Annotated in this window: 59 protein-coding genes (2 of these 59 running past the window's edge); 19 read left to right on the forward strand and 40 right to left on the reverse strand. The window is 67.1% G+C overall.

The window, feature by feature from the left end; all coding sequences use genetic code 11:
• The 7 genes from ACE37B_RS10105 to ACE37B_RS10135 form a co-directional block, all read right to left on the reverse strand.
• A protein-coding gene (locus ACE37B_RS10105) for a redox-sensing transcriptional repressor Rex (protein WP_409923201.1) crosses the window boundary here: on the reverse strand, positions 1–372 show its 5' portion. 333 nt of this gene lie to the left of the window's left edge; only the first 372 of its 705 coding nucleotides appear in the window; its start codon is at positions 370–372; its stop codon lies off the left edge, out of view.
• Positions 373–606: 234 nt separating this feature from the next.
• Positions 607–1,503, reverse strand: coding sequence for an S-adenosyl-l-methionine hydroxide adenosyltransferase family protein (locus ACE37B_RS10110; RefSeq protein WP_409923202.1), 897 nt, complete (start codon positions 1,501–1,503; stop codon positions 607–609).
• Between the two features lie 282 nt (positions 1,504–1,785).
• On the reverse strand, positions 1,786–2,616 hold the full coding sequence (gene proC / locus ACE37B_RS10115) for a pyrroline-5-carboxylate reductase (RefSeq protein WP_409923203.1): 831 nt from the start codon (positions 2,614–2,616) through the stop codon (positions 1,786–1,788).
• Positions 2,617–2,781: 165 nt separating this feature from the next.
• Positions 2,782–3,243 (reverse strand): YbjN domain-containing protein, encoded by a 462-nt coding sequence (locus ACE37B_RS10120; RefSeq protein WP_409923204.1) that lies wholly within the window; start codon positions 3,241–3,243, stop codon positions 2,782–2,784.
• Positions 3,244–3,358: 115 nt separating this feature from the next.
• On the reverse strand, positions 3,359–4,618 hold the full coding sequence (locus ACE37B_RS10125; RefSeq protein ID WP_409923205.1) for a glycosyltransferase: 1,260 nt from the start codon (positions 4,616–4,618) through the stop codon (positions 3,359–3,361).
• Between the two features lie 22 nt (positions 4,619–4,640).
• Complete coding sequence (locus tag ACE37B_RS10130; protein ID WP_409923206.1) at positions 4,641–5,144, reverse strand: hypothetical protein; 504 nt, start codon at positions 5,142–5,144, stop codon at positions 4,641–4,643.
• The gene (locus ACE37B_RS10135; RefSeq protein ID WP_409923207.1) at positions 5,141–5,383 is read right to left on the reverse strand and encodes a MoaD/ThiS family protein; all 243 of its coding nucleotides are present in this window, start codon (positions 5,381–5,383) and stop codon (positions 5,141–5,143) included. The genes ACE37B_RS10130 and ACE37B_RS10135 overlap by 4 nt, the downstream gene beginning before the upstream one ends.
• A gap of 127 nt (positions 5,384–5,510) precedes the next feature.
• On the opposite strand from ACE37B_RS10135, the gene ACE37B_RS10140 reads away from it, so the two are divergent.
• Positions 5,511–6,425, forward strand: a complete 915-nt coding sequence (locus ACE37B_RS10140) for a peptidylprolyl isomerase (protein ID WP_409923208.1) — start codon at positions 5,511–5,513, stop codon at positions 6,423–6,425.
• Between the two features lie 62 nt (positions 6,426–6,487).
• On the opposite strand, the gene ACE37B_RS10145 is transcribed toward ACE37B_RS10140, so the two are convergent.
• From ACE37B_RS10145 to mbhE, 8 genes are all read right to left on the reverse strand, one after another.
• Positions 6,488–7,342 (reverse strand): tyrosine-protein phosphatase, encoded by an 855-nt coding sequence (locus tag ACE37B_RS10145; RefSeq protein ID WP_409923209.1) that lies wholly within the window; start codon positions 7,340–7,342, stop codon positions 6,488–6,490.
• A gap of 130 nt (positions 7,343–7,472) precedes the next feature.
• Positions 7,473–7,781 carry a cation:proton antiporter gene (locus ACE37B_RS10150; RefSeq protein WP_409923210.1) on the reverse strand — a complete coding sequence of 103 codons (309 nt, stop codon included), beginning with the start codon at positions 7,779–7,781 and terminating at the stop codon, positions 7,473–7,475.
• Positions 7,778–8,068 carry a monovalent cation/H+ antiporter complex subunit F gene (locus tag ACE37B_RS10155; protein WP_409923211.1) on the reverse strand — a complete coding sequence of 97 codons (291 nt, stop codon included), beginning with the start codon at positions 8,066–8,068 and terminating at the stop codon, positions 7,778–7,780. Before ACE37B_RS10155 ends, ACE37B_RS10150 begins: the two co-directional genes overlap by 4 nt.
• Positions 8,065–8,634, reverse strand: coding sequence for a Na+/H+ antiporter subunit E (locus tag ACE37B_RS10160; RefSeq protein WP_409923212.1), 570 nt, complete (start codon positions 8,632–8,634; stop codon positions 8,065–8,067). Before ACE37B_RS10160 ends, ACE37B_RS10155 begins: the two co-directional genes overlap by 4 nt.
• Positions 8,631–10,163: a proton-conducting transporter membrane subunit gene (locus ACE37B_RS10165; RefSeq protein ID WP_409923213.1), complete on the reverse strand. Its 1,533-nt coding sequence runs from the start codon at positions 10,161–10,163 to the stop codon at positions 8,631–8,633. The genes ACE37B_RS10160 and ACE37B_RS10165 overlap by 4 nt, the downstream gene beginning before the upstream one ends.
• Complete coding sequence (locus ACE37B_RS10170; RefSeq protein WP_409923214.1) at positions 10,160–10,591, reverse strand: sodium:proton antiporter; 432 nt, start codon at positions 10,589–10,591, stop codon at positions 10,160–10,162. The genes ACE37B_RS10165 and ACE37B_RS10170 overlap by 4 nt, the downstream gene beginning before the upstream one ends.
• Positions 10,588–11,082, reverse strand: a complete 495-nt coding sequence (locus ACE37B_RS10175) for an MnhB domain-containing protein (RefSeq protein ID WP_409923215.1) — start codon at positions 11,080–11,082, stop codon at positions 10,588–10,590. Before ACE37B_RS10175 ends, ACE37B_RS10170 begins: the two co-directional genes overlap by 4 nt.
• On the reverse strand, positions 11,079–13,346 hold the full coding sequence (mbhE, locus tag ACE37B_RS10180) for a hydrogen gas-evolving membrane-bound hydrogenase subunit E (protein WP_409923216.1): 2,268 nt from the start codon (positions 13,344–13,346) through the stop codon (positions 11,079–11,081). The genes ACE37B_RS10175 and mbhE overlap by 4 nt, the downstream gene beginning before the upstream one ends.
• A 230-nt stretch (positions 13,347–13,576) precedes the next feature.
• On the opposite strand from mbhE, the gene ACE37B_RS10185 reads away from it, so the two are divergent.
• Positions 13,577–13,900 carry a hypothetical protein gene (locus ACE37B_RS10185; protein ID WP_409923217.1) on the forward strand — a complete coding sequence of 108 codons (324 nt, stop codon included), beginning with the start codon at positions 13,577–13,579 and terminating at the stop codon, positions 13,898–13,900.
• A gap of 115 nt (positions 13,901–14,015) precedes the next feature.
• Positions 14,016–14,312, forward strand: coding sequence for a helix-turn-helix transcriptional regulator (locus tag ACE37B_RS10190; RefSeq protein WP_409923666.1), 297 nt, complete (start codon positions 14,016–14,018; stop codon positions 14,310–14,312).
• A gap of 35 nt (positions 14,313–14,347) precedes the next feature.
• Here ACE37B_RS10190 and ACE37B_RS10195 read toward each other — a convergent pair whose 3' ends face one another.
• A complete protein-coding gene (locus tag ACE37B_RS10195; RefSeq protein ID WP_409923218.1) occupies positions 14,348–15,226 on the reverse strand; it encodes a hypothetical protein in 879 nt (292 codons plus the stop codon).
• A gap of 104 nt (positions 15,227–15,330) precedes the next feature.
• A complete protein-coding gene (locus tag ACE37B_RS10200; RefSeq protein ID WP_409923219.1) occupies positions 15,331–15,981 on the reverse strand; it encodes a hypothetical protein in 651 nt (216 codons plus the stop codon).
• A gap of 370 nt (positions 15,982–16,351) precedes the next feature.
• Between ACE37B_RS10200 and ACE37B_RS10205 the strand changes: the two genes are divergently transcribed.
• The 5 genes from ACE37B_RS10205 (at position 16,352) to ACE37B_RS10225 (ending at position 21,134) form a co-directional block, all read left to right on the forward strand.
• Complete coding sequence (locus ACE37B_RS10205) at positions 16,352–17,230, forward strand: 3-hydroxyacyl-CoA dehydrogenase family protein (protein ID WP_409923220.1); 879 nt, start codon at positions 16,352–16,354, stop codon at positions 17,228–17,230.
• A gap of 78 nt (positions 17,231–17,308) precedes the next feature.
• Positions 17,309–17,980 carry a leucyl/phenylalanyl-tRNA--protein transferase gene (aat, locus tag ACE37B_RS10210; RefSeq protein WP_409923221.1) on the forward strand — a complete coding sequence of 224 codons (672 nt, stop codon included), beginning with the start codon at positions 17,309–17,311 and terminating at the stop codon, positions 17,978–17,980.
• A gap of 287 nt (positions 17,981–18,267) precedes the next feature.
• Positions 18,268–20,286 (forward strand): protein meaA, encoded by a 2,019-nt coding sequence (locus tag ACE37B_RS10215; RefSeq protein WP_409923222.1) that lies wholly within the window; start codon positions 18,268–18,270, stop codon positions 20,284–20,286.
• 69 nt (positions 20,287–20,355) lie between these two features.
• Positions 20,356–20,652, forward strand: a complete 297-nt coding sequence (gene clpS / locus ACE37B_RS10220) for an ATP-dependent Clp protease adapter ClpS (RefSeq protein WP_409923223.1) — start codon at positions 20,356–20,358, stop codon at positions 20,650–20,652.
• Positions 20,649–21,134: a DUF2017 family protein gene (locus ACE37B_RS10225; RefSeq protein WP_409923224.1), complete on the forward strand. Its 486-nt coding sequence runs from the start codon at positions 20,649–20,651 to the stop codon at positions 21,132–21,134. The genes clpS and ACE37B_RS10225 overlap by 4 nt, the downstream gene beginning before the upstream one ends.
• A gap of 17 nt (positions 21,135–21,151) precedes the next feature.
• Here the strand turns inward: ACE37B_RS10225 and ACE37B_RS10230 are convergent, their stop codons facing one another.
• Entirely contained in the window at positions 21,152–22,261 is a 1,110-nt protein-coding gene (locus ACE37B_RS10230; RefSeq protein WP_409923225.1) for an ArsA family ATPase, read from the reverse strand.
• On the reverse strand, positions 22,258–23,142 hold the full coding sequence (locus tag ACE37B_RS10235) for an ArsA-related P-loop ATPase (protein ID WP_409923226.1): 885 nt from the start codon (positions 23,140–23,142) through the stop codon (positions 22,258–22,260). The genes ACE37B_RS10230 and ACE37B_RS10235 overlap by 4 nt, the downstream gene beginning before the upstream one ends.
• 68 nt (positions 23,143–23,210) lie before the next feature.
• Here ACE37B_RS10235 and ACE37B_RS10240 point away from each other — a divergent pair, with 68 nt between their 5' ends.
• A complete protein-coding gene (locus tag ACE37B_RS10240) occupies positions 23,211–24,578 on the forward strand; it encodes an NfeD family protein (protein ID WP_409923227.1) in 1,368 nt (455 codons plus the stop codon).
• 270 nt (positions 24,579–24,848) lie between these two features.
• Complete coding sequence (locus tag ACE37B_RS10245; RefSeq protein WP_409923228.1) at positions 24,849–25,136, forward strand: WhiB family transcriptional regulator; 288 nt, start codon at positions 24,849–24,851, stop codon at positions 25,134–25,136.
• A gap of 82 nt (positions 25,137–25,218) precedes the next feature.
• On the opposite strand, the gene selB is transcribed toward ACE37B_RS10245, so the two are convergent.
• Complete coding sequence (gene selB, locus ACE37B_RS10250) at positions 25,219–26,937, reverse strand: selenocysteine-specific translation elongation factor (RefSeq protein ID WP_409923229.1); 1,719 nt, start codon at positions 26,935–26,937, stop codon at positions 25,219–25,221.
• Positions 26,934–28,235, reverse strand: coding sequence for an L-seryl-tRNA(Sec) selenium transferase (gene selA / locus ACE37B_RS10255; RefSeq protein WP_409923230.1), 1,302 nt, complete (start codon positions 28,233–28,235; stop codon positions 26,934–26,936). Before selA ends, selB begins: the two co-directional genes overlap by 4 nt.
• 141 nt (positions 28,236–28,376) lie before the next feature.
• Between selA and dut the strand changes: the two genes are divergently transcribed.
• Positions 28,377–28,814, forward strand: a complete 438-nt coding sequence (dut, locus tag ACE37B_RS10260; protein ID WP_409923231.1) for a dUTP diphosphatase — start codon at positions 28,377–28,379, stop codon at positions 28,812–28,814.
• 24 nt (positions 28,815–28,838) lie between these two features.
• On the opposite strand, the gene ACE37B_RS10265 is transcribed toward dut, so the two are convergent.
• The 3 genes from ACE37B_RS10265 to ACE37B_RS10275 form a co-directional block, all read right to left on the reverse strand.
• A complete protein-coding gene (locus ACE37B_RS10265; RefSeq protein ID WP_409923232.1) occupies positions 28,839–31,013 on the reverse strand; it encodes a putative bifunctional diguanylate cyclase/phosphodiesterase in 2,175 nt (724 codons plus the stop codon).
• A gap of 216 nt (positions 31,014–31,229) precedes the next feature.
• On the reverse strand, positions 31,230–32,351 hold the full coding sequence (locus ACE37B_RS10270) for a SpoIIE family protein phosphatase (protein WP_409923233.1): 1,122 nt from the start codon (positions 32,349–32,351) through the stop codon (positions 31,230–31,232).
• Positions 32,352–32,441: 90 nt separating this feature from the next.
• Positions 32,442–33,197 (reverse strand): NUDIX hydrolase, encoded by a 756-nt coding sequence (locus ACE37B_RS10275; RefSeq protein WP_409923234.1) that lies wholly within the window; start codon positions 33,195–33,197, stop codon positions 32,442–32,444.
• Between the two features lie 66 nt (positions 33,198–33,263).
• On the opposite strand from ACE37B_RS10275, the gene ACE37B_RS10280 reads away from it, so the two are divergent.
• On the forward strand, positions 33,264–33,413 hold the full coding sequence (locus tag ACE37B_RS10280) for a hypothetical protein (protein WP_409923235.1): 150 nt from the start codon (positions 33,264–33,266) through the stop codon (positions 33,411–33,413).
• Here ACE37B_RS10280 and ACE37B_RS10285 read toward each other — a convergent pair.
• Positions 33,391–35,109 (reverse strand): NAD+ synthase, encoded by a 1,719-nt coding sequence (locus tag ACE37B_RS10285; protein WP_409923236.1) that lies wholly within the window; start codon positions 35,107–35,109, stop codon positions 33,391–33,393. The two genes, ACE37B_RS10280 and ACE37B_RS10285, sit on opposite strands and share 23 nt — an antisense overlap.
• A gap of 142 nt (positions 35,110–35,251) precedes the next feature.
• Between ACE37B_RS10285 and ACE37B_RS10290 the strand changes: the two genes are divergently transcribed.
• Positions 35,252–37,810 carry a penicillin acylase family protein gene (locus tag ACE37B_RS10290; RefSeq protein WP_409923237.1) on the forward strand — a complete coding sequence of 853 codons (2,559 nt, stop codon included), beginning with the start codon at positions 35,252–35,254 and terminating at the stop codon, positions 37,808–37,810.
• Between the two features lie 272 nt (positions 37,811–38,082).
• Here the strand turns inward: ACE37B_RS10290 and ACE37B_RS10295 are convergent, their stop codons facing one another.
• The gene (locus ACE37B_RS10295; protein ID WP_409923238.1) at positions 38,083–40,485 is read right to left on the reverse strand and encodes a PQQ-dependent sugar dehydrogenase; all 2,403 of its coding nucleotides are present in this window, start codon (positions 40,483–40,485) and stop codon (positions 38,083–38,085) included.
• Between the two features lie 268 nt (positions 40,486–40,753).
• On the opposite strand from ACE37B_RS10295, the gene glnII reads away from it, so the two are divergent.
• The 4 genes from glnII (at position 40,754) to ACE37B_RS10315 (ending at position 44,112) form a co-directional block, all read left to right on the forward strand.
• On the forward strand, positions 40,754–41,764 hold the full coding sequence (gene glnII, locus ACE37B_RS10300) for a glutamine synthetase GlnII (RefSeq protein ID WP_409923239.1): 1,011 nt from the start codon (positions 40,754–40,756) through the stop codon (positions 41,762–41,764).
• A 148-nt stretch (positions 41,765–41,912) separates the two neighbouring features.
• The gene (locus ACE37B_RS10305; RefSeq protein ID WP_409923667.1) at positions 41,913–43,247 is read left to right on the forward strand and encodes a glutamine synthetase family protein; all 1,335 of its coding nucleotides are present in this window, start codon (positions 41,913–41,915) and stop codon (positions 43,245–43,247) included.
• A gap of 5 nt (positions 43,248–43,252) precedes the next feature.
• A complete protein-coding gene (locus tag ACE37B_RS10310) occupies positions 43,253–43,423 on the forward strand; it encodes a hypothetical protein (protein ID WP_409923240.1) in 171 nt (56 codons plus the stop codon).
• Positions 43,420–44,112, forward strand: a complete 693-nt coding sequence (locus ACE37B_RS10315; protein ID WP_409923241.1) for a DNA-binding response regulator — start codon at positions 43,420–43,422, stop codon at positions 44,110–44,112. Before ACE37B_RS10310 ends, ACE37B_RS10315 begins: the two co-directional genes overlap by 4 nt.
• 57 nt (positions 44,113–44,169) lie before the next feature.
• On the opposite strand, the gene ACE37B_RS10320 is transcribed toward ACE37B_RS10315, so the two are convergent.
• The 6 genes from ACE37B_RS10320 to ACE37B_RS10345 form a co-directional block, all read right to left on the reverse strand.
• Positions 44,170–44,904 (reverse strand): GDSL-type esterase/lipase family protein, encoded by a 735-nt coding sequence (locus ACE37B_RS10320; RefSeq protein ID WP_409923242.1) that lies wholly within the window; start codon positions 44,902–44,904, stop codon positions 44,170–44,172.
• 124 nt (positions 44,905–45,028) lie between these two features.
• Positions 45,029–46,438, reverse strand: coding sequence for an 8-oxoguanine deaminase (locus ACE37B_RS10325; protein WP_409923243.1), 1,410 nt, complete (start codon positions 46,436–46,438; stop codon positions 45,029–45,031).
• Positions 46,439–46,458: 20 nt separating this feature from the next.
• The gene (locus ACE37B_RS10330) at positions 46,459–46,614 is read right to left on the reverse strand and encodes a hypothetical protein (protein ID WP_409923244.1); all 156 of its coding nucleotides are present in this window, start codon (positions 46,612–46,614) and stop codon (positions 46,459–46,461) included.
• Between the two features lie 9 nt (positions 46,615–46,623).
• Positions 46,624–46,977, reverse strand: a complete 354-nt coding sequence (locus ACE37B_RS10335) for a RidA family protein (protein WP_409923245.1) — start codon at positions 46,975–46,977, stop codon at positions 46,624–46,626.
• 44 nt (positions 46,978–47,021) lie between these two features.
• Positions 47,022–47,759 carry a hypothetical protein gene (locus tag ACE37B_RS10340; RefSeq protein ID WP_409923246.1) on the reverse strand — a complete coding sequence of 246 codons (738 nt, stop codon included), beginning with the start codon at positions 47,757–47,759 and terminating at the stop codon, positions 47,022–47,024.
• Positions 47,760–47,913: 154 nt separating this feature from the next.
• On the reverse strand, positions 47,914–49,623 hold the full coding sequence (locus ACE37B_RS10345; protein WP_409923247.1) for a fasciclin domain-containing protein: 1,710 nt from the start codon (positions 49,621–49,623) through the stop codon (positions 47,914–47,916).
• 189 nt (positions 49,624–49,812) lie between these two features.
• On the opposite strand from ACE37B_RS10345, the gene ACE37B_RS10350 reads away from it, so the two are divergent.
• Positions 49,813–50,784 (forward strand): hypothetical protein, encoded by a 972-nt coding sequence (locus ACE37B_RS10350; protein WP_409923248.1) that lies wholly within the window; start codon positions 49,813–49,815, stop codon positions 50,782–50,784.
• Positions 50,785–50,871: 87 nt separating this feature from the next.
• Here the strand turns inward: ACE37B_RS10350 and ACE37B_RS10355 are convergent, their stop codons facing one another.
• The 8 genes from ACE37B_RS10355 to ACE37B_RS10390 all read right to left on the reverse strand — a co-directional run bounded on the left by ACE37B_RS10355 (position 50,872) and on the right by ACE37B_RS10390 (position 56,378).
• Positions 50,872–51,201, reverse strand: a complete 330-nt coding sequence (locus tag ACE37B_RS10355; RefSeq protein ID WP_409923249.1) for a HesB/IscA family protein — start codon at positions 51,199–51,201, stop codon at positions 50,872–50,874.
• 75 nt (positions 51,202–51,276) lie between these two features.
• Positions 51,277–51,981: a helix-turn-helix transcriptional regulator gene (locus tag ACE37B_RS10360; protein ID WP_409923250.1), complete on the reverse strand. Its 705-nt coding sequence runs from the start codon at positions 51,979–51,981 to the stop codon at positions 51,277–51,279.
• Between the two features lie 94 nt (positions 51,982–52,075).
• The gene (locus ACE37B_RS10365; protein WP_409923251.1) at positions 52,076–52,918 is read right to left on the reverse strand and encodes an NUDIX hydrolase; all 843 of its coding nucleotides are present in this window, start codon (positions 52,916–52,918) and stop codon (positions 52,076–52,078) included.
• An 86-nt stretch (positions 52,919–53,004) separates the two neighbouring features.
• Positions 53,005–54,051, reverse strand: coding sequence for a cytochrome c biogenesis CcdA family protein (locus ACE37B_RS10370; RefSeq protein WP_409923252.1), 1,047 nt, complete (start codon positions 54,049–54,051; stop codon positions 53,005–53,007).
• Complete coding sequence (locus tag ACE37B_RS10375; RefSeq protein WP_409923253.1) at positions 54,048–54,647, reverse strand: TlpA family protein disulfide reductase; 600 nt, start codon at positions 54,645–54,647, stop codon at positions 54,048–54,050. The genes ACE37B_RS10370 and ACE37B_RS10375 overlap by 4 nt, the downstream gene beginning before the upstream one ends.
• A gap of 188 nt (positions 54,648–54,835) precedes the next feature.
• Entirely contained in the window at positions 54,836–55,378 is a 543-nt protein-coding gene (locus ACE37B_RS10380; protein ID WP_409923254.1) for a WhiB family transcriptional regulator, read from the reverse strand.
• Between the two features lie 154 nt (positions 55,379–55,532).
• Positions 55,533–55,766 (reverse strand): hypothetical protein, encoded by a 234-nt coding sequence (locus ACE37B_RS10385; protein WP_409923255.1) that lies wholly within the window; start codon positions 55,764–55,766, stop codon positions 55,533–55,535.
• 216 nt (positions 55,767–55,982) lie between these two features.
• Positions 55,983–56,378 (reverse strand): WhiB family transcriptional regulator, encoded by a 396-nt coding sequence (locus ACE37B_RS10390; protein ID WP_409923256.1) that lies wholly within the window; start codon positions 56,376–56,378, stop codon positions 55,983–55,985.
• Positions 56,379–56,607: 229 nt separating this feature from the next.
• Between ACE37B_RS10390 and ACE37B_RS10395 the strand changes: the two genes are divergently transcribed.
• On the forward strand, positions 56,608–57,173 hold the 5' portion of the coding sequence (locus ACE37B_RS10395; protein ID WP_409923257.1) for a glycosyltransferase. The gene runs 553 nt beyond the window's last position; 566 of the gene's 1,119 nt are visible here — the first part of the coding sequence; its start codon is at positions 56,608–56,610; its stop codon lies off the right edge, out of view.

Consider the following 57,173-nt stretch of genomic DNA (forward strand, 5'->3'; position numbering starts at 1 on the left):
GCGATCGTCGATGTCGACGATGCCGCCGACGGGGAAGCCGCGCTCGGTGAAACCGCCGTGGCCGGCCAGTGCCTGGCCGAGGTTGCCGGCGCCGACGATGACGACATCCCACTCGTGGGTGAGCCCGAGCTCTCGCTTGATCTGGTAGACGAGGAACTCGACCTCGTAGCCGACCCCGCGGGTGCCGTAGGACCCGAGGTACGAGAGATCTTTGCGGACTTTGGCGGCGTTGACGCCCGCCAGCTCGGCCAGCTCCTCGGAGGAGATGTTGGTCACGCCGAGGTCGAACTGATCACTCAGCAGTTGTAAGTACACCGGCAGCCGTGAGACGGTCGCTTCGGGGATCCTCCGACGTGTGCGTTGCCCAGCCATGGTCTGATCACGCTAGAACGCATGTGCACGTTTTCACAAAGCCAGCCGGTCGGTTTCGGTGTGGTTTTCGACACCGTTCAGCTCCGTTGAGCCCGGGGCAGCCCGGTGCGCCACCGTTTCCGGCCGTGCAACGGATCGTGTCACAGCCGCAGCAGCGAGATGATCCCAGCGATGAGGATCACCGCCAGCAGCAGGCCAAGTGTCAGAGTCGTTGCCGGGCGCACGACGACGACGTTATCGCCGCGGACCCGGAGCGATCGTCACGGGCTGCGGAGAACCAGCCGACGAGACACCATCGTCATCAGCGGGCGACAAGGTCACCTGGTCGCCCACGTCGAGGCCCAACTCCTCGGCGACCGAGCGTTCGTTCATCACGACCGCGAGCATGCCGCTGCCGTCGACGAGCATGCCGATCGCGCCTGCGCCGACCTCGGCGAACGCGTCGACTCGTACCACGCTGCGCGTCGTGCCACCACTGGGGTCGGTGGGCGCGCTGAAGCGCACGGTCAATCGTTCACCGAACGTGTCGGCGAGATCGTCGACGCCGACGTTCAACTGCGCGTTGCCGAAGCGGTCGACCCACAGGACCTGGGCGATCACGCGCTCGGCGTCGGCCTGCGGGAGCGGTACGACGCCAGGCATCAACAGATCGGCGTCGATCTCGTCGCCGAGTTCGGCGAGATCGACGCCGTTGCACAGATGCGCGGCCGCCGGGGCGAACACGTCGCGGCCGATCGATGTCAAGCCGGGCGACGCGAGTTGATACTCCGAGTTGGTCAGCGACACCGTCCGACCGGCGCCACCGGTCATCGCGACCGCCGGGGCGAGCAGCCCGTTGTCCGGCCCGATGAGCACACCTTCGCCGTCCGCGACTTCGATCGCGACCGCACGTCGAGCGGTGCCCACCGTCGGATCGACCGCCGCGATCACGATGCCCGATGCGACGTAGCTGATCGACCGTGCCAATGCGAGCGAGCCGGCACGGACGTCGAAGGGAGGCACGCCGTGTGTGAGATCGATGATGTGAGCGTGCGGAGCGAGTTCGCGGATCACCGATTTGACGACGCCGACCAGTTCGTCATCGGTGCCGTAGTCCGACAGGAACGAAATGGTGTCGTAGCGGCGGCCCATGCACGGGTGACGTTATCGACCTGCCCGATCGACGTGCCCGACCGAAGTCTGCGTGCGAGACGAACTCCGAGTTCGATCCAGGCCCGGACGCGACAAGGGCCGGTGCCAACCCCCCGATGGCACCAGCCCCTGTCGGCGCTCTTCGCCGTCTCCGGCGAATGCGTCTCCACGCCCCACAATGTAGACGCCAGTTCGCGATGTGACAAGGGGCACGCTGAAAATTGGCGTTCTCAGCGCCGTTGCCGGTGACGACGCGCCGATTCGTGATGCCAGTACCGAGACTCAGCCGAGCTCGCGGCTGCGGGCCGTCGCGGCCGTGACGGCGTCGCCGAACGCTGCTCGAACAGCATGACGCTCGAGGCGAGCGAGCCCGGCAGCGGTGGTGCCGCCCGGTGAGGTGACGTTGGCGCGCAACTGTGCCGCGTTGCCGTCGCGCGCGAGCAGCGTCGATGATCCGAGCAACAACTGGGTGACCACGCGCTCGGCCGTCGCCCGAGGCAGCCCTTCGACCACGGCCGCATCGGTCAACGCTTCCGCGACGAGGAACACGTAGGCAGGGCCCGAACCGGCGACACCGGTGAAGACGTCGAGCAGCGGCTCGGGCAACCGCTCGACGATGCCCACCGACGCGAGGATCGACTCAGCCCAGTCGAGGTCGTCGTCGGTCGCCGTCGACCCGCCGACGATCGCCGAGGCCCCCTCGCCGACGAGCGCTGGCGTGTTCGGCATGCATCGCACCACCGCGACGTCAGCGCCAGCCGCCCGCTCGAGCGACTCGAGCGTGACCCCTGCTGCGATCGACAGGATTCGGCGAGCACCACCTGCGACGGCGTGCTCGATCGCAGCAGCGACGCTGGCCGGCTTGACCGCGATCACCGCCGCTCGACACGGCGGTACCTCCGCGACGACCCGCACCCCGGGCAACAGGTGAGCCAGTTCGTCTCGGCGGGCGTCGACCACCTCGACGACGGCGAGACCGGCCACGGCGACGCCGGCGTCGATCATGCCGCTGGCCAGCGCGGCACCCATGTTGCCGCCGCCGACCATCACGATCTCGAACGGCGGCTCCGCGTGCTCGGTTTCGGCGTGCATCTCCACTGCGTCGTCAGTCACGACGGCGAAGTTACTCCCCCATTCGCGCTCCAGCGTCCGGGCAGCCGCCGGGGTACCCGACTCCCCCGAAGGCGCCCGCCCGGACGACGTGTCCGTGGGTGGCCGCGCAGGAGGAACGGAACGTCAGGTTCCCGACAGAACCCGGCCGTGGTGCGTCGAGATGGCTCAGTCCGCGAAGCGCGAGGCGAACCCGATCTTCAGCAGCCCGCGGAAACACTGCTCGACCGTCGCGTAGGTCGTGCCGAGGATGCGATCGATCTGATCCTTGTCGACCGTCGAGGTCAGGACGTCGCCGCGCAAGTAGACCGCGTCCTCGTCGCCGATCGAGAAGTGTGCGCCGACGAGGCGATCGTTGCGACGCAGCAGGTTCTCGTAGAGGGCCTCCGCATTCTCCTCCGGAGCGGGGAGTACGTAGGCCTCATAGCGCACGGTGCGCTGACCGAGCGTGAGCCACACCGTCGTGTAGTCCTTTTCCTCGCCTCGCATGCGGACGTACCAGCGGATCGTGCCGTCGTCGCTGCGGTCGATGGCCACGATGTGGGTCTCGTCGCGTGCGAGTTCGGCGAGCCATTCGTCGATCTGGCGCTCCAGCACCGCGAGTTCTCCGGCGTCGTGTGCCTTCGTCATGCGAACAGGTATACCCGGCGACCGCCGGCCCACGCCGGATCGAGACACAACTCCCACCGTGACCCCCACCGGGATGCGAACCAGGGTTCGCACCGGGATGCGAACACGAGGTCGCTCAACGGCATTCGACCAACGGCCGATGCGCGAGGTCGATGTAGAGCTCGCGCAAACGCTGCGCGGCAGCCCGCCACGTGTAGCGCCGTGCGTTGTCGACGGCGGCGGCGCCCATGGCCGCTTGCAGCGCGTCGTCGCCGAGGATGCTCGCAAGGGCCGCCGCGTAGTCGGCGGGATTGCGCCCCTGGATCAACCGCCCCGTGACGCCGTCGTCGACGAGGCTCAGCAGCCCACCGACCGCAGATGCAACGACCGGAATGCCGCAGGCTGCGGCCTCCAGTGCGACCAATCCGAAACTCTCGCTCCGGCTGGGCACGATGACCGCATCGGCAGCCCGGTAGTACGTCGACAGGATGTGGTGCGGTTGCGGCGCGACGAACGCGACGCGGTCGTGCAGCCCGAGTTCGTCGACGAGCGCATGGGCCCGCTCGGTCTCGGTGTCGCCCTCGTGTCCACTCGCGCCACCGACGATGAGCAACGACGCGTCGTCGATGCTGTGATCGGCCAGAAGTGCCAGCGCCCGGATCGCGACGTCAGGTCCCTTCAGCGGCTGGATTCGTCCGACGAACAGCACCATCGGTGCATCGGGGTCGAGACCGAGCGCGTGTCGAGCACCGTGGCGAGCACCAGGGGCGAAGAAGGCCTGCTCCACACCGGGCGCGACGATCTCGATGCGTCCCCGCGGATCGCCGTAGAGACGTCGGAACTGCTCTTCTTCCTCGACGCAGCTCACGCACACGGCGTCCGCGCAGTGGATGATCTCCGCTTCGGCCCGGTCACGCCATTCCGGCTCGGGGTCCCCACCTTCGGCCTTGACACGGGCGAGCGTGTGGAACGTCGACACGAACGGCACGTCGAGCGCGTGCTTGAGGTGGTGCCCGACCACACCGCTGAGCCAGTAGTTGCCGTGGATGACGTCGGGCGGTCCGTTGACGTCGAACCATTCCATCACCCCGTGGCAGAACTGATCGGAGACCTCCGGCAACGCTTCTTTGGGAAGATGATGGGGGCCGGCTTCGATGTGCACGACGCGATGGTTCGGTTCGACGAGCACTTCGGGCGCGAGCCCCTCGCGGTCGGCCCGGGTGAACGTGACGCACTCGATACCGCTCTGCGACAGCGACGAGACGAGTTCGCGCACGTACACGTTCATGCCACCGCTGTCACCCGATCCCGGCTGCAGCAGCGGCGAGGTGTGCAACGAGATGATGGCGACGCGCCGAACGGGATCGGCGAGGTGACGGGGGGATCCGGACGACACGCGAGGTGATGTGACGTGATCGTCAGTCGCCGAGCAGCGAGTCGACACTCGCCTCGCCGTCGCGATAACGGCGCACCAACTCGGCCGACAGCGCGTCGAGTTCGTCGAAACGGGCCTTGCGATCGGCCGACACGCGACGCTCGAACTCACCGATCGCTTCGCTCAGCGCAGTGAGATCGTCGTCGCCGAGTTCGTCGAGGCGCCCGAATCCCAGTGTCGAACAGATCTGGTCGAGTTCGGCCGACAGGCGGTTGTCGCTCAGATCCTCGGCGGGACGCGGTGGCCGCGGCGGGCCGCCGGTGAGCTGGCGCGACAGCACGGCGGTGACGTCACTCACCTCGGCGCCGCTGTCACGTCGCTCGATCTCCGATTTCACCAGGTCGAGCCGGGCTTGCGCGACACGTCGCGCGTACGACACCACGTCGTCTTGTTGTTGGAGATCGGAGCGCAACGCCCGCAACTCGTCGAGACTCAGCGTGGTGGGGTCGGCGGTACCAGCGTCGGCGCCGGTGTTGTCGTCACTCATGTTGCTCCTCCCGAGACCGGCGGCAGAACCGCCAGCTCGTCGTTCGGTCCGATCGTCGCATCGGGGTCGGCATCGTTCCCGTTGACCCAGATCCGGCACGTGGTCAGCACGCTGCTGAAGTGCTCACCGTAACGCTCGACAGCGTTGCGGAGCACGTCATCGACCGTTGCGCCGTCGATCACGTCCGAACCCGTGCCGGCCGCCTCTCGGGCTGACGCGAAGAGTCGAACCTTGGCCACCCCGCCAATGTACAAGGGTGACCTGGTCCGCGGGCGACCTGCGCTGCACGCCCGTCGACCGGGACCACGACCGCGAGGTGCCGCATGACGGCCGCACACCGCGAGGCAGCGGTAGCCTCTCGCCTCTGTGGGCACCGCGAAACGTGAACGTCAAAAGGCCAATCGAGCACAACGCGAACAGGAGCTGGTCAAGGCTGCGTCTCGCGCTCGGGTCACTCGCATCGCCGTCATCGTCGTCGGCTCGATCGTCGCCGTGTTCGGCCTCGTCTTCCTCGCTGGTCAATTCCTCGGCGACGACGATTCCAGCAGCGACTCGGACGCCGCGGAGGAGCTCGACACGGAGACCGGCGGCGCGACGCAGGAGTCGACCGATGACGCCACCGGCGATTCCGTCGTCGACGACGTCGACACCGCGCCGGTGGTGACCGACCCGGCCGAACCCGTCGCCGTCCCGACCGTGGAAGTGAACGACGCCGAAGTGGTCCCCGACGGGTGTCCACCGATCACCGGTACCGACGAGCAGACCCAGACCTTCGACGAGGCGCCGCCGTTCTGCCTCGATCCGGAGATCGACTACACCGCCGTCATCACCACCAATCTCGGTGTGGTCGAAGTCGACCTCGACCAGCAGGCAGCGCCGAACACGGTCAACAGCTTCGTGTTCCTCGCCCGGAACAATTACTTCAACGACACCGTGTGTCATCGCATCATCCAGGACTTCGTCGTGCAGTGCGGCGACCCGACGGCCAGCGGAACCGGTGGGCCCGGCTACTCGACGCTCGACGAGCTCCCCCCGGCCGGTCAGTACCAGGTCGGTTCGCTCGCTATGGCGAACAGCGGCCCCGACACCCAGGGCAGCCAGTTCTTCATCATCACCGGCGACGCGGGCGTCGCGCTCCCGCCGGCGTACAGCCTCTTCGGACAGATCAGCGAGGAAGGTCTGGGCACGGTGACCGAGATGGACGCTCGCGGCTCACTCGACAGCAGCGGCACCCCGTCGGCACCGGTCGAGCTGATCGACGTGCAGATCGCCACCGCCTGATCACGCCTGATCCGCGGCCCGTTGACCGCGACCCTCGGCGCATGCGTCGATCAGTACGTCACTCAGGGCGTCAAGGCGTCGGCGAGTTCGGCGAGTTCGGCTGTTCCCACACCGATCGACGACACGTAGCCACGGATCGACCCGTGTTCGGCGATGAGGTCGGTCAGGATCTGGCGGATCGCGTCCGGATGCGCGGCGAGCATGAACGACGGTGTCTCACCCATCTGCGAGGCCATCTCCGGGTGGTTGGCGAGGACCCATGCCCGCATGCGATCCATCGCTGCGCCGGTCAACGCGTAGTCGGCGATGATCGCCTCCTCCGACACGCCCAGTGCCCCGAGGATCAACGCTGCGAGGATTCCGGTGCGATCCTTGCCGGCAGCGCAGTGGAACACGGCAGGAGCCGCACCCGGCAGCGTCAGGAGATGGAGCGCCATCGCGAAGCGATCGCCGCCCCGTTCGAGCATGTCGCGGTACGCCCAGACGAGGAAGTCGATGGAGCCACCTTCGTCGTCGGGGAAGTCCGGTACTTCGTCACGCATCCAGGTCGCGTCGATGATCGGCAGGTGATGGAAGTCGGCGGGATACTTCTCGACCGGAAAGCGGCCGTGCTCGTCGAGTTCCTGTCCTGTACGCAGGTCGATGACGGTGCGCACCCCGAGTGCGTCGAGCACACCGAGATCGTCGCTCGTGAGCCGCTGGAGTCCGTCGGCGCGGAACAGTCGACCCCATGCGATCGTGCGGCCGTCGGCGATTCGATAGCCACCGAGGTCACGGAAGTTGTGGACCGCGCTCAGCGGAATCACGCGGCGCGCATCGTCGACCACCGCCAACTCGGACGTGAGGATCGCCTCGGAGTTCGGGCCGGTCACGGTCGTTTCGTTCGTCACGGTCGTGGAAGTCGTCACGGTCGTCATGGCCCGGACCGTAACGATCGAGGGTCACGGTGAGGTGAAATCGCGGTGAACGACGGCCGGTGATGCGTCACACGACCGGCTGCGACAGGGTGCGATGCAGTCGCGAAGCCCGGCGAGCGTGTCGCCGCGCTCACGGTCGTCGCAGCTCGTCGACCATCGGGTCGGAGGACCGATCGGTCTGGTGGATCGCGCGGAACAGCAGGTGCACCGCCATCGGCAGCGTCAACACGAGCGCCCCCGACGCGACGGCGAGTTGTGCCGCACCCGACCAGCCGAGCTCGATCCCGGCCCCGATCGACAACACGAGGAACGCCACCGGGCTCGCCTTGCCAGCGGCGTGGATGCGTGCGTACGGGGTCGAGAACCGCAGCAGCCCGATCGCCGCCATCACGACGATCCCGACGCCCATGAGAATGAAGACGGACGAGATCGGGTTCACGACGCCGACTCCGCTTCATCTGGCGCGTCGATGGGGCCCTTGTGTTCCATGAATCGGGTCGTGGCCACCGTGGCCGTGAACCCGATGATCGCGATGACGATCAGCAGGTTCAGCCAGGTCGTGTCCTCACGATTGGCGCCATCGATCGCGATCCCCGCCATCAGCGCGATGAGCGCCAGGTCGAGCGCGATGATCCGGTCGGCGAGCGTGGGCCCGATGAGCAGCCGCCAGAGCGCGGCGAAGCCGGCGAAGACGAGCCCGGCGAACGCGAAGTGAACGGGCGTCACGGTGTTGCTCCTTGCTTGGGCGGCACCGGGCCGTCGTCGAAGTCGGCCGGAGCACCCTGGGCGTGCGGCAGCGCTCGGTTGGCCACCTCGGCGATGGTTCGGACGTGCTCGATGACCGAGTCGACGCGGTCTGCGTGCAGGACGTGCAGGTAGATGATCGTCGCATCGGACTCCGAGGCGACGACCGCCGTGCCGGGCGTGACGGTGATCGCGACGAACAGCAACAGCAGGTGATGTTCGCTCCCCTTCGGAATGGGCACCGCCACGATCGCTTCGTCGGTGTGGTCGGTCGGTGTCAGGACCTCGCGCACCACCGTGACGGTGGAGGCCACGAGGTCGACCGACACCAGCCAGAGCAGTCGGAGCAGCGGCAGGATGCGCACGCCACCACGCGTGTCGCTTCGCACGCCGACGGCCAACGAGGCGCTCGAGACCAGCAGCCCCGATGCCACGTTGGCCACGCTGAACGCCCGCCACAACGCACACCAGGCAGCGGTGAGGAGGACGACCGTGATGGCGCGCCGGACGGTGACGGTACGACGCAGATCGACACGCGTGGAACTCATGGCTCGGCCACCTCCGACGCGTCGCCGCTCGGGTCGAGGACGGCGGCGATGTACACGTCGCCGTCGAGCAGTTCCGTCGCCGCCCGCTCGCTCATGTCCCACAGCGGGCCGGAGAGCACGGCGATCACCATCGTGAGCACGGTCGCTGCGCCCGCCGCCATCGACATCGTCCTCCAGGAACCCCGCGACCGGATCACGGCAGGCTCGGTGTCGACGTCGTCCGACGCTCGATCGTCCACGCCCCAGAAGATCCCCATCCAGATCTTCGCCATCGACAGCAACGTGAGCACGCTGCACACGAGCGCCACGACCACGATCGCCACCGATGCCTGTGCGACGCCGGCATCGATCAACGCGAGTTTCGCGACGAACCCCGAGAACGGGGGCAGCCCGGCGAGGCTCAGCGCTGGCAGCGCGAACATCGCGGCGACCCACGGTCGAGAAGAAACGAGCCCACTCATACGATCGAGAGCAGAGGTTCCCCGATCGCTCTCGACCAACGCGCCGACGAGGAACAGCACGGTCTTCACGGGGATCTGGTGGACGAGGAAGATGATCGCACCGGCGATCCCGGCGACGGAGAAAAGTCCCAGCCCCATCAACATGTACCCGATCTGGCTCACGATGTGGAACGACAAGATGCGCTTCATGTCGTCTTGAGCGAGCGCGCCGGCCACGCCGACGAGCATCGTGAACCCGGCGAGGATCAAGATGATCGGCCCGAGGTCGTCCATCCCGGTCAGCACGTGGAAGCGGATCATCACGTACACGCCGATCTTGGTGAGCAACCCGGCGAACACCGCCGTGATCGTGGTCGGCGCGGTCGGATAGCTGTCGGGGAGCCAGGAGAACAGCGGGAACATCGCCGCTTTGGTACCGAACACGACCAGGAACCACAGTCCGATGCCCCAACGGACTCCGTCGCTCAGCTCGGGAATCCGCTCGGCCAACTCGGCCAGGTTCACCGTGCCGGTCGCCGTGTACACGAACGCCACGCCGAAGAGGAACATCGTCGAGGCAAACAGGTTGATGACCACGTAGGTCATGCCGGACTGGACCTGGCCCGCTCGACCCTGGTGGGTCAACAGTACGTAGCTGGCGACCAGCATCAACTCGAAGGCGACGAAGAGGGTGAAGAGGTCACCGGTCAGCGTCGACAGGGCGACACCCGCCGTGAGGACCAGCAGCATCGGGCCGACGATCGTGGGGTCGGCGCCGAGCCGACTCCCGCGTTGGCCCATCGCGAAGATCTCGACGAGCAAGATGGTGACCATGGCAACGGCGAGCACGAGGACCGCGAACATGTCGGCGACCAGGACGATGCCCAGATCGGGTGACCAGTCGCCGACGCGCACGACGACGGATCCGTTCGCCTCGACGTGGACCAGGAGGACGAACGACATCACCGACACGGCGATGATGGTCCCCATCGTCACGATGTCGCGGAGGAGTCCGTGGCGGCGGACGCCGAGCGACACCATCGCCGAGAAGAGCGGCAGGCCGACCACGAGTGCGACGAGGTTGCTCACGACGGGCCGTCCTCGTCTGCCTGGACCGCTCGACCCGAGCCCTCGCCGACAGCATCGCCGTCACCGGCGGAACGAGACGCTCGGGTGGTCGCGATCCGGCGATCCTCGATGTCGTCCTCGACCAGATCGTTGCCGGTCACCTTCTGCTGCCGCCGGGCAAGGGCGAGCAAGAACAGTGTGAGACCGAACGAGATGACGATCGCCGTCAGCGAGAGCGCCTGCGGGAGTGGGTTGGACGAATCGGCAGGTTCGGTTCGATCGACGAGCGGCGGATCGCCCGCCGGGCCACCCGCGGTGATCAGCGCGAGCACCGCTGCGTGGCCGAGCAGCGCGAAGCCCAACACGATGCGCGAGAGCACGCGAGACGTGGCCAGGTAGGTGCCGATCCCGGTGAGGGCACCGACGACGAGGATCATCGACAGACTCACGACGCATCCTCCCCAGCCGTGACGGTCGCCGACGTTTCCGGTGCGCCGTCAGGGCGGATCCGAGCGGACTCGTGCGGCTCGTCGAGTTCGACGGCGCCGAGCCCGTCGACGAGCGCGACGACCAAGCCGACCACGATGAACGAGACGCCGAGGTCGAACACGAGCGCCGTGCCGGCCTTGACCTTGCCAAGGAGCGGTAGCTCGCGCTCGACGACCACCATGTCGAGGAGCGGTTGACCGGCCAGCATCGGTGTGAGCGCAACGGCGCCAGCGATGACGCCACCGATCGCGAGGATCAATGCCGAGTTGCGCGGGAACGACAACCCGACGACGGACCGCAGCGCGACCACGGCACCGAAGACCAGCCCGGCCGCGAACCCTCCACCCGGCTGGTTGTGCCCGGAGAAGAACAGCATCACGCCGACGACGACCGCAAGGGGGCTCGCCATGCGGATACCGCTGCGTACGACCATCGAACGTGGAGCGATCATGCTGCTTCCTCCACTTCTTCACCGGTACGGGCCCGAGCCAGCGACACCACACCCACCGCCACGGCGACGAGCACGACGATCTCGCCGAGCGTGTCGAGCGCGCGCATGTCCGTCAGGATCACGTTGACGATGTTGTTGCCGCCGCCCTCGGCGGCCGCCTCGACCGAGAAACGCTCGAGCGGCGGCTGACCGGTCGGCCGCGAGGCGCTGGCGGCCAGACCGACCGCCACCGCAACGCCGATCAACGTGGACGCTGCGATGCGGACCGAACGCCACAGCTGGCTCGTCACGGGGAAGTCACGGCTGAGGTGTCCGAGACCGATGACGAAGCCGACGACGACGACCGTCTCCACGAGCAGTTGTGTGAGCGCGAGATCGGGTGCCCCCTCGACGACGAACAGCCCGGCCACACCGAAGCCGACCGAACCGAGTCCGAGTGCGGCGCCCAAGCGACTGCGCACCAAGACGGTTCCCGCGGCAGCGAGCACGACGAGCACGCCGATCAAGCCTTGGAGTGGATGATCCCAGAGTTCGAGCGCGTGGAGGTCGATGACGCCCGCGAAGGGCGTCGCTGCGAGGCCGACCACGATGGTCGTCGTGACCATGTAGGCCGGCAGTGATCCGTGCTGCACGCGAGCGGCGATGCGACGCGCCGCGACGAGGGTGAGGTCGACGATGCCGTCGGCCGCGTCGGCACCGATGGGACGCGGCACCCGGTCGAGCTGTCGGGCCAGCGGGATCCCGAGCACGATGCCGACCGCCACGATGATGATCGAGAGCACGAACGCCGTCTTGAGCCCCGGCCAGCGGATGAGGCTGTACACGACCGCGTCGGGATCGACGAGCACGACGGCGTCGCGCACCAGGTCGCCGACGAGTCCGAGCATGACGAAGCCGGCAACGCTGCACGCAGCGAGCAGGCCGGTGACGACCGAGATCGCCGGTCGGCGTCGGGTCACCGTGACCCCGTCGGCACGCACCGGGCCACCGAACGCAGCGACCAGGAATCGCGTCGTGTACGCCACCGTCAGGATCGAACCGCCGACGACACCGACCAGCAGCACGACCCGTTCCGCGCCGTCGAGTGCCAACGCGGCCTCGATCGCCGCTTCCTTGGCCGGGAATCCGAGCAATGGCGGCACACCGGCCATCGACGCACCGGAGACCAGCGCGACGATGAACGCCACGGGCATCGTGCGCCACAACCCCGACAGTTCGCGCACGTCACGAGTGCCGGTGCGCACGTCGATCTCACCGACCACCATGAACAACGCGGCCTTGAACACTGCGTGCGCGACCAGGATCGAGACGGCGGCAAAGGTCGCCTTGGGCGAGCCGAGCGACAGCAAGGCGATCATCAAGCCGAGCTGCGACACGGTGCCCCACGCCAGGATGAGTTTGGCGTCGACGTGACGAAGCGCGCCGATCGCACCCCAGACCATCGTGAGCAAGCCGAAGGTGAGGCCGAGCGGCGTCCACGGCCCGGTCTCGGCGAACGCGGGCTGCATGAACAACACGACGATCACACCGGCCTTGACCATCGTCGCCGAGTGCAGATACGCGCTGACTGGCGTCGGCGCAGCCATCGCTCCCGGCAGCCAGACGTGGAACGGCACCTGCGCCGACTTCGTCGCGGCCGCGATCAAGACCAACACGCCGGCCAGAGCGGCACCTGTGCCCGTCGAAGGTTGCACGTCGCGCAGCGACGTCGACGCGCCGTCGGCGTACACCAGCAGGCCGGCGAGCAGCACCAGCCCACCCGATGCGGTGATCAGCAGCGCTCGACGCGCCGAGGTTCGTGCCGACGGATCGACGTGCTTGTGTCCGACGAGGAGGAACGACGTGATCGAGGTCAGCTCCCAGAAGACGAAGAGTGTCCAGACCGAGTCGGCCCAGACGAGACCGACCATCGCCGTCGAGAACGACAGCAGCGTCGCGGCGAAACGGGCGAGGCCGGCCGATGTCGCTCCGAAGTAGCCCATCGAGTACACGAACACGAGCACACCGATGCCCGAGACGATGATCGAGAGCAGCCCAGACAGTGCGTCGACACGGAACGCGAACTCGAGGTCGAGACCACTCACCCACGACAGCGACGCCGTCGCTGGCTCACCGGACCGCAGGACCCCGATCGACCAGATCGTGGTTGCCAGCGACGGGACGGCGGCGATCACGAAAACGCTTCGTCGCAGGTCGACGAACGGCTGCACCACCAGGATCGCAGCGACCGCCGCGACGTGGAGGAGGAGCAGTACCCAGATCACGTGGGCAACGTACAGTTCACCCAATTCAAATACAACTCAATAGCTACGATATGTTGTACCTATTCACCGCACGCCGCTCCTCCACGGCGTAGCCTGACCACCAACGCAACCCGACCGACGGGCCACGCATCGCTGGCTTGGCTCAGCCCGCCCCAACGCGAACCGCGAACCATGTCGTGGGTATCGATTTTCGAATAGCTATTTTTGAACATAGCTGTTACGTTGGAGTCATGGCACAGCCGACAGGAACCGATGCCACGCTCTCGGCCGTCGATCGTCCGGCCGTCGATCCCGCGTCGTGGCGGACCAGTCCCACCGAGCGTCTCGGCGAGCTCGAACGATCCTGCAACGAACTCTGGACGGTCGAACCGCACGTGGCGACCGGCGAACGCAGCCGCCTCCTTCGCCAACTCGACGATCTCGAGCGGCGCATCACCTCCCACACATTGCAGCTCGTCGTCGACCCCAACCTCGACACCGAGATCGACGATTCGCTGTGCCGGTGCGAACGACGGCTGTCAGCGCTTCGCCTCGCGTGGGGTCTGACGGATTGACGGCATCAGCAGGCCACGGCGCCACACCCCAGCGGCGCCACCGCCACGTTTCTCACGGAGCATCGAAATGTCCACACTCGAACACAGCACCCCGGATCGGTTCGGTCTGAGCGACATGTTGACCGACCCACAACTCGAGATGCCACCGTGGACCTTCCTCACCAATCACGCCCACGTGTTGCTGGCCATCAGCCACGACCCGGAGCTCCGTCAGCGTGACATCGCCCACGTCGTCGGCATCACCCCCGGCGCGGTCGTTCGAATCCTCCACGATCTGGAGGAGAACGGCTACGTCACCGCCGAACGGATCGGCCGCCGCAACCGCTACGAGATCAACACCTCGGTCAAGTTGCGCCACCCGCTCGAGGCCGACCACACCGTCGGCGACCTGATCGCCTCCCTCCGCGACTGAACGAGCGACAGAGTGGGTCAGACCCACTCTGTCGCTCACCCGCGTCCGACGGTCTGGACCTCGTCGACGTCGTAATCGAACGCGACCGTCTGCGTATGCGACAACACCCCCGACCCCGACGACGAAACCCACGGCAACACCCACTCCGAAGAAATCGACAACACAAAGCCCACCCCCGCCGGTGACGGCTGCCGATACGTGTACCCACACACCGGCGACGCCTCCACCGTGTCGAGATCGACGATCGGATCACCCACACCCCCGCAACGAACCCGGTCACCATTACCCATATCGAACACCGACTCGGTGTGGACCGCCACGATCGACACCCAACGCGGACCCGCCTCGGCCGTCAACCGAACCGGCACCGCGGGCGGCTCGATCGCCAACCACAACCCGACATTGACGATCCCACCAACCTCCACCCCCGGACTCACGTCGGGAGCGGGCACCGGAAGCCGACCACGCATCAACGCCTCGATCTCCTCCAACAACACCGCATCATCGGTATCCAGCGCCACGTACACGAAATCCACCGCAGCACCGGGGCAATAAACACCGTAGAACCCATGGGCGATCACCTCACCCCCCTGACGCCACAGCACACTCGTCGGCTCCGCTCGTCGGATCTGCTCACGACGCTCCGCCTCCGCCCGCCGCACCACCTCGACCTCATAGGCCTCCGTCGCCGCACGGTGCGCCTCGAGCTCCTCGAGCGTCGGCTCACGACCCGACGGAAGGTCAGGCACGACCGGAAGCGGCAACGGATCCACGTCGACGGTGATATCGAGAAAGTCCTCGTACTCCCCCGTACTGAACCGCCGCCACGAACACCGCGGACCACCCGACCCACCCTCGGTCACCACCACCCCATTGAACCGCGCCCGCACCTCGAACGTCCCACCCGAATCCACCACCACCGGAGCCGGCTGGGGTGCGGGGCTGGTGTCAGTCGTGTTCCCTCCCGCGCCAAAGGCCGACCCGGCGGAGAGCAAGAGCCACGCCAGTGATGCGGCGGCTACGAACCGCAAGATCCGCCTCCCGATTCAACTGCGACCGTCTCGCCGCCTGAAAGGCGCCAAACACCATCGACACTGACCACTGTGCTGACGTTGGTATAGCGAAGTACCTCATCATTGACAGGTGTACCCGTCCCGTCGACGAGAACTGCCGCATCGACCCGACACGCCAGCACTCGTACCTGTCCAGGCGACGATTCGACGATCTCCAGCACACTGTTCGACGAATCGACAGCCGGATTTGGCTGAAGCGTCCATCCGTTGAGCGCCCACTCTCGATAGAAGCCCTGCGTAATCTCAAGTGAGGCGTCGATGAAGTAGTCCGCCAGCGCTGCGAGCGATCCAGGATCCCCAGGCGCTGCTCCACCTGCGATGAACACCCGCTCGCCTTCGTTGAGGTCTGCTTCGATGTCGAGGCGGAGGTCTTCCAGAGTGGTCGTCGGCGGCGGCTCGGTGGTACTCGTCGTGCTGGTGGTCGACGGGCTGGGGGACGTGGTCGTCGTCGCGACGACGGAAGACTCGACCACGATCGACTCGATCGACTCGGTCGGCTCCAACGGCGCCGCCGGAGCGTCGCCATCGCCGCCCGAACACGCGGACGCGACCACAGCAGCAGACACGACGACCCCGACACCCCACCGGCCAGTCATCGGGAGGACATTACCAGGACGCTCCACACCGTCTCAGCGGGTGACAGAAGCTGCCAACCGGAAAACGACAGAGTGGGTCAGACCCACACTGTCGCTCACCGCCCTGACGCCAACACACACTCGTCGGCGCCGCCAACGGATCTGGTCGCAACGCTCCACCTCAGCGCGACGCTCCACCTCCGCCTCGTACACATCGGTCGCACTCGTGCCGACAGCGCGAATGACTGATCGAAACCCACTCACAGCGTGCCGGTCGCGAGCAACGCTACCGAACCGACCGTCCGTGGTCGGCGGGTGACGAGATCGATCGGCACCGACGACCGTGGGCCCGGTTTTCATGAACTTACCCACCGGTAACTATGTTGCGGCCATGAGCGAAACCAGCGTGATCACCAGCGCCGCCGACATCACCTGTGTCGGCATCATCGGCTCGGGCATCATGGGTGCCGGCCTCGTCGAAGTCGCAGCCCGGTCCGGGCGCAGTGTCGTGCTGCGGTCCCGGACCCTGGAGGGGGCCGAGGCCGCCGTCTCCAAGCTCGAGAGCGGGCTCGCTCGGCAGGTCGACAAGGGTCGCCTCGATGCCGACGAACGCGATGCCATCCTCGCTCGAATCTCCACCACGGCCGATCTCGCCGATCTCGCCGACTGCGACCTCGTGCTCGAGTCGGTCGTCGAAGACCTCGCGATCAAGAAGGATCTCTTCCGCGACCTCGACGCGATCGTGAAGCCCGGAGCGATCCTCGCGACGAACACGTCGACGCTGCCCGTCGTGGAACTCGCGATGGTCACCTCGCGTCCGGATGCGGTCGTCGGCATCCACTTCTTCAACCCGGCGCCGATGATGAAACTCGTCGAGGTCATTCGTCCGATCACCGCCGCCGACGCCGCGGTATCGACAGCGATCCAGTTCGCCGAGGCCTGCGGCAAGGACGCAGTCGAAGTCGTCGACCGGGCCGGCTTCATCGTCAATGCGCTGCTGTTCCCCTACTTGAACAACGCCGTGAAGATGTGGGAGCAGGGCACGGCGTCGATCGATGCCATCGACGTCGCGATGCAAGGCGGGTGCAACTTCCCGATGGGGCCGTTCGCGCTGCTCGACCTCGTCGGCCTCGACACGTCGGTCTCCATCCTCGAAGCGTTGTACGACGAGTTCCGCGAACCGAACTTCGCACCCGCCACCACGCTGAAGCGCATGGTCGTCGCCGGCCACCTCGGCCGCAAGACCGGTCGAGGATTCCGGACGTACTGAAGACCACCGCGCCCGGCAGGGCCGCGTCGCAGTGTCCGGAGCGTGGGCGCTGACGGTTCGCGCGACCACACTGGGGTGATGCACGTCGAGCGACCGCGGATCGTCCCACCGCCGTCGCAGTTCCTGTTGCCGGACCCGGCGCTCGCCGAGCCCGGCAACGACGTGATCGCGATCGGCGCCGACCTCGAACCGGGCACGTTGCTCACCGCGTACGCCACCGGTCTGTTCCCGATGCCCGTCGACCCGGGCCGTCGCCGCAGCAAGATCGCCTGGTACTCGCCCGACCCGCGCGGCATCATCCCGATCGATGGGCTGCACGTGAGCCGATCGCTGCGGCGAGCGATTCCGAAGTTCGACATCCGAATCGACACCCGCTTCGCCGACGTCGTCCTCGCATGCGGCGATCCACACCGAGAGGGCCGCTGGATCACCCAGGCGATCGTCGACGCGTACACGACGCTGCACCAGTTGGGGTGGGCCCATTCGGTCGAGGTGTTTCGCGACGACGAACTCGTCGGCGGGTTGTACGGGGTGCGCATCAGCGGCCTGTTCGCCGGCGAATCGATGTTCCATCACCTCACCGACGCGTCGAAGGTCGCGCTCGTCGGCTGCATCGATTGGCTGCGTGCGACCGACGCCACGCTGTTCGACGTGCAGTGGACGACCCCCCACCTGCGCTCGCTCGGCGCAGTCGACGTCTCGCGCACCGACTACCTCCGCTCACTCCGCGAGGCCATCGCCGCCCGGTGAGCCGCAGCTCCCTCGGCGCGATCGGCAGGACAACCCGTCCCCGGAACGCAGAGAGCGGCGAGCATGATGCTCGCCGCTCTCCGGCGTCCGTCGCCGGTCGGATCCGCCATCCGACCGGCGTGGTTCCCGCCAAAGGGAAACCATTCCCGAAAGCGACAGGGAAGGGGAGGAACCGATCGCTTCGGGTGGCTGGTATGTCCTGTCTCCGGTGGCCCGGGGACATGTAGTTCTTCGGCGCGTCTCGTGGCGACTTGAGGATTTCTTTCCGCGACGGCGAGACTTTCCAGATGAGCGCAACCAGTGCCGACTCCGCCAGCGACCCGACGGCTTCGGCCGCGTCGTCCTCGACGTCACCACCGGCCCCTCTGCGGCCCCGCGACCGGCCGTGGATGATGCGTACCTACTCGGGCCACTCGACCGCACAAGCGTCCAACGAGTTGTACCGAACCAACTTGTCCAAGGGACAGACCGGTCTCTCGATCGCGTTCGACCTGCCGACCCAGACGGGGTACGACCCCGACGATCCGATGTCTCGCGGTGAGGTCGGCAAGGTCGGGGTGCCCGTCGCTCATCTCGGCGACATGCGCACGCTGCTCGACCAGATCCCTCCCGGGCAGATGAACACCTCGATGACCATCAACGCGACCGCTGCGTGGCTGCTGGCCTTGTACGTCGCGAACGCCGACGAACAGGGCACGTCGCCAGACGAACTACGCGGCACGACCCAGAACGACATCGTCAAGGAGTACCTGTCACGCGGTACCTACATCTTCCCGCCAGCCGAGTCGCGGCGCCTGATCGTCGACATGGTCGCCTGGTGCGCCGAGCACGCACCGAAGTGGAACCCGATCAACGTCTGCTCGTACCACCTCCAAGAGGTCGGAGCGACGCCGGTGCAGGAGATCGCGTACTCGTTCGCGACGGCCATCGGCGTGCTCGACGCGGTGCGCGATTCCGGACAGGTCAGCGACGAGAAGTTCTCGCAGGTGTTCGGCTCGATCTCGTTCTTCGTCAACGCCGGCATCCGCTTCGTGGAGGAGATCTGCAAGCTGCGTGCGATGACCGAGATGTGGGCCGATCTCGGACGTGACCGCTACGGCGTCACCGACGACAAGGCGCTGCGTTTCCGCTACGGCGTGCAGGTGAACTCGCTCGGGCTCACCGAAGCACAGCCGGAGAACAACGTGCAGCGCATCGTGCTCGAGATGCTCGCCGTCACGATGTCGAAGAACGCACGGGCCCGCTCGGTCCAGCTGCCAGCCTGGAACGAGGCGCTCGGGTTGCCACGCCCTTGGGATCAGCAGTGGTCGTTGCGAATGCAGCAGGTGCTCGCCTTCGAAACGGACCTCCTCGAGTACGGCGACCTCTTCGACGGCTCGCATGTCATCGAGTCGCGCACCGCCGAACTCCGGGGCGAGGCCCAGGCCGAACTGGACGACGTGCTCGCCCAGGGTGGTGCGTTCGAGGCCGTCGAGGTCCTCAAGTCGCGCCTCGTCTCCTCGATGGCGACCCGCACCCGCCGCATCGAATCCGGTGAACAGACGGTCGTCGGGGTCAACGACTTCGTCGAGACCGCGGAGTCACCGCTCGGCGGTGAGAACAACATCCTCAAGGTCGATCACGCCGTCGAGCAACAGGTCATCGACTCGTTGCAGGTGTGGCGCTCCCAGCGCGACCAGGCCGCTGTCGATGCGGCGCTCGCCGAGTTGCGACGCGTGGCGGAGTCCGACGACAACGTGATGCCCGCGTCGATCGCCCTGGCCAAGGCGGGCGGCACGACCGGCGAATGGGGCACCGTGATGCGCGAGGTGTTCGGGGAATACCGCGCCCCGACCGGGGTCAGTGGAGCGCCCGGCTCGGTGGCCGGACTGGCCGACGTCGCCGAGTTCGTCCGATCGATCCCGGGGGGCCCGCCGAAGTTCCTCGTCGCCAAGCCCGGCCTCGACGGCCACTCGTCGGGCGCCGAGCAGATCGCTGTCGCCGCGCGAGATTCGGGAATGGAAGTCGTCTACTCCGGGATCCGACTCACCCCCGAGCAGATCGCCGCGTCCGCACGAGACGAAGACCCCGACGTGATCGGCCTGTCGATCCTGTCCGGCTCGCACCTCCAACTCGTGCCGGATGTGCTCGAGCATCTCCAGGCAATGGGTGTCGACATCCCCGTCGTGGTCGGCGGCATCATCCCCGAAGACGACCGGCCGCGACTCGCCGAACTCGGCATCGCCCGCGTGTATACCCCGAAGGACTTCGAGATCGCCAAGATCATGCGCGACATCGCCGAACTCGCCGTCGCCCACCGCGCCTGACTCGACGGCATCGCTGCAGCTTCCGTCGTCGAGGGTCTCGGTCGAGCGGTTGTCGGGCACAATGGAGGTGTGCCGACGACGCTGGAACCCGTACAGGTCGAGGAGCCCGACCTCGACGACGACGCCGCTGTCGACCGACCGTGGATCGTGTTGGTCTGGAACGACCCCATCAACCTGATGAGTTACGTCACGCACGTGTTCCAGAAACTGTTCGGACACTCACTCGAGAAGGCCACCGAGTTGATGCTCGACGTCCACCACAAGGGCCGAGCCGTCGTGGCGTCGGGGAGTCGCGAAGAGTGCGAGATGCACGTGTTCCGCCTCCACGAGCACAGCCTCTGGGCGACGATGGAACACGACACGTGACCCGTCGCTTCAAGCCACCCGTGTTCGCGACGACCAAACAGGGAACCACCGAGTGGACGATCAACCTCGGGGACGACGAACGAGCGATCATCGTCCGCCTGCTCGGCGAACTCCGTGCGCTGCTGACCTCCGACGACCAGTCGTCGCCGCTTCTGCAACGCCTGTTTCCGCCCGCCTTCCTCGATGACCCCGACAAGGAAGCCGAGTACCAGCGGCTCATGCGCGAGGAGTTGGTCGCCAGCCGCGTCGCACAGATCGACACCGTCACCGACTATCTGCGCCCCGGACACGCCGCCACCCTCGACGAGTCGGGCATCAACGCGTTCCTGCAATCGATCAACGCCGTACGTGTCGTCCTCGGCACGCTGCTCGACGTCGGCGAAGACGACGACCCGAGCGACGACGAGATGACGCCCGAACATCAGCTCTACGCGTTCCTGTCCTGGCTCCTCGACTGGACGGTCCGGTCGCTCTCGACCTGACACACCGACTCCACACGTCAGGTGCGGAACAGATGGTCGGCGATCTGGCGGAGCCCGTCGATGTCGTGCACGTCTCGGTCGAGCAAGGGGAGCACCGCGACCGGAGCCGGCTCGGTGAGCTCCACGAGCGGGGCGAGCGCATCCAGCTCCGCGGCGCGCATCGCGTCGAGGTCGAGCAGGTTCGACATCAACGCGAGGAGGCGCGGGTCGAGCTCGTTCGCGGCGACGGCCTCGCGCACGGCGTCGAGGTCGACCCCTGCGGCGACGTCCGGGTGAACGCGGTTGACGATCGCCGCCGAGACACCGACACCCTGGTCGAGCAGTTGGCGGGCGAACCACACCGCCTCGGTGATCGTGTCGTTGCGTGGTGATGCCACGACGACGAACGACGTTCGCTCCGCTCGGAGCAGCGCGATGACCTCGTCGGCCCGTTCACGGAACCCGGTCTCCATACCCGCGAACGCCTGGAAGAACGCCAGCGCATCGGTCAGCACGTCCGATCCGACGACTTTGCCGATCGCCTTGAAGATCGGCTGCGCCGCCGCGCCGATGAACTTGAGGCCGCTGCGCGTCGGCAACATCGCCAGCTTGAAAACGCGATGGTCGAGAAAACGTGACAGCACGCCGGGCGCATCGAGGAAGTCGAGTGCGTTGCGACTCGGCGGTGTGTCGACGATGACGAGATCGAAGCGGTCGTCAAAGTGCAGCGCGTGCAGCGTTTCGGCTGCCATGTACTCCTGCGTACCGCTCATCGCGCCGGCCATGTTCCGGTAGAAGCGGTTGGTCAGGATCCGCTCGACCTGTTCCTCGTCGTCGGCGTAGCGCTTCACCAACCCGTCGAACGTCGCCGCGGTGTCGAGCATCATCGCCCACAGCTCGCCACTCGGCGCGTCGCCGGACACCACGCCGTCAGCGATGTCGACTCGCTGAGGCTCCGACGACAGACCGTCACGCAGACCGAGCGCATCAGCCAACCGGCGCGCCGGGTCGATCGTGACCACGACGACGCGACGCCCCAAGCTCGCCGCCTCCAGTCCGAGCACGGCCGCGGTCGTCGTCTTGCCGACCCCGCCGGAGCCGCAACACACGACGACATCGGATCCGTGCACCACGTCGACGACCGTCATGTGCCGATCTCGTCGTCGATCAAGCCGTCGGCCAGCGCGTCGATGTCGTCAGCGGTGAGCCCGGCGCGAGCGGCCACCGTTCCGAGATGGATCTGACGCAACGGCAGCCCGGTGGCGAGGCGGTCGATCGCCTCGCGTTCCATCGCACGTCTCGATTGTCGGTAGGCCGCGGCGTACTCGAGCGCGTGCGCCTCGTCCGGCGGGCGATCGCGCAGTACCTCGGCGCGCTCGTCGGCGCCGGGGAGCGCGGCCCCGACGTCGACCGCGTTGACGACGACCGGACCCAACCCGATGCCGACCTGCTCCTCGAGCGCGAACGCGGTCTCGATCGTCTCGTTGACCGGCGTCGTCTCGGGAAGCGTGACCAGAACCGCGACGCACCGATCGGGGTCGCCCAACAACTCGAGCACGTCGTCGGCTTGCGCCTTGACCGGCCCACCCCTCGCTGCCTGCCCGAGCGCCGCCGCTGATGTGAGAAACGTCACGGCGTGGCCCGCAGCCGGACCGTCGACCACGATGAGGTCGTACTCGCCGGTGAGATCGAGCGCCTTGATCTTGCCGAGCACCACGACATCGTCGATGCCGGGGGCCGCGGTTCCGACCATGTCGATCACTCCGGTTCGATTGAGACGCTTGGCGATCCGCTTGAACCCGTGATCATTGAGGTACTCCTCGAGGGCTTCGGGAGCCGACAGATGCATCACGGTGAGGTCGTGACCGGGCCGGGCCGGGAGCATCTCGTCGATCGTGGGTTTGCCGTCGAGTTCGACGACCAACACCCGACGGCCGTCGGCGGCTGCCGCACGAGCCAGAACGGCCGTTACCGTGGTCTTCCCAACTCCGCCCTTGCCCGCGACCACGACCACTCTGGCGGCGGTCAAGGACTGCAGCGGACTCTCGTTTCCCGGAGGCACTTTTGCGCAGACTAGCGATCGCCCTGCTCGCATCCTTGGCGGCGTTCTCATTGTTCGGTCAACCCGCTGGCGCGCAATCCGACGACGCAGCCGCCGATCCAGCCGCGACTTCGCTGCCGTCGGTCGACGTCCTCCAGGTCAGCGGGCTCTTCGACGACATTCTGATCGACTCGATCAACGACGCGATCGAGCGCGCCGACCGCGACAACGCTCAGGCACTCATCTTGCAGGTCAACTCTCGCGGCACGGTCGTCGACGACGAAACGCTCGCACAGTTGCTCACCGACGTCGCCGAGGCCCCCGTGCCCATCGCCATCTGGGTCGGGCCGACCGGCGCCCGCTTCTACGGCAAGTCGGCGCAGCTGTTGGCGGTGGCCGACGTCACGGGCATGGCACCCGGCGCCCGCGTCGGCCACATCGGCGTACCGCTGTCGCCAGCCGGCATCGACGTCGACTTCAGTGGAGCGGTCGAAGACGCCCTGCGCACCGACTCGGTCGGGTTGAGCGAAGCGCGAGCGCTCCAGGTGTTCACCGAGATCAACGACGAAGGTGTGCCGACGATCACGAGCATGGTGCAGGTCCTCGACGGTCGTGAGGTCGACGGGGCCGTTCTCGAAACGACCGAGTTCGTCGTGCTCGACAACGGCCAGGGACGCAACGACACGACGGCGACCGTCCGCTTCGCAAAGCTCGATCTGGTGCAGCAGTTGTTCCACACGGTGGCGAGCCCTCCGGTCGCCTACCTGCTGCTGCTGACCGGTCTCGCGTTGCTGATCTTCGAGTTCTTCACCGCCGGCGTCGGCGTCGCGGGCGCGGTCGGCGCCGTGTGCGTGGTGTTGGCGTCGAGCGGCCTGGCGGTTCTCCCGACTCGCCCGTGGGCATTGGCGGTGATCGGTCTCGCGATGCTCGCGTTCGCCGTCGACGTCCAGGTGGGAATACCGAGATTCTGGACCGGTGTCGGCATCGTCGGCACCATCATCGGCAGTTGGTTTCTCTTCGAGAATCTGCCCGGCACCTCGCTGCGCCCGTCGTGGATCGCGCTGTTCACCGGCGTCGGCGGAATCGCCCTGACCTTCATCGTCGGCATGCCCAACATGGTCCGCACGCGCTTCGCCACGCCGACCATCGGCCGCGAATGGATGATCGGCGAGGAGGGCACCGCCATCTCCGCGATCGACCCCGACGGTGTCGTCGAGGTGGGAGCAGGTCGCTGGCAGGCTCGGACGAATCGGGCGACGCCCGTGGCGCTGGGCGACACGGTGCGCGTCGCGGCGATCGACGGCGTGACGCTCGAAGTCGAGCCCCTCGAAGGTGCCGCCAAGGACTACCGCGAGATGCGTGGCAAACGAGGCGCCACCGACGAATTCGTCGCCGAGCCGGTCACTGAGCCGGTCACTGAGTAGGTCGCTGAGTAGGTCACTGAGTCGGTCACTGAGCAACCGGCCGGAGAGCGCTCCGGGCAACCCGCCAGCTCGCCGACTGAGGAGCCGACGAGCCGTCGGCAAACCGGCGGATTTCGTCGGCGAAACACCGTCGTCACCGTCTGGTGATCCGGTGTTCATGCAGCGTGTCGGTTGTGCACACGTGATGGCGACATCCTGACACCAGGTCTTGACCAGCACCTCACGGGCTCTTACTCTCGGCTGCAGGCGAAGGCAGAGAGGGCCCGACGAATGAGCAGCTTGGCACGACGAGACCCCGACGACTGGCAGTCCGCGGCGGCCTGTCAGGGAAAGATGGGGGTGGCGTTCTACCCACCGATGACCCCGGAAGGAAAGAACGCCAAGATCGCCCGCGAGGCCCGGGCCAAGGCGATCTGTACCGATTGTCCGGTGCGACTCGAGTGTCTCCGCCACGCGATCGACATCGACGAGCGTTACGGCATCTGGGGTGGTCTCAACTACGACGACCGTCGACGGCTCATCGAGACGAGTTCAGCCGAGTCGGCCAGCGCGTCATGACCCGCACGGCGTAACCAGCACGTCCCGCTCACGATGGGCGACAGTGGTTCTCGCTCCGGCGACGGCCGGGCCCGAGCATCTCTCAGCGTAGAGGCACGCGCGGGCCGGCGATGCGCAGATCGTCGCGGCGACGTGTGACCCCGCGTTTGTCGAGTTCGGCGACCAGCGGGAGCGCGAACTTGCGACTGGCGCCGGTGGCATCGCGGAACTGCGCCACCGTGAACCCGGCCGGATCGCGATCGAGCAGATCGGCTGCGACCGACGCCGCATCGTCGATGGTCGCCGAGTGGAACACGATGCCGTCCGTCTGCACGATGTGACCCCTCCGTGTCATCTCGCGGAGGTCGTTGCGGTCGACGTCGGCCGCCGACGGCGGGGCGAACCCGCCGTCGAGCAACGCCTGCAAGAACGGGTGGTCGGCGTACGGATCGACGGCGTCCGCGGGAAGCACCAGTCCGGCGTCGACGACGACGTCGTCCATCGTCTCGATCGCAGCGCGTTCGCGCTCGTCGAAGACCGCGATGTCGACGCCGGTCGGGCCCGCATCGTCGAGCCGCGCTCGCACACCGGCAACCGTCGCAGCGAGCGCCTCGGTGGTCGTGACCCAGACGCCCAGCGTCGCCGGCATACGCTCGCCGGTCAGGAGTTCGAGTTCGTCGACGCTCACCCACTCGCGTTCGGCGACGACCCGTTCGATCGAACGATCGGGCTGGGCTTGCGATGCGCGCCGCACCGGCGCCACATCGAGGATCTCACCGCCACCGATCGTCTCGTCACGCCCCGACTCGCGCAAGATGTAGCGGTCGCCGGGAAGTAGCGGGAGGCGGGTCGGCAGGAACAGCCGCACCGCACCCGACGAGCCCGGGCCGAGCGCCTCGGTGCCGAGGATCCGCATCTTCACCGCGTGCTCGCCTGCACCGATGTAGGCCACGTACGCGCCGCGACGCGACACGTCGTGATCGAGCGACCGCAGCACGTCGAGCGACGCATCGACACGTTCGGTCAGGTGCCACTGGCCGGGCAGCACGATCGCATGCCCACGCCGGAGTTCGTCATGGTCGACGCCGCTCAGGTTCACCGCGACGCGGGTGCCCGGGCCGATGTCGTCGACGGTGCGGCCCGCGGTCTGAAGGCTGCGGATGCGCGCGTCGTGCTCGCCGGGCTCGACCCGAACCAGCGAGTCGGCGGCGAACGAGCCGCCCACGAGGGTCCCGGTGACGACCGTGCCACTGCCCTTCGCGGCGAAGACGCGATCGACCCACAGACGTGGGCGACGACGATCGTCGGCGGTATCGCTCCGCTCGATCATCTCGTCGATGGCCGCACGCATCTCGTCGAGTCCGATCCCGGCCGTCGCAGCGACGTGCACCACCGGCGCGCCCTCGAGGAACGTTCCGGCCACCCGGTCGGCGACGTCCATCTCGGCGATCTCACGGATGTCGTCGTCGACGAGATCGACCTTCGTCAGCGCCACCACGCCGTGCCGGATCCCGAGCAACTCGAGGATTCTGAGGTGTTCTTCGGACTGCGGCTTCCAGCCCTCGGTGGCGGCGACGACGAACACACAGGCGCTCACCCCTCCGACACCGGCGAGCATGTTGCGCAGGAACCGCACGTGCCCGGGCACATCGATGAAGCTGAGCTCGGCGCCCGATGGCAGGGTCGTGTGAGCGAACCCGAGATCGATCGTGAGACCGCGTCGCTTCTCCTCCTCGAAACGGTCGGGGTCGGTGCCGGTCAGCGCCAGCACCAGCGATGACTTGCCGTGGTCGACGTGTCCGGCCGTCGCAATGACCGTCACGCGCCGAGCACCCGCCCCAACTCGACGACCAGCACCTCGTGATCCTCCGGCTCGACGGCACGCAGGTCGAGGAACGTTCGATGGTCGCGAGAACGCGCGATGATCGGCGGCGTGGAGGCTCGCAGCGCGTCGAGCACGTCACGCTCGACCACGAGTCCCGCGGACGGCATCGTCACCCCAGGAGCCGAACCCGCACCGGGCAGTGCGTCCATCCGTTCGACGCCGACGAGTCCGTCGGCCACCCCGAACTCCGCCAGGAGACGCTCCACGACCCGCTCGGCGCTCGCTTCGAGTTCGCCGACCGAACGCGACACCATCCGCCAGAACGCGAGGTCGGTCGCCGCACGCTTGTCGAGGTAGGTGAGCGCCGTGTCCTGCAACGAGCGCAACACGAGTCCGCCCGGTCGGAGTGCTCGTGCGAGCGGATGGCGAGCGCAGCGATCGACGAGATCGGCTCGACCGGCGATGATCCCGGCTTGCGGTCCGCCGAGCAGCTTGTCGCCGGAGAACGTGATGATGTCGGCTCCGTCGGCGATGGCCTGCACTGCGGCGGGTTCCCCAGCCAGCCACGCCGGTGGGGCCCCGCGCAGCCACGGCGCGTTCGCGTCGAGCAGACCGCTGCCGATGTCGGCCATGACCGGGACGCCGAGCGTCGCGAGTTCGGCGATCGTGGTCTCCTCGACGAACCCGTCGACGCGGTAGTTGCTCGGATGGACCTTCATCACGAGCGCGACATCGGCGCCCGGCCGTTCGACCGCCCGGCGATAGTCGTCGAGTCGTGTCCGGTTCGTGGTGCCGACGTCGATGAGGCGACACCCCGACTGTTCCATCACCTCCGGCACGCGGAACGACCCGCCGATCTCGACACTCTCGCCGCGACTCACCGGGACCTCACGTCCCGCCGCCAGCGCCGCGAGCACCAACAGCACGGCACCGGCGTTGTTGTTCACGACCATCGCCGACTCGGCACCGCACAGCTTGGCGAACAGTTGGCCGACGGCTCGCTGCCGAGATCCGCGTTCGCCGGTCTCCAGATCGAACTCGACGGTTTGCGCACGAGCGGGTTGCGCGTGCGCCAGCGGCGCACGACCGAGATTCGTGTGCAGCAGCACACCCGTTGCGTTGATCACGTCGGTGAGCAACGAGCGACGCCGGGTCTCGGCCAGTGCCGCTGCGCGATCAGGAGCGCCGGCGGCGATCGCCGCCCGGGCCACTTCGACGCACAACGGATGCGGCAGCCCACTCGGTGCAAGTGACCTGGCCAACGCATCGACCGATGGGGGCCGCTGCGACGGCACGCGGTCAGGTTGCTCAGCGTCGGGTTGTGTCACAACATCCACCTGCTCGTCGCACCCCAACGCATCGGGCAAGCATACGGTCGTCGTCGATCCAGAGACCGCCGAGAACGGCCCGACCCCTCCCCGCTACCATCGCCGAACGTGGCCGTGCACATTCCCATCGTCCGACTCGATCCCGATCTCCCGGTGCCCCGCTACGCCCACGACGGCGACGCCGGGATGGACCTGTTCGCCCGCGAGTCGCTCGTCCTACCGGCAGGCGGCGGGCGCGCACTGATGCCGACCGGCATCTCGATCGCGATCCCGCGTGGCTACGGCGGATTCGTCCTCCCGCGCAGTGGCCTCGCTCTCAAGCACGGGATCACCGTCGTCAACGCCCCCGGCCTGATCGACAGTGCGTACCGCGGCGAGATCAAGGTGATCCTCGCCAACACCGACCCACACGTCGACTACCGCGTCGAGCGAGGCGATCGCATCGCACAATTGACGATCCAGGCCGTCGCCGAAGTCGAATGGGTCGAGTCCGACGACCTCGACGGCGATGACCGCGGCGGGGGCTTCGGCCACTCCGGTCGCTGACCTGATCGACACACAGCGGCGGGGTCAGCGCCAGCCGTCACCGAATCCGACGTCGTCGAGCAGCGAACGCCACACGATCGTGCGCGGGTCGGAGTTCGCGAATCGAGCGTCGAGTTGTTCGACGGTCTGCGGCCGGTCGAAGTAGTAGCCCTGCACGAGATCGCAGCCGTAACTCTCGAGGATGGCGAGTTGCTCCACCCGCTCGACGCCTTCGGCGGTCACGGTCATGTCGAGGTCGGCAGCGAGGTTGATCGTCGACCGCACGATGATCGTGTCGCTCGCTCGACGTCCGAGGCCGGCCACGAACGATCGGTCGATCTTCAACCCGGTGAGCGGCAGGCTCTGCAGGTGCGCGAGCGATGAGAAGCCGGTCCCGAAGTCGTCCAGATCGACGGCGATACCCATCAGGCGCAGATCGCGCACGGTCGCCTCGGCCCGGTCGGGATGCTGGAGCAGACCGGTCTCGGTGAGTTCCAGAGTGAGCCGTTTGGGGTCGATGCCGGTGGCGGCGACGACCCCCTTGGCATACGTCGCGAACGTCGGATCGACCGCGCTCGCCGCAGAGATGTTCGCGCTGATGCCGACTCGGATACCGTGCTCGGTCTCCCACCTGACGTTCTCGCGGCACGCCGCCTCGACGACCCAACGGTCGAGTTCGAGGATCAGCCCCGTCTCCTCGGCGACCGGCAAGAACCGGTCGGGGGTCATCAATCCGTCGACCGGATGCTGCCAACGGACGAGGGCTTCACACCCTCGAATCGTTCTCGTCGGCACATCGATGATGGGCTGATACATCAGGACCAAGTGGCCGAGTGCGATGGCGTCACGGAGTTCGGCCTCGACTCGCCGATCGCGCAACAGCCGTTCACGCAGGTCGTTGTCGAAGATCTCGACGCGACCACGGCCGGCTCGCTTCGCCTGATACATCGCAGCGTCCGCCTCGGACAGCATCGCCTCGGCGGTCTTGTCGCCGGCGATCGACATCGAGATGCCGATGCTCGCTCCGGTCACGAGATGCTGACCATTGATCGCCAGCGGCTCGGCCAACGCTCGGCTGAATCGCTCGGCGATCGGGAACACTTCGCCGATCCCGTCAACGTCTTCGACCAGCACGACGAACTCGTCCCCGCCTTGTCGACCAACGGTGTCGCTCGCGCGCGCCACCTCTTCCATGCGGCAGCCGACGGCCCGAAGCAATTCGTCGCCGGCATCGCGGCCCAGGCTGTCGTTGACGAACTTGAACTGGTCGAGGTCGACGAAGAGCACGCCGACGGCCCGATCGTGGCGGGCTGAGCGCGCCAGTGCCATGTCGACGCGGTCGCGCAGTAGCTCACTGTTCGGAAGGCCCGTGAGTGCATCGTGGGTCGCCTGATGCGCGAGTCGACGCTCGAGTTCGCGTCGCTCCGTCACGTCGCGTCCGTTGACCACGATGCCTCGCACGACCGGGTGATCGAGGAGGTTCACCAGCCGCAGCTCGGTCCATTGGTACCCGCTGGTGGTCTGCAGACGCACGGTGAGTTCCTCGGTCGACGATGGCCCACCGGCGATGACGTTCGACCAGGCCGCCTGCCATCTCGTCCGATCGTCGAGGTGGACGAAGTCCATGCTCGATCGGCCGATGGACTGATTCGGACTCGACGCCGCTGCAGCGGTCGAGGACCGCTGCTTGAAGACGACGACGCCGTGTTCGTTCAGCACGTGCACCGAGTCGAGGCTGTTCGAGGCGAGGGCGACGAGCAGGCGACTCTGTTCGTCGCGCAGGCGGGTCGCCTCTGCTCGGTCGATGGCATGGTGGACGACCCGGCGCAGCAGACCGCTTCCGAGCGACCACGGAGGAATCACATCGTCGGCTCCGGCCTCCATCAATGCCTCGATCACCGGCTCCGTCACCGCCGCTGTCAACCGTTCGGTCGACGCCGAGGCGCCGCTCGCATCGCGGATGGTGTCATGCGCCGCGATGACGACGACGGGGGACTCCGTGCGCATCTGGCGGAGCTGTTCGAGCGTGCCGGCGACCGAGCCGATGCCGAGGAGGACGAGATCGTGATCGGTCGTGGTGAGGTCCCGCTCGAGGAGTTGTTCCGGCGACCATCGGGTCACGTGCAGCATCTCGTCGCCGAGGAACTCCGTCGCGACCAACCGTGCGGTGACGTCGTCGTCGACGGCGAGCAGGATGCGCAGCGTTCTGGGTGCAGGCAAGTGACCTCTCTGCGCAATGCTGCTCCCGTTCGGCATAGGAGGTCTATCGGTCAGCGCCGAAACGACCTTGATCGGAAACGTCATCGTCCTCCTCGCCGCTGCCGACCATCAGCGCCGGGCCAACCATGAGCGCCCGGCCGGCACGACACCGCGGCGCGGCGGCACCACAGTGCGGGGCGTGCGGGGGCGTGCGGCGGCGCGGGGACGGGGCAGCGATCACTCGAAACGCATCACCATGACGGCGGTGTCGTCGTGGCCGATGTCGGCGACGTCAGGGCTGGCGATGCGGAGGATTTCGTTGACCAAGGCCATCGGTTCCAGGTCGGTGGGAATCAGGTCGAGCAGCTCGGACTCCTCGAGTTGTGGCGTCGGAGTGCTCAGCAATCCGTCGCTGTAGACGACGAGCATGTCGCCGCGGGCCATCAGGAGCTCGTGCACCGGACGAGCCAGGTTCGGGATCATGCCGACGATCGAGCCGAAACCGCCGACATACGACGCCACGCCGTTCGACACGAGGATCGGACGCGGGTGTCCGCCACAGGCGAAGCGAACCGCGTGCACGTCCCCCAGATCCCGGATGTACCCGTAGACCGCGGTGAGGTAGCTCTTGGGTGACTGCTCCATGATCACGTCGTGGAGCCGAGCGAGCACGTCATTGGGATCGTCGAGCAACGGGCCGATCGCCTGGAGCGTGTGGCGCGCAAGCGAGCTGAGTCCGGCTGCCTTCACACCGTGACCGCACACATCGCCGAGGAAGAAACCTTTGCGGCCATCGTGGAAGTCGTAGGCACCGTAGAAGTCGCCGCCGATGCGACGTGACGGGCCGACCGAGCGATACCCCGCTGCGAACTCGATCCGCTCGTCCGTCGGCCACCGCTGCTGGTTGGTGGTCTTCTCCAGCTCCCGCATGACCGAAGACAGTTCGTCGGTGCGATCGAAGTCGCTCGTCACGTCGGTGAACACCGTGATCGCCACGTGGATACCGTCGACGTTCCAGGGCGTCGAGTCGATCGACAACCAGCGCGTCGAACCGTCACCGACCGTGACACCCATGATGACGTCGTGTTGCGCCTTGCCGGTTGCCAACACGCGCATCGCTGGATGTTCGTCCCCGGGGAACGGCCGACCGTCGGGCCGGGTGGCCTGCCATTCAGGGCTGAGCGACGTCCGCCCAGCGAGTTCCTCCCAGCTCATCCGCAACAATCGACATGCGGCCGGGTTCGACCAGACGATCTCTCCTCCACCGACCTGGACCAAGATCCCGTCGTGGATGAGTCGCGACACTCGACGGGCGAACTCGGTGTCGCGAGAGAGCCCGAGAAGGGCGTCGCCAACCATCGATCCAACCGTCATGGTGAGCTGATCGGCAGACCGACCGGTCGACTTGAGGTCGGGTCGCTCCAGCGCAGCAGCGCCTGCCCGGTGCGATCAGCCCCAAGCGAAGACCGGCTGCTCGAATCCGCCGACTCGCGCGTCGGCGCTCGGGCGGCCATCGAGGCAGAGCCACCGGAACTGCACGAGCACCGCCCCGGTCGGAGCATGGATCAGATCGCCGCCGATCGGGAGTTGGACCACGGGACGATCGCTCTCGGGAATGTCGACGAAACGCGGCGAGTCGGTGCGTGCGAGCTGGTGGAGTCCGATTCGGTAGGCCGCAAGCACTTCGTCAGGGTTGGGAGCGAGCACGACGTCGGGACCTCCCCAGACCACCACCGGTGTCATCACGTACCCGGACCGCGTGGCATAGTCATCGAGCAGCCCGAGCACCCGCGAGTCATCGAAGCGCACACCGACCTCCTCGTCGGTTTCGCGCAGCGCGGCGCCGATCGGGGTCTCGCCGACGTCGATGCGACCACCGGGAAGCGCCCACTGCGACGCGTGCTTGTTGAGCCCGGCACTTCGACGGCACAGCACGAACGATGCCCCGCCCGCCACGTTCGCCATCCGTCCGTCGAGCCCACCCTCGTACCCCGGGATCATGCTCATCTCTGCGTCGTCGAACGAGAACGGGTCGTCGGCATCGTCGCCGACCGACGAGTCGACGAGCACCACGGCGACCGCGGCGTGGCGGCGTCCGTCGAGCGGGAGTTCGATCCGGTCGTGCGAACGCAGCCGCTCCGAGATCGTCGACCGGAGTCGATCGTCGAGAGCGACGGGAGGTGGAACGGCGGCGTCAGCGGGCATGCGACCAGTGTCGTTCGAGTCACCCGCCTCCGCGAAACCGGCCGGATCCGCCACCCACAACACGTCGTGGCCGAGTTCTCGCTCGGCGCCGCCTACAGCGGAGCGCAGACCGTGGTCCACAACGGCGCAGAGCTCGCCATTCTCGACGAAGCCATGGCGTGGGTTTGCATCGCGATCGAGCGAGCCGCCTCGGTCAGCCGCGGTACCCGCTGGTGATCGGCAGACGGCGGTCCTTGCCGAACGCCTTGCGACTCACCCGCACGCCGGGCGGGCTCTGACGCCGCTTGTACTCGGCGATGTCGACGAGGCGAGTCACCCGACGCACCAACTGCTCGTCGTAACCGAGTTCCACGATCTCGCCGGCGGTGCGGTCGTCTTCGACGTACAGCTGCAGGATCGGGTCGAGCACCTCATACGGCGGGAGGCTGTCGTCGTCGCGCTGGTCCGGGCGAAGCTCGGCCGACGGCGGCTTCGTGATCACGTTCTCCGGGATGATCTCGCGACCCTCGCGCCGGTTGACGTAACGGCACAAGTCATAGACACGGGTCTTCAACACGTCCTTGATCGCCGCGTACCCGCCGACCGAGTCGCCATAGATCGTGAAGTAACCGACCGCCACCTCGCTCTTGTTTCCGGTCGTCAACACCATCCACCCGAACTCGTTCGAGAGCGCCATCAACAATTGCCCTCGGCAGCGAGACTGGATGTTCTCGTACGTCAGCCCCGGCTCACGCCCCTCGAAGGACTCGCCGAGCATCTCCAGATACGCCGAGAACGCGGGCTCGATCGAGATCGTGCGGATCTCGATCCCGAGCGCTTCGGCGAGTTGCTGCGCGTCGGACTTGGAGTGATCGGAGGAGTATCGCGAGGGCATCGAGACGCCGTGCACGTGATCGGCCCCGAGCGCATCGACCGCGATCGCCGCGATGATCGACGAGTCGACCCCTCCGGACAATCCGATCACGACATCGCTGAACCCGTTCTTGACGCAATAGTCACGTGTGCCGAGCACCAATGCGTCATACAACTCGCGGTCGGCATCGAGAGGCTCAGCGATCGGCGACAGCGGTTCGACGACGCCTGCTGCTGGAGTCGCCGACACGTCGACCGTCGGCAACATGTCGCTCGTGCTCCTGCCTCGCGGGTCGAGCAGACGCTTGCGGTACACCGGCGGCACCGGCACGTCGACGACCATCAACGCCTCGACGAACTGCGGCGCGCGAGCGAGCAGAGAGCCCTCGTGGTCGAACGCCAACGAACCGCCGTCGAAGACCAACTCGTCCTGCCCCCCGACCTGATTGACGTAGACCACCGCACAGTGCGAATCGGCAGCACGAGTGGCGAGCATCCGCTCGCGACGAACCCCCTTGCCGATCGAGTAGGGCGACCCGTTGATGTTGATGTTCACCTCGGCCCCTGCCGCAGCCTGCACGGCGACGGGTCCCGACGGGCTCCAGATGTCTTCGCAGATCGACACGCCGACCTTCACCCCGCCGATCACGTACAGCTCCAACGGATCGGACGCATCGCCAGGCGTGAAGTACCGCTGCTCGTCGAACACCGTCGTGTTCGGCAGCAGTCGCTTGCGGTACGTGCCGAGCACCTCCCCACCAGCGCACACCGCCGCGGCGTTGTACAGATCGCGATCCTGGTCGACGAAGCCGACGACGGCAGCGCAGCGTCGAGTCGATGCGGCGAAGGTCGCGAGCATCTCCAGGTTGTCTTCGACGAACCCGGGCTTGAGCACCAGGTCTTCGGGCGGATACCCGGTCGTCGACAGCTCCGGGAACGCGACGATGTCGCAGCCGGCCGCCTCGGCTGCCTCGTAGGCCTCGATCAGCTTGCCGAGGTTGCCCGCCAGGTCTCCCACGGTCGGATTCAGCTGGGCCAAGGCGATACGCAACACGGTCACGGCGTCACGATACGCCTCCGGTGATCGACGTCGACCACTCGCTCGAACCGACATGACGCAAGATCGTGTTCTCGCTGCGAGCCCCACCCCCTCATCTGGCACTATTGGGCGGAGTGGTCGCACGAGATGAGATGAAGTGGGCGTGAGGTGGGGAGCCGCAGTGCTCGGAGGGTCACTGCTCATCGCTGCCTGCTCGCCGAGCGAGGGCCCCAAATCGATTCCCCTGCCGACCTCGGCGGACACGACCACGACGACGACCACGACCGTGGCGACCACCACGACGACCACGACGACGACCACCACGGTCCCCCCCACCTATGAAGCTCGGATCCGGCGGACGACCGATGGGGTGCCCCACATCAGCGGTCGAGACCTCGACGACTTGGCGTTCGGGCAGGGATACGTCAGCGGCGCCGACCACGGCTGCACATTGATCGACCAGATCTTGAAGGTGTCGGGCCAGCGCTCGCAGTTCCTCGGCCCGGGCACCAACGGCGAGAACGTCGAGAGCGATTTCGCCTGGCGGGCGATCGGCATCGCCGGCATGGCGGCGTCCGACTTCGCCGAGGCGTCGACAGCGATCGTCGAGCAGTTCGAGGCGTTTGCCAGCGGGTGGAACCAACAGTTCGCCGATGCGGGACTCTCCGGGTGGTGTGCCGACGCGACCTGGACCCGACCGATCGACGCGGTCGAGGTCTACGCCTACGCTCGGTCGATCGCACTGCTGGCGAGCAGCGCTCGGCTCACCGACTTCATCTCTGCCGCGCAGCCTCCCGCGCTCGAGACCCCGACCGCCGATCAGGCGCCGTTGGAGGGCACCCCGTCGAGCACCGACGCGGCGCTCCCGGACTTCGGGCGGCTTCGCCCGGCCGACGTCGGGAGCAACGCGTGGGCGATCGGCGCCGATCGGACGGAGTCCGGCACCGGTGCGCTGCTCTTGGCGAACCCGCACTTTCCGTGGGAAGGCGAACTCCGCTTTGCCGAAGTGCACCTGCAGGTTCCCGGGGAGATCGACATCTACGGCGCGCAGCTCGCCGGTCTCCCCGGCGTCGGGATCGGGTTCACCGACGGCGTCGCCTGGTCGCACACCGTCTCGGCAGGCAACCGCTTCACGGCGTACACGCTCGACCTCGATCCGACCTCGCCGACCACGTATCTCGTCGACGGCGAGCCGCGTCCGATGACTGCGACCGAACACTCGGTCGAGATTCTGCGCGCCGACGGCACGATCGACGCCGAGACCCGGACCCTGTACAGCAGCGAGTACGGGCCGATCCTCGACTTCCCCGGCGTCGGCTGGACCGAACAGCAGGTGCTCACGTATCGCGACGCGAACATCGACAACGACGAGTTCGTCGAGTTCTACCTCGACATGGTCGACGTCGCCGATCTCGACGACCTCATCGCCACGCACGAGCGGCACCAGTCGATTCCCCTCTTCAACACCGTCGCCGCCGGTGCCGACGGTCGCACCTGGTATGCCGACACCTCCGCGACGCCGAACCTCAGCACCCAGGCCGAGCTGATCTTTCTGTCCAAGCTGATCGAGGGCGATCTGTTCACCACGGTCGCCTACGACAGCGGCATCATCTTGCTCGACGGCTCCGACAGCACCTTCCGGTGGGAGGAGGTCGACGGTGCCCGAGACCTCGGGCTCGTGCCGTTTGCCGAGATGCCGATGGTGGAACGCACCGACTACGTGTTCAACGCCAACGACAGCTACTGGGTGCCGAGCGACGAATTCACTCTCGACGGCGTCTACTCGATCGCACACGGCCAGCAAAACGTGCCCCAGACGATGCGGACACGTCAGAACGCCGCCGTGTTGTCGTCGGCGAACCCGCTCGGTCTGGCCGGAGACGACGGCCAATGGTCACTCGACGAGTTGACCACGGCGGCTTTCGACAACACCGGCCACAGCGCGCTGGTACTGCTCGACCAGGTCGTCGCAGCGTGCCGGGCGAACCCGCTCGTCGACGTCGACGATCTCCTCGCGAACGACGGGACCGTCGCGCTTGCGGCCGAGGTGGTCGATCTCACCGCTGCCTGCGACGTGCTGGCGGCGTGGGATGGCCGATACGACCTCGACCGCGCCGGCCCGATCATCTGGCGCGAGACGATGTCCCGCTTCTCCGGCGATGAACGCACCGAGATCGGCCCGCTCTTCGCCGATCCCTTCGTACCGGAGTTCCCCACCACGACGCCCTCGGTGTTGGCCGACGACGTCCGGCCCGTGCTGACCGCGCTCGCCCGGGCCGTTCAGGCGATGACGAAGTCGGGCTTCGACATCGACTCGACGCTCGGTGCCGCGCAGTTCACCGAGCGTTCCGGCGATCGGATCCCGCTCCATGGCGGCACCAACGCCGACGGCGTCACGAACATCGTCGACTGGTCATCGAACAACTCGTCCACCGAACCGACCCCCGTCCGCGGCGACAGCGTGGCGCCCGACGGACCACTCCGAAGCGACGGTTACCCGATCAACTTCGGGACCAGCTTCGTTCTGGCGGTCGACTATTCGTCGGGAGCACCGAACGCTCACGCCCTGTTGACCTATGGACAGACCGGCAACCGTGACAGCGCGGAGTTCGAGAGCCAGACCATTCGCTTCAGCGAGAAGAACTGGCGCACGGTCCTGCGCACCGACGAGGCGATCGATGCCGATCCGAACGTGTCCGACCTCGTGATCCGCCAGGCCTGACCGGCTGCACCGGTGGCGGCGGGCCCGACGGTTGGATGCAGCGGGGAGCCGGTCGGTCAGACGTCGTCGTCGAGGGGGACGAGGGCGTTGTCGAACGCCATCGTCTGCTGACCCAGGAGGCGAAGGAAGGCTCGAAGAATCATGACGTTGGACCCGAACGCCATGGATGGCGTTGGCGGGTCGTTCCAGGGTACCCCTCGAGTCCCCAAGCCAAACAATGTTGACACACTCTTGCCGACAGGCTCGGGGCCGCTCGCTGACAGCGAACGCCGCTACTCGAACCACCCGAAGCTGTCGATCACCAATCCGTTGTCGACCGAGGAGAAGATCCGCAGCGAACCGTCTTCGGCGAGTGCCACGAACCCGAGGGCGCCACGTACCTGTTCCGGACCGCTCGCGTTGATACTCGACACCGTCGGGAGCGGCTCGGACGGGTACGCCGTCACGAAACCTCGGCCGCCCGACTTGGCGAGCGTGAGGTTCTGCGCGATCGCCGAGGCCGTGTCAGGCACCGTGGGGTCGAATCCGACCGAACCGGCGTCGCCGAACCCAGCGATCGCCCCCGCCCCCTCGCCGGTACGCGAGTCAGCCTCGCGGGTCGGCGTCGACAATCGAAAACGACCGACGGTGTCGGCCGGTGACGACGCGCCGCTGAAGTAGCCGGCGACGTCGATGGTGATGTTGTCGATGCGCTCGAGATACACGTCGATCGTCCCGTCGGCCGACACCGGCACGACGGCGAGATTCGCTCGAACGTCGGCATCGCCATTGACGTTGACGCTCGAGGCGAGCGGCCGAGCGCTGCCGCTCGGGAACGCCGTTGCGAATCCGCCCGGCGACCCCTCGTTGTTGATGCCGGCGATCGTGACGACGATCGCGTCGATCCGGCCGACGTCGTCGGGAATCGACGCAGGTCCGGTCACCGGCACGCGCACGATCGATCCGTCGATCTCAGCGAACTCGTTGTCGACGCCGACGGGTTGGCGCGTGTCGATCAGTCGCTGCGGTGACACAGCGACGAAGCGTCCCGCCGCCACCGGACCGGGAGCGGCGAAGAAGAACCCTGCGACGTCGACCACGACCCCCGAGGTGACCGAGGTGTACAGCAGCACAGAACCGTCGTCGCCGACCGGGATGATCGACGCATTCCCGACGGCTGCGCCAGCCGGAGCGTTGACGTTCGACGTCGTGGGTCGAGCCGCGCGCGGCGCGAACGCCGTGACGTAGGAGCCTTCCGACGCCGGGCGAACGAGCGTCAGATTGACCAGGGCGGCAGTGGCGCCATCGGGGGCGTCGATGTCGATCAGTCGGGTCTGACCGGCCCGCAGCGGCGCCGCCGGCAACTGCTCACGGGAGTCGAAACGCCGATCCATCGACGGCAACGGCTCGTAGCGGAGCGCTCCGGAGGCAGCAGCGGTCGGCGGTATCGGCGCGGTCACACGACGAACCTCGCCGTTCTGCTGGACATACCACAGCGACGCCCCGTCGGCGCTGTGCACGAAGACCATGTCGACCGGACGACTCGTGTCCAGGAACGGATTGTCGAAGTCGACGGTGCCCGACGCCGTCCGCAGCCAGACGTCACCGAACGCGCCGTCCGCGAACAGGTAGCCGCCGTCGTACGCCTCCGGCCACACGCCGTCGGGTACGAACGCCCCGGCAGTGACGTACAACCCGGTGTCGTGGTCGTACTCGACGATCGGGTCGGTGAACCGGGGCGGCGTCGCGCCACATGGCGGCGTCGATCCCTGCGGACACGAACCCTCCCGCTCCGGCCAGCCGTAGTTGGCATTCAACTGGCCCTCGTTCACCTCTTCGATCGTGTTCTGTCCGACGTCGTTGATGAAGAAGCGGGTGTCGCTGGTGTTCGGGTCGAAGGCGAACCGGTACGGGTTTCGCAGACCGGACGCGAAGATCTCGTTGCACGGAGTCGTCGGGGTGTCAGGGCGGTTGCCTCGGAGACGACAGTCGACGCCGCCCGCGCCCGGATTCGTGAACGGGTTGCCGTCCACAGCCAGACCCGTGAAACGGTCGACGCGCAAGATCTTGCCGTTGAGCAACGACATGTCCTGGGCCGCGTCGTTCGAGCCGGCGGTTCCCGAGTCGCCACGCGGGTCGCGCCCTGCGTCGCCGACGGCGATGTAGAGGTTCCCGTCGTTGCCGATCTCGATGTCACCGCCGTTGTGATTGCCGTTCACCGAGGAGATGTTGTCGACGAGAACCTGCTCGCTCGACCGATCGAGGCCGTTCTCGTCCATCACGAACCGACTGACACGGTTGTGGCAACCACCCGGCTCGCCGGAGGGCATCGTGTAATACAGATAGACGACGCCGGTGGTGAAGAACGCCGGATCGGTCGCGAAGCCGAGCAATCCGCGCTCGCTGTCGGAACAGACGCTGAGTTCGCCGACCGTGGTCACCGTCGGAGCCACGCCTGGCACCGACGGGTCGATGCGTTTGATCGTTCCTCCCTGTTCGAGCACGATCACCCGGCCATCGGGCAACGCCTCGATCGTGGTCGGACGAGACACGGAGGCCATCTGCTCGTCGTCGAACCCGTTCGGCAGCGCCGAGGCCGGAACCGGACCGGTGCCCGCGGCGACGAGCACGGAGACACCGAGCGCGATCGCGACGCAGTGAGCGGACGACGACAGGATTCGACAGCGGCGGCCCATCAGACCAAGGTAGTCATCACGACGCAACGACACCGGTCGACTTCAACGGTCCCTCGACCGGTCGACGTCTGCGGTCCCTCGACCGGTCGACGTCTGCGGTCCCTCGACCGGTCGACGGTACGGCGACGCGACCGCTCTGCGCTGGCCTGTTCACGCGGCGTTCACAGTCGGGCAACGGCTCCGCAATCGCTCACTGGCACGCTGCGACCCGTCATCGGGCGGCCGATACATTGTCGCTGCCCAATCACCGACAGGAATCGAGGACAACGTGGCAATCAAGGCCGAGTACATCTGGATCGACGGCGCCGAGCCGACGCCGACACTTCGCTCGAAGACGAAGATCTGCGAGGACGGCACGACCGAGTTCCCCATCTGGGGTTTCGACGGTTCTTCGACCAACCAGGCCACCGGCGACAAGAGTGACTGCGTCCTCAACCCGGTTCGTACGTTCCCGGATCCGATCCGTGGCGGCGACAACGTCCTCGTGCTCTGTGAAGTCATGCTCGTCGACGGCAAGCCGCACCCGACCAACACGCGTTTCACCGCAGCACGCACCGCCAAGAAGTACAAGAAGCACGAGCCGCTGTTCGGTATCGAGCAGGAATACACGATGCTGCGCCCGAACGGCAACCCGCTGGGCTTCCCCGACGACGGCTTCCCCGCTCCGCAGGGCCCCTACTACTGCGGTGTCGGCGAGATCGCCATCACCGGCCGCCAGATCGCCGAAGAGCACATGGACGCCTGCCTCGCGGCTGGCGTCGGCCTGTCAGGCATCAACGCCGAGGTCATGCCCGGTCAGTGGGAGTTCCAGGTCGGACCTCGCGGCCTGCTCGAAGTCGCCGACGAACTGTGGGTCGCCCGCTGGCTGCTCCACCGCATCGCCGAGGACTTCGGCGTCGTCATCAGCATCGACGCCAAGCCGGTCAAGGGTGACTGGAACGGAGCGGGTGCACACACCAACTTCTCGACCAAGGAGATGCGCGAAGACGGCGGCTACTCCTACATCGAAGCCGGCTGCAAGGCGCTCGGCGAAAAAGCGGCGCTACACATCGCCAACTACGGCGTCGGCGTCGAAGACCGCCTCACCGGAGCGCACGAGACGCAGCGCTACGACCAGTTCAGCTACGGCGTGTCCGACCGCGGCGCGTCGATCCGCATCCCGTGGCAGGTGTCGGTCGACAAGAAGGGCTACCTGGAGGACCGCCGCCCCAACGGCAACATGGACCCCTACGTCGTCGCACGCCTCGTGACCGACACGGTCTGCTCCGCGATGAAGTGACCGAACTCGTGTGAGCGGCCCCGGACGCGTGGTTCGGGCGCTCACCGACGATGACCTGCAGGCAGGGCGGAGCGCACGCTTCGCCCTGCCGTGCTTTTCCGGGGTCGCAAATTGCGTCCGGTTTTGAGAGAGTGGAGGCGTGAGCATGATTGACCAGCAGCGGGAATACGTCTTGCGATCGGTGGAGGAGCGCGGAGTCCGGTTGATCCGGCTCTGGTTCACCGACGTGCTCGGCAACTTGAAGAGCCTGGCGATCTCGCCAGCCGAACTCGACAACGCGTTGAGTGACGGCATGACCTTCGACGGATCGTCCATCGACGGGTTCTCACGCGTCCAGGAAGCCGACGTGCTCGCGATCCCCGATCCCGACACGTTCGAACTCCTCCCATGGGGCGATCCCAACGAACCGGAAGCTCGCGTCTTTTGCGACATCCATCACCTCGACGGGACGCCGTTCGAGGGTGATCCACGTCAAGTACTGCGACGCCACATCAAGGCCGCCCACGAGGCCGGCCTCACCTTCTACGTGGCCCCCGACATCGAGTTCTTCTACTTCGAGCAGCTGCAGAAGGGACAGCCGCCGGTCCCGATCGACGACGGCGGCTTCTTCGACCTCACCACCAACGACGTCACGGGCGAGTTGCGCAAGCGCACGATCCGGACACTCGAATCGATGGGCATCCCCGTCGAGTACAGCTTTCACGAGGACGCCCCCGGCCAGCAGGAGATCGACCTTCGCCATACCGATGCGCTGACGATGGCCGACAGCGTCATGACCTTCCGTCTCGCCGTCCGCGAGATCGCCGCACGCAACGGGGTGCACGCAACGTTCATGCCCAAGCCGCTCGAAGGGTTGCAGGGGTCGGGCATGCACCTCCACATGTCGTTGTTCCGAGGCGACGACAATGCGTTCTTCGACGACTCCGACGCCTACAGCCTCTCCGGCACGGCAAAGTCGTTCATGGCCGGCTTGCTTCGTCACGCGTCGGAAATCACCGCCGTCACCAACCAGACCGTCAACAGCTACAAGCGACTCGTGCCGAACTTCGAGGCGCCCGTGCACGTCAGCTGGGCTCGCAACAACCGCAGCGGCCTGATTCGCGTGCCGATCGCCAAGCGCAACAACCCGCTCGCGACCCGTATCGAATACCGCTCGCCCGACCCGGCGTGCAACCCATATCTGGCGTTCAGCCTCTTGCTCGCTGCAGGGATGCGCGGCGTCGAGGAAGGCTACGAACTGCCCGACGAGGCCGACGCCAACCTGTTCGAGATCGACGATGCGGTGCTCGAAAAGCTCGGCATCGGCCAACTCCCGCAGTCGCTCAACGATGCGCTCATCATCATGGAGCGCTCCACCCTCGCCCGCGAAGCGCTCGGTGAGCACATCTTCGAGTGGTTCGTCCGCAACAAGCGATCCGAGTGGCGCGCCTACAAGACGCAGGTGACACCGTTCGAGACGAATCGGTACCTGAGGGCACTGTAAGGACCATGCTCACCGTCGGCCCTCTGCTCGATCTCGGCACCTTGCTCGCCGTGTCCGAACGCCGTGGTTTCGACGTCGTCGGGGCCAGATGCCCCCACGACGTGCCAGCCACTCTGCCTACCACCGTGCTCGCCCATCTGCCTGCCAGCCTGCTCGCCACCGGAGGACCCGCATGACCGACTCGACTCGAATGCTGGCGGTCGTTCCCGACCCCGCCTCGCCCGAGCTCGCTCGCACGCTCGACTTGGCGGGCTACTCGTGGAAGGCCGTGTCGTCGATCACGACGGCGAGCGAAGCCGAACCCGATGGTGGCTGGGCCGGCATCGTCGTCGATGCCACCGAGAGCGTCGATGGCGCGTGGACCTTCCTGCGGTCGATCCGGGCGCAGCACACCTCGCCGATCCCAGCGCTCGTGCTCGTCAATGGCACCCAGTTGGGCGAACTCCAGCATCGTGACGATCTGTTCGACGATTTCTGCCTCAGCCCGTTCCATCCGGCCGAGCTGGAGGCGCGCCTGCGGCATCTCCTCGCGGCCGAAGTCGAAGTCGTGCACGCTGATCTCGTCGAGTACGGCGACCTCGTCCTCAACCTCGAGACCTACCAGGCATCGATCGTCGGTCGGCCGCTCGACATGACCTACATGGAGTACGAGCTCCTGAAGTTCCTCGCGCAGAACCCGGGCAAGGTGTTCACACGCGAAATTCTCCTGAGTCGAGTGTGGGGTTATGAGTACTACGGCGGGGCTCGCACCGTCGACGTGCACGTTCGACGATTGCGCGCCAAGCTCGGCGAGGAGCACGCCGGATTGATCCAGACCGTTCGCTCGGTCGGTTATCGCTTCGGCCAGTCGCGCTGGGACTCCTGACGCAACACTCGGGGTCAGGCACCAGGCGTTGACGACGAGTTTGCCGGAGCCGTCGGCTCAACGTTGGAGAAAGTCGGCAACCGTGAGGGTCACGAATTGCGCGAACACCTTCGCGCCGTCGTCGCCAGGGTGAACGCCGTCACTGCGCAGGATGCCGTCGTTGGGCGCCACCTCGCTCCACCGGCCGATCGTGGCGTTGCCGCGCTCGACGAGTCGCCGCTCGATCGCCTCGTTGACCGCGATCGTCCCCTCGACCCGATCACGGAAGTACGTGTTGATCCACACCAGCGGTGCGTTGTCGGGAATCGGCGCCAGCACCTCGTCGATCGCGGACTCGATCTCGTCGTCGGAGCTGTACTGGCCGATGTCGTTGGTTCCCAGGGCCACGATCCACAACGTCTCGGCCGCCGACCCGTTCTGATCGCCGGCGACGAACCGTGCGATCGACGACCCACTGGCGTTGCTCCCGAAGCTCACGTCCATCCGTTTGCCGGTCTGGGCCGAGATCGTGACCTCGGCAAAACCGAGCTGTCGAAGCTGCTCGTCGAGCAGTGGCGTCGAACCGACCGTGATGGAGTCACCGATCATGACCACGGACTCGATGGCGCCGACGTCGATGGCTCGCACGTCGGCCCCTCCCGAGATGCTGCCGGATCCGGTGTCGGAGCCGAGACCGATCGTCGGCAGCGGGGACTCCACGAACGGCTGACCGGCGTCGGTCGCCGACCCGCCACACGACGCGACCGACAGCGCCATCGCGACGATCAACGCACTGGTTCCGACGAGCTTCACGTGCACAGTCTGGCGAACACATCGCCCGCTGCGACGTCACGCCGTCAGGATTGCTCCACGGCGACGGCGCACACCCTCGGGATCGCTCGATGCTCGACGCCACGCACGACGAGCGAGCGGGAACTCAGTCGAGTTGTTGGATCTTGCTGGCGAGCACGGCGTGCAGCCGCAGCATCTCCTCGAGCCGATCGGTGACGAGCTCGCCGTTGCGCACGATCGCTCGGCCAGCGACGATCGTGTCGCGTGCGGCCGACGGGCCGCAGCGCAGCCATGCTTCGATCGGATCCGCGATCGCGCCGGCGAACGACGGACCGGTCAGCGACCACACGGCGACGTCGGCGACCGCTCCCACCTGCAGCGTGCCGATCTCGCCTTCTCGTCCGAGACATCCGGCGCCGCCGATCGTCGCCATCTCGAGCGCCATCCGAGCGGTGCCTGCCGACGCGCCGTCGCGAAGCTTCGCGAGCAACATCGCCTGACGGGCCTCCAGCCACATCGACGCGCTGTCGGCCGACGACGACCCATCGACGCCGATCCCCACCTTGACGCCGGCAGCGCGCAAGGAGACCACGGGCGAGATGCCCGACGCGAGGATCAGATTGCTGGACGGGCAATGCGCCGCGCCGATGCCGGCCGCGCCGAGGCGAGCGACCTCGTCGTCGTTGGGCATGACGCAGTGCGCGACCCAGGTGCGATCGGTGCACCAGCCGGTTCGCTCCAGATACTCCATCGGGCGGCATCCGAACGTCGCAAGACTGAACTCGTCGTCTTCGGCGTTCTCGGCGAAGTGCGTGTGGAGTCGCACGTCGAGTCGCTCCGCGAGCTCGGCGGTGCGAACCATCAGGTCTTCGGTGACCGAGAACGGCGAGCACGGCGCCAATGCCACTCGGGTCATCGCTCCGAAGGACCGATCGTGATGTCGAGCGACCGCCTCCTCGCACGCGGCGAGGATCTCGTCGTCGTCGGCGACCACGTCGTCGGGTGGCAACCCGCCGTCCTTCTCCGACAGCGACATCGACCCGCGTGTCGGGTGGAAGCGGATGCCGAGGTCACGGGCAGCATCGATCTCAGCGGTGAGCAGATCTCCCGCACCCCTCGGATGGACGTAGAGGTGGTCGGTCGAGGTCGTGCACCCCGACAGCGCCAGCTCGGCGAGGCCCACCCACGCCGAGGTGTAGACCGACTCGGTGTCGATGGATCTCCAGAGCGGGTACAGCGACTGCAGCCATCCGAAGAGCGGTTTGTCGGTCATCGGCGGGTACGCCCGCGTCAGATTCTGGTAGAGGTGATGATGCGTGTTGACGAGGCCGGGCGTCACCAGACAATCGGTGGCGTCGAGCCGTTCCCTCGCGGCGGGCGCCTCCCCGTCTCCGACCCCCGAGACGAGGCCGTCGGTGATCGCGACCCATCCGCCGTGGAGTTCGCGGCGCTGGTCGTCGACCGTTGCGACGCAGCGAGCGTTGGCGACGACCAGATCGTGAACCGCACGATCTGGTCCGCTGGCTCGCGGGTCGCCAGACGATGCGTCGGACATGCCGTCGGCCCGCAGGCTCGTCAGTCTTCGAGCTCGAGCAGCTCGCTGCCCGGGTGTCGAGCGATGCCGTCACGGCGAAGAAACTCGCCGATGATCGCCGATGCAGCAGCGCCGCTCATGATCACCGCAACGGGGATCAGCAGCATCGCCACGATGAGTGCAATCGCTCCAGCCATACCCGGATCCTACTCGGCAGGCAGGTAGGCGACCGCTTCGATCTCGACGAGGAAGTTCGCCGGCAGCGCAGCGACGGCCACGCACGAACGCGCCGGACGATGGTCTCCGAACGCCGCCGAGTACGCACGGTTGAACGCCGCGTAGTTCTCCATGTCGGTCAGGAAGCACGTCGTCTTCACCACGTCGCCGAGTGACGCGCCGACGGACTCGAGCAGCGCTGCGAGGTTCTTCATCGCCTGCTCGGTCTCGGCGACGACCCCGCCGTCGATCTTCTTGCCGTCGACGAGCGCGCCCTGCCCGGACACGAAGACGAAGTCACCGGCGCGAACGACCGGCGTGTACGGACCCAGTGGCTTGCTCATCTCCTCAGAGTACGCCGGATCGATCGGAATCGCATCGGTTCCGGTCACGAGCGCGAGCCGAGGTCGTCGGTGAACGCGACGAACTCGCTCCAGGCCCCTCGGGCCAGGAGCGATGCCTGCGCCGGCCACGTGTCCGGTCGATGCACCCGATACCGAGAGCCAGCGTCGTGGAGCATCGACCGCAGCTCGTCGGCGTTCGTGTCCGCGAGTTCCTGCCAGGTCGTGATACCCACACCGCGACACAGTTCGGCGATCTTGGGTCCGATCCCTTCCACGACCGTGAGGTCGTCGATCTCGATCGCCCGGCCGAGGACGACGGCAGCCGCCACCGCATCGAGCGGTCCGGCACCGACGCCGGCGTCGGCCGGGGTCACCTCGGGCTCGACGGCCTCCGTGCTCTCGCCGCTGCCGCCCTGGCTCGCGTCGGAGCTGGTCTCCGCGCTGCCGTCCTGGCTGCCGTCCTGGCTGCTCGCTCGGCTGGATCCGGCGCTGGGCTCGTCTGGGACAGCGTCCGTCGGCTCCGTCGAGGCGACGCCCTTGCCGATCTGTGAGCTCTGGAGGTCGGCGACGAGGGCTCGGAGGCGATCGCGCTCCGCGAGTACCTCGTCGAGGTTGTCGCGTTGGCCGCGCAACCGCCCGAGTTCTTCGGCATCGACCTGCGTCCCGCGCAGCGCCGAGAGTTCGGCGCGGGCCCGAAGGCTTCGCAGCGCCCAGCCGATGGCGACGCCGACGACTGCGGCGAGACCGAACCACAGCAAGAACTTCACGAGGGTGTAGGGCACGACATCTCCACGAATCGCAGGGACCGCGAACCAACGCGGTGAACGATCTTCATCATCACAGCACGACCATCACATCTCGACCATCACAGCACGACCATCACATCTCGACCATCACAGCACGACCATCACATCTCGACCATCACAGCGCTCGTGGTCACGAGCCGACCTCGACTTCGAACTCGACGCGACGGCTCGCCGCGCGATCTTCGACTCCGGACGCGTCGAGGATCGGTTCGGTGAGCCCTCGTCCCTCGGTCGTCAGCCGATCGGCGGGGAATCCGAGCCGCACCAGTTCGTCGCGCACGGTCTCGGAGCGCTGCTCGCTCAATGCGAGGTTGCGGCCCGGATCCCCTTCGGAATCGGTGTGGCCGATGACGGCGATCCGCACGGCCTCGAGGCGCAGAGCGCGGGCAGCGACCTGCTCGAGCACGGCCTCGGCCTCGGTGGTGAGTTCGGCAGCGTTCGATTCGAACGTGATCGGCTCCGAACGAACGAACTCGTTGAGCGAATCCTGCAACGCCTGTGCGGTCGCTGCGTCCGCGACCGCACGCGGCGAGAGGTCCGTCTCGGCGCCGACCTGCTCGGCGAACGCTTGCATCGCATCTCGTGCGGCATCGCCGAGGTGGATCCCGGTCAGACGCAGCCCGTCGTCGACGACCACGACGGTGCCGTCGACGAGGTTCGTCGGCATCGCCGCGATCAGCAGCACGACGCCGTCGACGAGGTCGGGGTCGAGCGGCTGGTCGAGCGGGGCGACGTCGAGTTCGTCGACGACGTTCGCATCCGAGCGCCCGAATCGCGCCGCGTCGACGAGGCGCTGCCGCTGCTCCTCGCTCGCCACCGTGCCCGACAACGTGATCCTGCCATCTGCGAGCACCCCGGACAGGACGGCGTCGGCCCGCGACGGGTCCGGGTCGACCGGTGGATCGGGCCGTGACGGGTCGGCGAGATCATCGCTCAGAAACACTCGATCGACCGCGTGCACGATCCCGTTCGTCGCGACGATGTCCTGCTGTTCCGCTCCCTCCGGGAGCGCCGCCACGACGTCACCGCGCTGGAACGTCGGCCCGCTGGCATCGATGACGACCTCGGAGCCGTCGCGCATCTCGACCGAGCCGCTGACGAGATCGGCCGTCCCGAACTCGACATCGGTGACATGGCGCAACAGCAGGGCCGTCGAACGGTCGACATCGTTGATCAGCGACTCGAACGCATCGGCGCCGAGGTCGTCGAACGCGGCATCGAAGGCTGCGTCGGTCGGCGCCAACACGGTGAACGGCCCGGGGTCGTTCAAGGACTCGATCAACCCGGTTCGCTCGAGCAGCGCTGCGAACTGGCTGAACTGCGGATCCTGGGCGATCAAGGTCGCCACGGTCTCGACCCCTCCCACCTCGGTCGTCGACGTCACCGCAGGGTCGCTCCCGATCGCTGTGGTCGCGGTGCCCTCGGAGGTCGAGGGCGCGGCCGAGCCGTCGACCGACGACGTCGGGGCGAAGGTCGCCGACGGTCCGTCGGGCTCGGCGTCACCTGCGTCGCCACAGCCGGCGTCCACCGAGATCACCCGAACGCCATCGACCTGCTCGGCGACCCGAACCAGTTGCGCAACGCTCTGCTCGACGCCCTGATCGAGGGTCGCGAGAGGCTGCGCACATCGCACGGTGCCGTCCTGCCCTGAGAACTCGACCGACACGTCGACGAACCCGGCCTCCGCCAACGCCTCGTCGACGCGATCCTCGAGGTCGCGTTCGACCTGCCCGAGGGTGATGACCGCCCCGACGACGAAGATGACAACAAGTACGAGCAGACCCCAGCCGACGATTCGACGGCGGTAACGTCGAAACGACCTCGAGCGCGGGCTGGACATGATTCGACCACGTTCGCACGTCCGGCAGCGCCGATTCAATATCACCACGAAACGTCTCGCGGCGGACACCACACCTCCACGCTCCTCCCCAGCACCCGCCTTCCCCGCACACTCCTCGCCGCCCACCACGCTCCTCCCCACCGCCCCACCCCCCGACCACATCGGAACAACGCTCGGAGACCACGACACATGGACCGCATCGCCACCCCCCGGACCGGTACACCCCGCCTCGCGCTCGATCGCGTCGCGATGCCTCGGCGGACGTTCCTCATCGGGGCCGTGTCGGCCGGGCTGCTCACCGCGTGCGGTGGCGACGGCGAGTCCGAGTCGACGCTGCCCGACGTCGAACCGGAGTCGGACACCGACGGCCGTCCCGTCGCCCCCGAGTTCGCCGGCGACTCATCGGAGTTGGCAGCAGGCACGTTCACGATCGTGCAGCGCTTTCCGAGCGCCGTCCTCGTGCCCGGCGAAGTGCGGCTCCCGCACAGTCTCGTGCAGGCCGCGGATTTCGTGAACGACGGGCCGCTCACGCTCGGCGCGCAGGTCGTCGACGTCGACGGCAACCCGATCGGTGAACGACTGACCGCCACCCGCCTCGACATCACGCCGTCGGCCTACTACGTCTGGCGGCCGACCGTCGACGAGCCAGGCATCTACGCGCTCGTGGTCGACGGCGGTCCCGAGGAAGGCGCCAGCTTCCAGGTGTTCGAACCGAGCCAGGTGCCGATTCCGCTCGTCGGCGACGTGCTCGAGGGCTTCGAGACGCCCACGGTCGATGATCCGGCAGGCGTCGAACCCGTCTGCACGCGTGAGCCGATCTGCCCGTTCCACGAGGTCACCCTCGCCGAGGCGCTCGCGTCCGGACGCCACGTGGCCTACATGGTCGGCACGCCGGCGTTCTGCCAGACGGGCACGTGCGCCCCCGCGTTGGAGTCGTTGATCGGCATCGAGCCGGAATTCGCCGACGACTTCGTCTTCGTCCATGCCGAGGTGTTCACCGACCTGACGGCCGCCGAGATCGCCCCGGCGGTGACCGCCGTCGGCATGAACTTCGAGCCGGCACTGTTCATCACCGACGCGAGCGGCGTGATCGTCGACCGGCTCGACGCCGTCTGGGGCGCCGACGAACTGCGCGAGCGACTCTCGCTCGCTCGCGGCTGACCCGACCGCGGACGGGGGAGCCCAGCGGCGTAGCAGCGCAGCGCAAACGCGACTCGGCGGCCGCGACGCCGGCGGGTCAGGCCCGGATCAGGAGAACGACTGGCCGCACCCGCAGGTGCGCGACGCGTTCGGGTTCGTGATGGCGAAGCCCGACTGATCGAGCCCGTCCTTGTAGTCGAGCGTGGCACCCTCGAGCAGCTGCGCCGACGCCGGGTCGACCACGACGCGCACCTTGCCGTCAGGGCCGTACTCGGCCGTGGTGTCGTCGCCGGCGATGTCGCCGTCGAAGAACATCTCGTAGGAGAATCCCGAGCAGCCTCCGGGGCGAACGGCAACGCGCAACGCGAGCTCTTCGGCGCCTTCGGCAGCGAGCAGTTCGCCAACCTTCACAGCTGCGGGATCGGTGAGCGTGATCATGATGGTGCCTCCGTAGTCGGTCTGGACCTCCAGACCGGTCGACGGGTCGGTTACCCGGCCCGATGATTGTGGATGTTATCGAGCCGAGACGGTCACCTGGCAGGGTGTCCGGCTCGTCAAGGTGCAGAAATCGTGTGCGTCGGCATCGCCCATCCCGGCGACGAAGCCGGCGACGAGACCCTGATGCAAACCGCACACGAGGTCGGGATGTTCCCGAGCGAGCTCGGCGAACGGGCAATTCGCGAAGGCGACGATCGCCGAGGCGTCGTCGTCGATCAGGTCGTCGTGAGCGTCGGGGTCGATCAGCGGCGGTGCGTCGGTCACCAACGGATCGAAGCCCAGACGATCGAGATCGGACACCAGCGCTTCGAGCGTCGACGGCGCCTGAGAGTACATCCGGGCGCGGCTGCGGCCTTCGTCTCGCCCGACTGCCACGGCATCGTCGGTGCTCGCCTGGAGACGCTTGGCCATCGACAGGACCATCGACGCCAAGACCGGCATGGTGGGCGGTTCGAGGCCGAGCGCCGGTGCATCGGATGCGATGGAGTATCGGTGTTGTGGGCGACCGACGTCGCCTCTGCCGCCGACTTGCACCTCCAACAGGCCGACCTCACGCATTCGCTCCAGATGCGGGCGGACGGTGTTCGAGTGGAGCCCGAGCGCATCGGCGATGTCGCTGGTCGCCAGTGGCCGCGTCGCCCGAGCAAGCTCGAGATAGATCGCGTAGCGCGTGTTGTCACCGAGCGCCTTGAGCACATCGAGTCGAATCGGTGAATTCACACCTCCGAGATTACACGGGCTGGACCGGGAAAAGTACAGCAGGCCGCAGCTTCATTCGCGACGATCAGCACCGAACCGATCTGTCACGAGCGGATCAGCTTCGAGCGTCCATCTGCGGGTCGACGATCACGATGTCGTCGTAGTCGGCGTCGCCGGGCCGGGAGATCCCGGTGATGCGACCCGACTCGTCTCGGAGAAGCTTGGGCAGTATCGGCGTGATCTCGGTCAGCGCCTGCCCGGCAGCGACCGCATCGGCCGGCGTCGAGAACGGTGTCAGCCAGCGCAGGTTGGCGACGGTCGGCGGCATCATCTGCAACTCGCCGGCCTCCATCATCTGCAAGGCGACACTCGGCTCGACCCACAGGCTGTCGACGGTTTCCTTGTCGTCGTGAAGGCCCTGCTGGCCCGCTGGCGCCTCGGTGACGAAGAAGCGCGTATCGAATCGACGCTTCTCCCCGAGCGGCGTGATCCAGTGGTCGACGTATTGCGTCGTGGAGAGCTCGAGCACCAGGTCGTCGCGGCGGCACAGCTCGATCATCGACAGCGTCCCGTCGTGGACGGCGTGGCGATCGTGGTCGTTCAACTCGAGGGCCGAGCCGTCACGCTTGGTCGCCAGCAGGATGCCCGCTTCCTCGAAGCACTCGCGAATCGAGGCCACCCAGTAGGCGAGCCCACCCGCAGCCAGACCGAGCTGCGCCGAGGCCGACGCATCGTCGAGGCCACGACAGTACGGTTCGATGCCGGCGGCCGCATCGACGTCGTCCACGCGGCCACCGGGGAACACGTACATGCCAGCACCGAACGACGCGTTCCCCGTGCGTCGCAGCATGAACACTTCGATGCTCGAGCCGTCGTCGTTCATCTCGCCCGCTCGAATCATCATCACCGTGGCGGCGGCCTGGATCGGCACGGTCGTCGGATCGAACTCATCGGTCATTCGGCGCACCGTACCCAACCGGCGCCCCCCGGCCCGAACCCCAGGGCCAGCGGGACCTCCCGCGAGCACAGCCCGGAGCCGACCGATCAGGTCGTGGTGACTGCCGAGCCCGCGTCGTCGGCGGGCGTGTCACCGGGGGTATCGCCGGCGGGCGGGCCGTCGGTGGGAGGCGCCGAGGCGAGGTCACGACGATCCTGCAACAGTCCGAGCACCCCGGCGATCGCCACGGCCGCAGAGATCAGCGATGCCGCCAGCCAATCGTTCGAGAGCACGCCGGCCACGCCGCCACCCACCACGACGATGCCGGCCAACCACGCTGCCCGCTTGGTGTACACGTAGGCGATCGTCGCCCCGAGCAGGGAGAACATCAAGACCGTGACACCCCACTGATGGTCGTTGAGGTACGCATTGATGTCGGCTTGACGGAAGGTCACCCAGTCGGTGATCGCGTCGCCCTCTTCTTTGATGTCGACCCAGTAGAAGTACCAGAGCAGGTACACGCCCGACAGCAGCACGAACGCCGCCGCTACCCGGTCCATGTACTGCAGCCCCCGGCGCAGGAACTTCAGCAGTCCGGTGTTGGCGAACGCAAGCGCAACCGTGAGGCCGCCGACCAGCACCGCCATGCCGGCTCCGTACGCCACGCCATTGCGAAGCCCGGTGAACACCCCGCCCGTGCGGCTGGTCGCGAACACCGCGGAGATGAAGAACCCGATCGTGCACCCGAGCGACGCGATCGCATAGGCCACGCCGTAGATGAACATCGACCTGAACGTCTGGTCCTTCTCGCCTTGGAGACGCTGCGGATTCATGAAGGGCAGCTTGTAGCCGAAGAGCATCGACACGCCGAGCACCAGCAACGCGACACCGAAGATGCCGGTCGCGAACTTGGCGTTCTCGGTCAGCCAGTTGGTGAAGTAGTTGGCCAATGCGGCCGCCACGACGAACACGGCCATGAACCCGGTCGTGAGTGAGCCCGCGACCTTGAGCGCCTTGCGGAGGGTCTCGCGTTGCGTCTGACGCTCCTGCTCGGAACCTTGCAACCCGAGGAAGTACATCAAGTACGTCGGGAGCAGGATGAACCCGCAGGGGTTGACGGCGGCGAGCATGCCCGCGACGAACCAGAGGCTCATGTGTCGTTCTCCAAGAGGTTGGCGACCTTCTCGCGAAGGCCGTCGGCGTCGAGGACGCCGGTCTGTTCCACGATCGTTCCGTCGGAGGTGACGAAGAGCGTGTACGGGAAGAAGGCGATCTCGAGCGCCTGTTGGAACTCGACGTCGTCGTCTCGGAAGAGGTCGTAGGTGACGCCACGTTCGCCGGCGAAGCGCTCCATGATCGGCACCGAATCGAACGGGTTGATACCGATGAAACGGACGTCGTCGCCCACCTCGGCGTCGACCTCGGCGAAGTCGACCAGTTCCTTCGCGCACGGAACGCAGGTCGAGAACCAGAAGTTGATCACCAGTGGCTGCCCGACGAACGAAGCGGTCGAGATCGAGGCGCCCTCGCGGTCGGACACCGTTGCGTCGGGCAACCGGTCGCCCGACAGGCTCGGAATCGTCTCGATCGACGAGACCTCCCGATCGACGACGCCGGGCTCGTCGAGGCTCGCGTCGACGCCCTCGTCGTCGTCACCGGTCAGCTGCGCCCACGCCAGCCCGCCGGCCACGCCGAGCACGAGCGCGACAGACAACGACCCGATCAGGAGTCGTGGCCGGCTGATGTTCATAGACGCAAAGGGTAATGAGGTCGCGGCCGTTGGTCACCGGCACCGCGCTGAACGTTCCGGGAACGAATGCGTTCGCCACGTTCACGGTCGCGAAGGTCGGTGGAGACCAACGTGCCTGCGCGAGCCGGTCGGCGCTCGGCACCAGCGCCGAACGCCGACCGGACGAGCATCTTCGGTCAGGCCGTCGGTCAGGCGGTGAGTTCGAAGCCGACCGGGCCCATCTCGTCGTACACGACGTCGGGGCGGGGGTGCTTCGGCGGGCGCCCACACGGCCGCTTGTTCTCGACGATGCGTCCGCCGGAGAGCAGCTCGCCGCCCCACACGCCCCACGGTTCCTCGCGTTCGAGAGCACCGGCCAAACACTCCAGACGCAACGGACACAGCGCGCACATCGCCTTGGCGCGGGCGATGTCGACGACGTGATCGGAGAAGAACAGGCCGGTCATCGTGCCGTTGCCGTCGGCGCAACGCGCCACCGGCGTCCTGGCTGCGAGCGACTCGTCGATCTCGAGTGTCACCTCGTCTCGGTCGACGCTCGCGGCGGGGGCACGGTCGGGTCTGTCGGGTGGGTCGTGTGGACTGTCAGGGGCGAGCGGCACGACGGCGGGGTCGTCTCGGCCGACCGGTGGCGCAGCGAGGTCGCTGCGAGACGAAGCGTGCATGGGTGTGTCCTCGAATCGGTTGGAGCGGATGGTCGGGGGATGGAGCAGTGAGGCGGTCGAGCCGGTCATGGGAGTGCTTTCTGGGTTGGGGTTGGGGTTGGGGTTGGGGTTGGGCTGGAGTTGGGGATGGGGATGGAAACTCGGCGTTCGAGACGGAAAAACGAAAAGGCCGCCGGGTTCGAACGAACCCGGCGGCCTCAGAGGAGGTGATGGTGACGTAGATCTACGTCACGCCTCCGAGGCGGCCGGGGTGGATTCGCTTCGTTGCCATCGAGTTACCACTCGAGCACGAAGCATTCAGACCGAGCCACGTGGTCGCTCCGGCGAATGCAGCGACGGTCGGCGCAGCGAACGCGTACGCGGCGGCATGTGCGGCGGCGGCCATCGAGGCCATCGGGGTCCGGACGCGGCCGATGACTCGTTCGATGGTCGTGGTGGTCGTCAGCGTGGTGATCATCGTCGTGTCCTTTCTCGGTCGTGTTCGCGTGCGCCACACGTGGCACGGGTCTAGGCAAGCAGGTCGGGGACATCGGGGTCAAGAGAGTTTCCGAGATCGCCCGAGATTTCCTGCCGCGCCAGGTCGCCCGATGGACCGTGGCCGGACCGCCACGGCTCAGGCGACCGGTCAGGCCACCGGTCAGGCGACAACTCGGGCGCCAAGTCAGGCCACCGGTCAGGCGACAAGATGCGGGGGCATGGGCACCTCGTCGACGACGAGCACGGCGACCGGCTCCTTGCGCGGGCGGCCGCGCTTGCGCTTGAACTCGACGGGTACTCCATCGAGCACGAGCAACCCTCCCCACACGCCATACGGTTCGGCACGTTCGATCGCGCCCTGTAGGCATGCGTGGCGGAGCCCACACGGCCGACAGATCGCCTTCGCCCGAGCGAGTTCGTGATCGTCGTCGGAGAAGAACAGGTGCGACAGCGTGCCGTTGCCGTCGGAACAACGGGGATAGCCGGTCGCGAACGGTGGCTCCTCCTGCGCGTCGTCCGACAGGTCGAGGGTGCCGGGTTCGAGGGTGCCGGGTTCGAGGGTGCCGGGTTCGAGGGTGATGGTGAGGTTCATCGGTCGTGCTTTCTCGTGTGGTTCGTCACGACGAGCGCAGGCTGCGTCGTCACCTGCCAAGAGCCACGACCGGCGACGTCCTTGCACTTTTCGTGCGCGTGCGATCCGCAAGTCCCGGCACTTCTCCGCGAGCACTTGAGAAACGCCGCGGCAGCGGCGAGAGTGATCCGGTGACCAGCACCCTGCGGATCCCCGAGGCGACTCGAAGCGCCCGACAAAGCGCCGTTCGATGATCGCCGTCGAGGTGTTCGGTGTCGACCATTCGGCGAGCGAACTCGCGGTGTTCGCCGCGGGTTGGACGATCGGCTGGCTCCTGCTGTGGCGACGTCGGGAACTACCACGACGACACATCTCCACGGAGCAGCCCGAGTCCGCTCATCTCCAACGGCCCGCCGTCGCCGTGGTCATTCCGGCACGCGACGAAGCGGCCTCGCTCCCCCATCTCCTGCCTCCGCTGATGGACCAGGCGCGACCGGGTGATCGTGTCGTCGTAGTCGACGATCACTCGACCGACGCGACGGCTGACATCGCCCGCGCGCACGGCGCGGACGTGCTCGACGCCCCACAACTGCAGCCAGGGTGGCGTGGCAAACCGAACGCGTGCTGGTTCGGTGCGACCGAGACCGACCAGCCGATCCTAGTCTTCCTCGACGCCGACGTCCGCCCCGGGCCGACGCTGCTCGATGACCTCGCGTCGCGCGTCGCGCAACGTCCGTCCGCGGTCGTGTCGATGCAACCGTGGCATCGCATGGACACGCTGGCCGAGCAACCCAGCATCCTCTGCAACGTGACCGC

Source organism: Ilumatobacter sp., from assembly GCF_046290335.1.
In the GTDB taxonomy this organism is placed as follows: Bacteria; Actinomycetota; Acidimicrobiia; order Acidimicrobiales; family Ilumatobacteraceae; genus Ilumatobacter_A.

Bases quoted from the DNA above. Each gene is read 5' to 3' on its own strand.
- ACE37B_RS10110 (WP_409923202.1), bottom strand. From the start codon at position 1,503: ATGGGCCGCCGCTACGACACCATTTCGTTCCTGTCGGACTACGGCACC.
- ACE37B_RS10120 (WP_409923204.1), bottom strand. From the start codon at position 3,243: ATGACGAAGGCACACGACGCCGGAGAACTCGCGGTGCTGGAGCGCCAG.
- ACE37B_RS10130 (WP_409923206.1), bottom strand. From the start codon at position 5,144: ATGAGTGACGACAACACCGGCGCCGACGCTGGTACCGCCGACCCCACC.
- ACE37B_RS10145 (WP_409923209.1), bottom strand. From the start codon at position 7,342: ATGACGACCGTGACGACTTCCACGACCGTGACGAACGAAACGACCGTG.
- ACE37B_RS10160 (WP_409923212.1), bottom strand. From the start codon at position 8,634: ATGAGTTCCACGCGTGTCGATCTGCGTCGTACCGTCACCGTCCGGCGC.
- ACE37B_RS10175 (WP_409923215.1), bottom strand. From the start codon at position 11,082: ATGATCGCTCCACGTTCGATGGTCGTACGCAGCGGTATCCGCATGGCG.
- ACE37B_RS10185 (WP_409923217.1), top strand. From the start codon at position 13,577: ATGGCACAGCCGACAGGAACCGATGCCACGCTCTCGGCCGTCGATCGT.
- ACE37B_RS10190 (WP_409923666.1), top strand. From the start codon at position 14,016: ATGTTGACCGACCCACAACTCGAGATGCCACCGTGGACCTTCCTCACC.
- ACE37B_RS10200 (WP_409923219.1), bottom strand. From the start codon at position 15,981: ATGACTGGCCGGTGGGGTGTCGGGGTCGTCGTGTCTGCTGCTGTGGTC.
- ACE37B_RS10205 (WP_409923220.1), top strand. From the start codon at position 16,352: ATGAGCGAAACCAGCGTGATCACCAGCGCCGCCGACATCACCTGTGTC.
- aat (WP_409923221.1), top strand. From the start codon at position 17,309: ATGCACGTCGAGCGACCGCGGATCGTCCCACCGCCGTCGCAGTTCCTG.
- ACE37B_RS10215 (WP_409923222.1), top strand. From the start codon at position 18,268: ATGAGCGCAACCAGTGCCGACTCCGCCAGCGACCCGACGGCTTCGGCC.
- ACE37B_RS10230 (WP_409923225.1), bottom strand. From the start codon at position 22,261: ATGACGGTCGTCGACGTGGTGCACGGATCCGATGTCGTCGTGTGTTGC.
- ACE37B_RS10245 (WP_409923228.1), top strand. From the start codon at position 24,849: ATGAGCAGCTTGGCACGACGAGACCCCGACGACTGGCAGTCCGCGGCG.
- ACE37B_RS10270 (WP_409923233.1), bottom strand. From the start codon at position 32,351: ATGGTTGGCGACGCCCTTCTCGGGCTCTCTCGCGACACCGAGTTCGCC.
- ACE37B_RS10275 (WP_409923234.1), bottom strand. From the start codon at position 33,197: ATGCCCGCTGACGCCGCCGTTCCACCTCCCGTCGCTCTCGACGATCGA.
- ACE37B_RS10295 (WP_409923238.1), bottom strand. From the start codon at position 40,485: ATGGGCCGCCGCTGTCGAATCCTGTCGTCGTCCGCTCACTGCGTCGCG.
- ACE37B_RS10310 (WP_409923240.1), top strand. From the start codon at position 43,253: ATGCTCACCGTCGGCCCTCTGCTCGATCTCGGCACCTTGCTCGCCGTG.
- ACE37B_RS10315 (WP_409923241.1), top strand. From the start codon at position 43,420: ATGACCGACTCGACTCGAATGCTGGCGGTCGTTCCCGACCCCGCCTCG.
- ACE37B_RS10325 (WP_409923243.1), bottom strand. From the start codon at position 46,438: ATGTCCGACGCATCGTCTGGCGACCCGCGAGCCAGCGGACCAGATCGT.
- ACE37B_RS10330 (WP_409923244.1), bottom strand. From the start codon at position 46,614: ATGGCTGGAGCGATTGCACTCATCGTGGCGATGCTGCTGATCCCCGTT.
- ACE37B_RS10335 (WP_409923245.1), bottom strand. From the start codon at position 46,977: ATGAGCAAGCCACTGGGTCCGTACACGCCGGTCGTTCGCGCCGGTGAC.
- ACE37B_RS10345 (WP_409923247.1), bottom strand. From the start codon at position 49,623: ATGTCCAGCCCGCGCTCGAGGTCGTTTCGACGTTACCGCCGTCGAATC.
- ACE37B_RS10350 (WP_409923248.1), top strand. From the start codon at position 49,813: ATGGACCGCATCGCCACCCCCCGGACCGGTACACCCCGCCTCGCGCTC.
- ACE37B_RS10355 (WP_409923249.1), bottom strand. From the start codon at position 51,201: ATGATCACGCTCACCGATCCCGCAGCTGTGAAGGTTGGCGAACTGCTC.
- ACE37B_RS10365 (WP_409923251.1), bottom strand. From the start codon at position 52,918: ATGACCGATGAGTTCGATCCGACGACCGTGCCGATCCAGGCCGCCGCC.
- ACE37B_RS10370 (WP_409923252.1), bottom strand. From the start codon at position 54,051: ATGAGCCTCTGGTTCGTCGCGGGCATGCTCGCCGCCGTCAACCCCTGC.
- ACE37B_RS10375 (WP_409923253.1), bottom strand. From the start codon at position 54,647: ATGAACATCAGCCGGCCACGACTCCTGATCGGGTCGTTGTCTGTCGCG.
- ACE37B_RS10380 (WP_409923254.1), bottom strand. From the start codon at position 55,378: ATGACCGGCTCGACCGCCTCACTGCTCCATCCCCCGACCATCCGCTCC.
- ACE37B_RS10385 (WP_409923255.1), bottom strand. From the start codon at position 55,766: ATGATCACCACGCTGACGACCACCACGACCATCGAACGAGTCATCGGC.
- ACE37B_RS10390 (WP_409923256.1), bottom strand. From the start codon at position 56,378: ATGAACCTCACCATCACCCTCGAACCCGGCACCCTCGAACCCGGCACC.